64 protein-coding genes (1 of these 64 only partly in view) are annotated in these 53766 nt (G+C 62.9%); 24 read left to right on the plus strand and 40 right to left on the minus strand.

Going from position 1 to position 53766, the window contains the following annotated elements:
• Window positions 1-221: 221 nt before the first annotated feature.
• The 5 genes from BM045_RS11100 to BM045_RS11120 all read right to left on the minus strand — a co-directional run bounded on the left by BM045_RS11100 (window position 222) and on the right by BM045_RS11120 (window position 6910).
• Window positions 222-1037 carry a DUF2189 domain-containing protein gene (locus BM045_RS11100; protein WP_092183254.1) on the minus strand — a complete coding sequence of 272 codons (816 nt, stop codon included), beginning with the start codon at window positions 1035-1037 and terminating at the stop codon, window positions 222-224.
• Window positions 1038-1318: 281 nt separating this feature from the next.
• A complete protein-coding gene (locus BM045_RS11105; RefSeq protein ID WP_092183256.1) occupies window positions 1319-2926 on the minus strand; it encodes a glycoside hydrolase family 43 protein in 1608 nt (535 codons plus the stop codon).
• 66 nt (window positions 2927-2992) lie between these two features.
• Window positions 2993-4300 (minus strand): xylose isomerase, encoded by a 1308-nt coding sequence (gene xylA / locus BM045_RS11110; RefSeq protein ID WP_092183258.1) that lies wholly within the window; start codon window positions 4298-4300, stop codon window positions 2993-2995.
• Window positions 4297-5760 carry a xylulokinase gene (gene xylB, locus BM045_RS11115; RefSeq protein WP_092183260.1) on the minus strand — a complete coding sequence of 488 codons (1464 nt, stop codon included), beginning with the start codon at window positions 5758-5760 and terminating at the stop codon, window positions 4297-4299. Before xylB ends, xylA begins: the two co-directional genes overlap by 4 nt.
• A 91-nt stretch (window positions 5761-5851) precedes the next feature.
• Window positions 5852-6910 (minus strand): LacI family DNA-binding transcriptional regulator, encoded by a 1059-nt coding sequence (locus tag BM045_RS11120; protein WP_092183262.1) that lies wholly within the window; start codon window positions 6908-6910, stop codon window positions 5852-5854.
• A gap of 103 nt (window positions 6911-7013) precedes the next feature.
• Between BM045_RS11120 and BM045_RS11125 the strand changes: the two genes are divergently transcribed.
• Complete coding sequence (locus tag BM045_RS11125; RefSeq protein WP_092183264.1) at window positions 7014-8024, plus strand: aldose epimerase family protein; 1011 nt, start codon at window positions 7014-7016, stop codon at window positions 8022-8024.
• 323 nt (window positions 8025-8347) lie between these two features.
• Entirely contained in the window at window positions 8348-9052 is a 705-nt protein-coding gene (locus BM045_RS11130; RefSeq protein ID WP_092183266.1) for a helix-turn-helix transcriptional regulator, read from the plus strand.
• A 106-nt stretch (window positions 9053-9158) separates the two neighbouring features.
• Here the strand turns inward: BM045_RS11130 and BM045_RS11135 are convergent, their stop codons facing one another.
• Window positions 9159-9800: a cold shock and DUF1294 domain-containing protein gene (locus tag BM045_RS11135; protein WP_092183268.1), complete on the minus strand. Its 642-nt coding sequence runs from the start codon at window positions 9798-9800 to the stop codon at window positions 9159-9161.
• Window positions 9801-9931: 131 nt separating this feature from the next.
• Here BM045_RS11135 and cfa point away from each other — a divergent pair, with 131 nt between their 5' ends.
• Window positions 9932-11050: a cyclopropane fatty acyl phospholipid synthase gene (gene cfa, locus BM045_RS11140; RefSeq protein WP_092183270.1), complete on the plus strand. Its 1119-nt coding sequence runs from the start codon at window positions 9932-9934 to the stop codon at window positions 11048-11050.
• A 43-nt stretch (window positions 11051-11093) separates the two neighbouring features.
• Here cfa and BM045_RS11145 read toward each other — a convergent pair whose 3' ends face one another.
• Complete coding sequence (locus tag BM045_RS11145; protein ID WP_092183271.1) at window positions 11094-11549, minus strand: NUDIX domain-containing protein; 456 nt, start codon at window positions 11547-11549, stop codon at window positions 11094-11096.
• On the minus strand, window positions 11549-13072 hold the full coding sequence (locus BM045_RS11150; protein ID WP_092184149.1) for a YifB family Mg chelatase-like AAA ATPase: 1524 nt from the start codon (window positions 13070-13072) through the stop codon (window positions 11549-11551). Before BM045_RS11150 ends, BM045_RS11145 begins: the two co-directional genes overlap by 1 nt.
• A gap of 227 nt (window positions 13073-13299) precedes the next feature.
• Between BM045_RS11150 and BM045_RS11155 the strand changes: the two genes are divergently transcribed.
• A complete protein-coding gene (locus BM045_RS11155) occupies window positions 13300-14088 on the plus strand; it encodes a glycoside hydrolase family 25 protein (RefSeq protein ID WP_244522970.1) in 789 nt (262 codons plus the stop codon).
• Between the two features lie 320 nt (window positions 14089-14408).
• Here the strand turns inward: BM045_RS11155 and BM045_RS19315 are convergent, their stop codons facing one another.
• From BM045_RS19315 to rsmI, 7 genes are all read right to left on the minus strand, one after another.
• A complete protein-coding gene (locus tag BM045_RS19315; RefSeq protein ID WP_280139463.1) occupies window positions 14409-14531 on the minus strand; it encodes a hypothetical protein in 123 nt (40 codons plus the stop codon).
• A gap of 111 nt (window positions 14532-14642) precedes the next feature.
• A complete protein-coding gene (locus BM045_RS11160; protein ID WP_092183275.1) occupies window positions 14643-15284 on the minus strand; it encodes a MarC family protein in 642 nt (213 codons plus the stop codon).
• Window positions 15285-15340: 56 nt separating this feature from the next.
• Window positions 15341-15535, minus strand: a complete 195-nt coding sequence (locus BM045_RS11165; RefSeq protein ID WP_092183277.1) for a DUF2283 domain-containing protein — start codon at window positions 15533-15535, stop codon at window positions 15341-15343.
• A 193-nt stretch (window positions 15536-15728) separates the two neighbouring features.
• Window positions 15729-16109, minus strand: a complete 381-nt coding sequence (locus BM045_RS11170) for a hypothetical protein (RefSeq protein WP_092183279.1) — start codon at window positions 16107-16109, stop codon at window positions 15729-15731.
• Window positions 16109-17053: a glutathione synthase gene (gene gshB / locus BM045_RS11175; RefSeq protein ID WP_092183281.1), complete on the minus strand. Its 945-nt coding sequence runs from the start codon at window positions 17051-17053 to the stop codon at window positions 16109-16111. The genes BM045_RS11170 and gshB overlap by 1 nt, the downstream gene beginning before the upstream one ends.
• 9 nt (window positions 17054-17062) lie before the next feature.
• On the minus strand, window positions 17063-17449 hold the full coding sequence (locus BM045_RS11180) for a YraN family protein (protein ID WP_092183283.1): 387 nt from the start codon (window positions 17447-17449) through the stop codon (window positions 17063-17065).
• Window positions 17418-18305, minus strand: coding sequence for a 16S rRNA (cytidine(1402)-2'-O)-methyltransferase (gene rsmI / locus BM045_RS11185; RefSeq protein WP_092183285.1), 888 nt, complete (start codon window positions 18303-18305; stop codon window positions 17418-17420). The genes BM045_RS11180 and rsmI overlap by 32 nt, the downstream gene beginning before the upstream one ends.
• A gap of 82 nt (window positions 18306-18387) precedes the next feature.
• Here rsmI and BM045_RS11190 point away from each other — a divergent pair, with 82 nt between their 5' ends.
• A complete protein-coding gene (locus BM045_RS11190; protein ID WP_092183287.1) occupies window positions 18388-19605 on the plus strand; it encodes a penicillin-binding protein activator in 1218 nt (405 codons plus the stop codon).
• Here BM045_RS11190 and hemW read toward each other — a convergent pair.
• From hemW to rph, 4 genes are read right to left on the minus strand one after another with little or no spacing between them, the layout of a single operon-like run.
• Window positions 19602-20759, minus strand: a complete 1158-nt coding sequence (gene hemW / locus BM045_RS11195; protein WP_092183289.1) for a radical SAM family heme chaperone HemW — start codon at window positions 20757-20759, stop codon at window positions 19602-19604. The genes BM045_RS11190 and hemW overlap by 4 nt on opposite strands.
• Window positions 20749-21387, minus strand: a complete 639-nt coding sequence (gene rdgB / locus BM045_RS11200; protein ID WP_092184151.1) for an RdgB/HAM1 family non-canonical purine NTP pyrophosphatase — start codon at window positions 21385-21387, stop codon at window positions 20749-20751. The genes hemW and rdgB overlap by 11 nt, the downstream gene beginning before the upstream one ends.
• 2 nt (window positions 21388-21389) lie before the next feature.
• Complete coding sequence (locus BM045_RS18905) at window positions 21390-21533, minus strand: hypothetical protein (protein ID WP_170848474.1); 144 nt, start codon at window positions 21531-21533, stop codon at window positions 21390-21392.
• The gene (gene rph / locus BM045_RS11205) at window positions 21530-22246 is read right to left on the minus strand and encodes a ribonuclease PH (protein ID WP_092183291.1); all 717 of its coding nucleotides are present in this window, start codon (window positions 22244-22246) and stop codon (window positions 21530-21532) included. The genes BM045_RS18905 and rph overlap by 4 nt, the downstream gene beginning before the upstream one ends.
• A gap of 140 nt (window positions 22247-22386) precedes the next feature.
• Between rph and hrcA the strand changes: the two genes are divergently transcribed.
• A complete protein-coding gene (hrcA, locus tag BM045_RS11210) occupies window positions 22387-23460 on the plus strand; it encodes a heat-inducible transcriptional repressor HrcA (RefSeq protein ID WP_092183293.1) in 1074 nt (357 codons plus the stop codon).
• 67 nt (window positions 23461-23527) lie between these two features.
• Complete coding sequence (grpE, locus tag BM045_RS11215) at window positions 23528-24103, plus strand: nucleotide exchange factor GrpE (RefSeq protein ID WP_092184153.1); 576 nt, start codon at window positions 23528-23530, stop codon at window positions 24101-24103.
• Window positions 24104-24260: 157 nt separating this feature from the next.
• Here grpE and pncA read toward each other — a convergent pair whose 3' ends face one another.
• The gene (gene pncA / locus BM045_RS11220; protein ID WP_092183295.1) at window positions 24261-24896 is read right to left on the minus strand and encodes a bifunctional nicotinamidase/pyrazinamidase; all 636 of its coding nucleotides are present in this window, start codon (window positions 24894-24896) and stop codon (window positions 24261-24263) included.
• Window positions 24897-24905: 9 nt separating this feature from the next.
• Window positions 24906-26675 carry an aminodeoxychorismate synthase component I gene (gene pabB / locus BM045_RS11225; protein WP_092183298.1) on the minus strand — a complete coding sequence of 590 codons (1770 nt, stop codon included), beginning with the start codon at window positions 26673-26675 and terminating at the stop codon, window positions 24906-24908.
• 227 nt (window positions 26676-26902) lie between these two features.
• Between pabB and dnaK the strand changes: the two genes are divergently transcribed.
• From dnaK to BM045_RS11250, 5 genes are all read left to right on the plus strand, one after another.
• Window positions 26903-28816 (plus strand): molecular chaperone DnaK, encoded by a 1914-nt coding sequence (gene dnaK, locus BM045_RS11230; RefSeq protein ID WP_092183300.1) that lies wholly within the window; start codon window positions 26903-26905, stop codon window positions 28814-28816.
• A gap of 129 nt (window positions 28817-28945) precedes the next feature.
• Window positions 28946-29407, plus strand: a complete 462-nt coding sequence (locus BM045_RS11235) for a hypothetical protein (protein WP_092183302.1) — start codon at window positions 28946-28948, stop codon at window positions 29405-29407.
• Between the two features lie 256 nt (window positions 29408-29663).
• Window positions 29664-30734, plus strand: a complete 1071-nt coding sequence (locus tag BM045_RS11240) for an alpha/beta hydrolase (RefSeq protein ID WP_170848475.1) — start codon at window positions 29664-29666, stop codon at window positions 30732-30734.
• A 194-nt stretch (window positions 30735-30928) separates the two neighbouring features.
• Entirely contained in the window at window positions 30929-32068 is a 1140-nt protein-coding gene (gene dnaJ, locus BM045_RS11245) for a molecular chaperone DnaJ (RefSeq protein WP_092183306.1), read from the plus strand.
• Window positions 32069-32201: 133 nt separating this feature from the next.
• Window positions 32202-33059: a glycosyltransferase family 8 protein gene (locus BM045_RS11250; RefSeq protein ID WP_092183308.1), complete on the plus strand. Its 858-nt coding sequence runs from the start codon at window positions 32202-32204 to the stop codon at window positions 33057-33059.
• Between the two features lie 4 nt (window positions 33060-33063).
• Here BM045_RS11250 and BM045_RS11255 read toward each other — a convergent pair whose 3' ends face one another.
• Window positions 33064-33471, minus strand: a complete 408-nt coding sequence (locus tag BM045_RS11255) for a VOC family protein (protein ID WP_092183310.1) — start codon at window positions 33469-33471, stop codon at window positions 33064-33066.
• 118 nt (window positions 33472-33589) lie between these two features.
• On the opposite strand from BM045_RS11255, the gene BM045_RS11260 reads away from it, so the two are divergent.
• Genes BM045_RS11260 through BM045_RS11275 form a run of 4 tightly spaced genes read left to right on the plus strand, consistent with a single transcriptional unit; the run spans window position 33590 to window position 36272 of the window.
• Complete coding sequence (locus BM045_RS11260) at window positions 33590-34135, plus strand: NADPH-dependent FMN reductase (protein WP_092183312.1); 546 nt, start codon at window positions 33590-33592, stop codon at window positions 34133-34135.
• A 5-nt stretch (window positions 34136-34140) separates the two neighbouring features.
• Entirely contained in the window at window positions 34141-34773 is a 633-nt protein-coding gene (locus BM045_RS11265) for a histidine phosphatase family protein (protein ID WP_092184155.1), read from the plus strand.
• Between the two features lie 33 nt (window positions 34774-34806).
• A complete protein-coding gene (gene pyrF, locus BM045_RS11270; protein WP_092183314.1) occupies window positions 34807-35505 on the plus strand; it encodes an orotidine-5'-phosphate decarboxylase in 699 nt (232 codons plus the stop codon).
• The gene (locus BM045_RS11275; RefSeq protein ID WP_092183316.1) at window positions 35502-36272 is read left to right on the plus strand and encodes a TIM barrel protein; all 771 of its coding nucleotides are present in this window, start codon (window positions 35502-35504) and stop codon (window positions 36270-36272) included. The genes pyrF and BM045_RS11275 overlap by 4 nt, the downstream gene beginning before the upstream one ends.
• On the opposite strand, the gene BM045_RS11280 is transcribed toward BM045_RS11275, so the two are convergent.
• Entirely contained in the window at window positions 36269-37018 is a 750-nt protein-coding gene (locus BM045_RS11280) for a hypothetical protein (RefSeq protein ID WP_092183318.1), read from the minus strand. The genes BM045_RS11275 and BM045_RS11280 overlap by 4 nt on opposite strands.
• Window positions 37019-37762: 744 nt before the next feature.
• Here BM045_RS11280 and BM045_RS11285 point away from each other — a divergent pair.
• The gene (locus BM045_RS11285; RefSeq protein ID WP_092183320.1) at window positions 37763-37954 is read left to right on the plus strand and encodes a hypothetical protein; all 192 of its coding nucleotides are present in this window, start codon (window positions 37763-37765) and stop codon (window positions 37952-37954) included.
• Between the two features lie 35 nt (window positions 37955-37989).
• Here the strand turns inward: BM045_RS11285 and BM045_RS11290 are convergent, their stop codons facing one another.
• Window positions 37990-38994 carry an adenosine kinase gene (locus BM045_RS11290; RefSeq protein WP_092183322.1) on the minus strand — a complete coding sequence of 335 codons (1005 nt, stop codon included), beginning with the start codon at window positions 38992-38994 and terminating at the stop codon, window positions 37990-37992.
• 72 nt (window positions 38995-39066) lie between these two features.
• Entirely contained in the window at window positions 39067-39630 is a 564-nt protein-coding gene (locus BM045_RS11295; protein WP_092183324.1) for a TetR/AcrR family transcriptional regulator, read from the minus strand.
• 59 nt (window positions 39631-39689) lie between these two features.
• Between BM045_RS11295 and BM045_RS11300 the strand changes: the two genes are divergently transcribed.
• Window positions 39690-40142 carry a DUF2214 family protein gene (locus BM045_RS11300; protein ID WP_092183326.1) on the plus strand — a complete coding sequence of 151 codons (453 nt, stop codon included), beginning with the start codon at window positions 39690-39692 and terminating at the stop codon, window positions 40140-40142.
• Between the two features lie 135 nt (window positions 40143-40277).
• Here the strand turns inward: BM045_RS11300 and nth are convergent, their stop codons facing one another.
• Window positions 40278-40970 (minus strand): endonuclease III, encoded by a 693-nt coding sequence (gene nth, locus BM045_RS11305; protein ID WP_092183328.1) that lies wholly within the window; start codon window positions 40968-40970, stop codon window positions 40278-40280.
• Window positions 40971-41018: 48 nt separating this feature from the next.
• Between nth and BM045_RS11310 the strand changes: the two genes are divergently transcribed.
• Both BM045_RS11310 and BM045_RS11315 read left to right on the plus strand, forming a co-directional pair.
• On the plus strand, window positions 41019-41504 hold the full coding sequence (locus BM045_RS11310; protein ID WP_092183330.1) for a DUF2244 domain-containing protein: 486 nt from the start codon (window positions 41019-41021) through the stop codon (window positions 41502-41504).
• 78 nt (window positions 41505-41582) lie between these two features.
• Window positions 41583-42452 (plus strand): bifunctional helix-turn-helix domain-containing protein/methylated-DNA--[protein]-cysteine S-methyltransferase, encoded by an 870-nt coding sequence (locus tag BM045_RS11315; protein WP_244522971.1) that lies wholly within the window; start codon window positions 41583-41585, stop codon window positions 42450-42452.
• Between the two features lie 52 nt (window positions 42453-42504).
• Here the strand turns inward: BM045_RS11315 and BM045_RS11320 are convergent, their stop codons facing one another.
• Genes BM045_RS11320 through dapB form a run of 3 tightly spaced genes read right to left on the minus strand, consistent with a single transcriptional unit; the run spans window position 42505 to window position 44404 of the window.
• A complete protein-coding gene (locus BM045_RS11320) occupies window positions 42505-43119 on the minus strand; it encodes a 2,3-bisphosphoglycerate-dependent phosphoglycerate mutase (protein WP_092183334.1) in 615 nt (204 codons plus the stop codon).
• Window positions 43116-43571: an EVE domain-containing protein gene (locus BM045_RS11325; protein ID WP_092183336.1), complete on the minus strand. Its 456-nt coding sequence runs from the start codon at window positions 43569-43571 to the stop codon at window positions 43116-43118. The genes BM045_RS11320 and BM045_RS11325 overlap by 4 nt, the downstream gene beginning before the upstream one ends.
• A 5-nt stretch (window positions 43572-43576) precedes the next feature.
• Entirely contained in the window at window positions 43577-44404 is an 828-nt protein-coding gene (dapB, locus tag BM045_RS11330; RefSeq protein WP_092183337.1) for a 4-hydroxy-tetrahydrodipicolinate reductase, read from the minus strand.
• Between the two features lie 117 nt (window positions 44405-44521).
• Here dapB and BM045_RS11335 point away from each other — a divergent pair, with 117 nt between their 5' ends.
• Window positions 44522-44872, plus strand: a complete 351-nt coding sequence (locus BM045_RS11335) for a VOC family protein (protein ID WP_092183339.1) — start codon at window positions 44522-44524, stop codon at window positions 44870-44872.
• On the opposite strand, the gene coaA is transcribed toward BM045_RS11335, so the two are convergent.
• The 8 genes from coaA to hisB form a co-directional block, all read right to left on the minus strand.
• On the minus strand, window positions 44869-45819 hold the full coding sequence (gene coaA / locus BM045_RS11340; protein ID WP_092183341.1) for a type I pantothenate kinase: 951 nt from the start codon (window positions 45817-45819) through the stop codon (window positions 44869-44871). The genes BM045_RS11335 and coaA overlap by 4 nt on opposite strands.
• The gene (locus tag BM045_RS11345; RefSeq protein WP_092183343.1) at window positions 45819-46136 is read right to left on the minus strand and encodes a phosphoribosyl-ATP diphosphatase; all 318 of its coding nucleotides are present in this window, start codon (window positions 46134-46136) and stop codon (window positions 45819-45821) included. The genes coaA and BM045_RS11345 overlap by 1 nt, the downstream gene beginning before the upstream one ends.
• A gap of 70 nt (window positions 46137-46206) precedes the next feature.
• Complete coding sequence (gene hisF, locus BM045_RS11350) at window positions 46207-47001, minus strand: imidazole glycerol phosphate synthase subunit HisF (RefSeq protein WP_092183345.1); 795 nt, start codon at window positions 46999-47001, stop codon at window positions 46207-46209.
• The gene (locus BM045_RS11355; RefSeq protein ID WP_092183347.1) at window positions 46998-47324 is read right to left on the minus strand and encodes a hypothetical protein; all 327 of its coding nucleotides are present in this window, start codon (window positions 47322-47324) and stop codon (window positions 46998-47000) included. Before BM045_RS11355 ends, hisF begins: the two co-directional genes overlap by 4 nt.
• Window positions 47324-48055 (minus strand): 1-(5-phosphoribosyl)-5-[(5-phosphoribosylamino)methylideneamino]imidazole-4-carboxamide isomerase, encoded by a 732-nt coding sequence (hisA, locus tag BM045_RS11360; protein WP_092184157.1) that lies wholly within the window; start codon window positions 48053-48055, stop codon window positions 47324-47326. The genes BM045_RS11355 and hisA overlap by 1 nt, the downstream gene beginning before the upstream one ends.
• Window positions 48052-48702: an imidazole glycerol phosphate synthase subunit HisH gene (gene hisH, locus BM045_RS11365; protein WP_092183349.1), complete on the minus strand. Its 651-nt coding sequence runs from the start codon at window positions 48700-48702 to the stop codon at window positions 48052-48054. The genes hisA and hisH overlap by 4 nt, the downstream gene beginning before the upstream one ends.
• Complete coding sequence (locus BM045_RS18910; protein ID WP_170848476.1) at window positions 48699-49046, minus strand: DUF2628 domain-containing protein; 348 nt, start codon at window positions 49044-49046, stop codon at window positions 48699-48701. Before BM045_RS18910 ends, hisH begins: the two co-directional genes overlap by 4 nt.
• Before the next feature lie 94 nt (window positions 49047-49140).
• The gene (hisB, locus tag BM045_RS11375; RefSeq protein ID WP_092183353.1) at window positions 49141-49728 is read right to left on the minus strand and encodes an imidazoleglycerol-phosphate dehydratase HisB; all 588 of its coding nucleotides are present in this window, start codon (window positions 49726-49728) and stop codon (window positions 49141-49143) included.
• A 133-nt stretch (window positions 49729-49861) separates the two neighbouring features.
• Between hisB and hslV the strand changes: the two genes are divergently transcribed.
• The 3 genes from hslV to hslU are packed head-to-tail and all read left to right on the plus strand — an operon-like array spanning window position 49862 to window position 52246.
• Window positions 49862-50422, plus strand: coding sequence for an ATP-dependent protease subunit HslV (gene hslV / locus BM045_RS11380; protein ID WP_092183355.1), 561 nt, complete (start codon window positions 49862-49864; stop codon window positions 50420-50422).
• Window positions 50419-50943 (plus strand): GNAT family N-acetyltransferase, encoded by a 525-nt coding sequence (locus tag BM045_RS11385; RefSeq protein WP_092183357.1) that lies wholly within the window; start codon window positions 50419-50421, stop codon window positions 50941-50943. The genes hslV and BM045_RS11385 overlap by 4 nt, the downstream gene beginning before the upstream one ends.
• Window positions 50936-52246 (plus strand): ATP-dependent protease ATPase subunit HslU, encoded by a 1311-nt coding sequence (hslU, locus tag BM045_RS11390; protein WP_092183359.1) that lies wholly within the window; start codon window positions 50936-50938, stop codon window positions 52244-52246. The genes BM045_RS11385 and hslU overlap by 8 nt, the downstream gene beginning before the upstream one ends.
• A 74-nt stretch (window positions 52247-52320) precedes the next feature.
• On the opposite strand, the gene BM045_RS11395 is transcribed toward hslU, so the two are convergent.
• The 3 genes in view from BM045_RS11395 to BM045_RS11405 are tightly spaced (at most 26 nt apart) and all read right to left on the minus strand, a layout consistent with a single transcriptional unit that may run on beyond the window.
• Window positions 52321-52689, minus strand: coding sequence for a helix-turn-helix domain-containing protein (locus BM045_RS11395; RefSeq protein WP_092183361.1), 369 nt, complete (start codon window positions 52687-52689; stop codon window positions 52321-52323).
• Window positions 52686-53273 carry a Smr/MutS family protein gene (locus tag BM045_RS11400; protein WP_170848477.1) on the minus strand — a complete coding sequence of 196 codons (588 nt, stop codon included), beginning with the start codon at window positions 53271-53273 and terminating at the stop codon, window positions 52686-52688. Before BM045_RS11400 ends, BM045_RS11395 begins: the two co-directional genes overlap by 4 nt.
• Window positions 53274-53299: 26 nt before the next feature.
• Window positions 53300-53766, minus strand: the 3' portion of a protein-coding gene (locus BM045_RS11405; RefSeq protein WP_092183365.1) for a Tim44/TimA family putative adaptor protein. It continues 247 nt past the right edge of the window; the window shows 467 of its 714 coding nt (coding positions 248-714); its start codon lies off the right edge, out of view — the gene reads right to left on this strand; it ends in the stop codon at window positions 53300-53302.

A 53766-nucleotide genomic window follows, 5' to 3' on the forward strand; every position in this document is an offset into this window, starting at 1 on the left:
GGCAATCGTAAAGCGTTCCTCGATCGATAACTGGCGGTAGTTCGACATGGCAACATCTGTGTGAGCTGTTGCACTTCGTTTGTGAACTCAGAGGGATCCATCCTGAGATGGTTCAACAGCCGCAAGGTGGTTCCAACGGACGACCTAGCGGCCGTGGCAGGATCTCGAGATGGATCCCGGCTCAAGGCCGGGGTGACACCGTGGGTTTGGGGGGTATCGCGTCAAATACCCCGGATCATCGACGCCGGCTCCACCACGTTGCGATAGAGATGCCAGGTGGCGTGGCCGAAAATCGGGATGACCACCGCGAGGCCCACGAAGAGGGGCAATGAGCCGAGGAATAGCCCAGCGCCAACGATGACGCCCCAAGCCAGCATGGGGACGGGATTGGCGAGCACCGCCCGGAACGAGGTTTCCATGGCGACGAAGGCACCGACGTCGCGGTCGAGCAGCAGCGGGAAGGCGATGACGGTGGTGCAGAGCGTTACCAGGGCAAATAGCGCGCCGAGCATGGAGCCGGCTATAATAAGGGTCATGCCGCCGGGTTCGGTGAAGACCTGCGCCATCAGCCCGGTGAACGTCTGCGGCGTGGAGGAACCGAAAATGCTTTCGTACAGTGCCTGAGCGGCGGTCAGCCAAAGGGTGAAGACCACGAAGAGCATAACGCCGATGACGGCGATCGAGCCGATGGCCGGCGATTTCCGCACGGCGAAGGCATGCGACCACGAGGTATCGAGCCCCTGTTCGCGGCGGCGGGAGATTTCATAGAGACCGAGCGCGGCAAAGGGGCCGATCAGCGCGAAGCCGCCGACCAGCGGATAGAGCAGGGGCCAGGTGTGAAAGCCGTTCATCCAGACGGTCAGCACGATACCGATGATGGGATAGATCAGCACCAGAATGGCGTAATGGCTGGGTTTTTCCCAGAAATCAGCCAGGCCGTGGCGCAGCGCATCGCCCAGGTCGGACAGAGAAATGGTTCGGATCATCGGCATATCGAGCTTGTCGCCCGCGCCGGCGAGGACGTGGAAATTGGACATGGCTTCGGTCTCCGTTTCAAGGAGGTCCCGAGCTTTCCGCCAGCGCTGCCCCAGACGTGTGGCGCAAATTCGCGACCGCAACAAAGGGGAGTGTAGGCCAGGTGTGGCGGATTGTCGCTAGGGATCGGGGGATTGTGATGGGGGGGCGAGGAGATCGGATTACCCCCACCTAGCCTCCCCCTGATAGGGGGAGGGACCGCCCGGTGTGTTGGCCAGATGTTGCCCCGAGCACGATCGGACACCTCCCCCTTTTCAGGGGAGGTTGGGCGGGGGTATTCTTGCTAGATCTCGTAGCGATCGCTCTCGTGCTTCACCGGCCGATAGGTGAAATAATCGAAATCAGCCGCCAGCGCCGTGCCATTCAGATCACTCGCCGCTACACCGACAAACGCCCCGGTGAAGCTGCCGTGGGCTTGGTGGCCGCCGCATTCGTCGGACAACAGCGAGGCATCCAGCACCGGGCCGATCGGCTGTAGCGCCGCATCGCCGACGGCATAGAAGAACTGCAAAGCCTTGCCGCGAATGGTCAGGGCGAGCTTGACCTTGCCGGTATTGGGGATCTGCACCGGTTGGGAAATCGTGAGGTTTCCATCCGGCCAGGAAGCTTCTGAATTCAGAAGCAGCAATTCCCGCTGTCTGTCGGCGTGGGCGGTGACCGTCAGATAGAAGAAATTGTAGCGGCTGTAATAGGCGGTGAGGCCGGCGAACTGACGTTCGTCGGTCGGCGAGAAGTCGAGGACGGTTTCGGCGTCATAGGAGAAGTGGGTCTGGCGGCGGGCGACCAGCGCTTGTTCAAACCAGGAGCCGATGCTCTCGCGACCAAACAGACGGAGCTTGCCGGTGTCGGTCGAGAAGATCCGCTCGGGCTCTGGCGTGCGCAGCCACTGGAAATCGGGTGGCAGGCCCTTGTCGAACGTGTAGCGCTGCTCGGCCCAGTAAGGAGTGTCGTCGCGGGTGCCCGGGACCTCGACATGCAGCGAGGGCACCGGGCCCTGTTTCACGTGAATCCAGCCGTCCTCGGTCCATTCGGCTTCCTGGATGGCGGTTTCGCGGCCGAGCACGCAGCGGCGTTCCTGGGTGGTGGGGCGGCCGGTGAGATGGACCAGATAGGTCTTGCCCTCGGGCGTCTCGACCAGATCGCCATGGCCGGCGCGCTGCAGGGCGGCGAAGGGGGCGTCCTTGCTGGTGAGGATATGCTTGTCGGGATGGGTTTCGTAGGGACCGTCGATATTGCGCGAGCGGGCGAAGGTGACGGCGTGGTCATAGGCCGTGCCGCCCTCGGCGGTGAGCAGATAATACCAGCCGTTGCGCTTGTAGAGATGCGGGCCTTCAACGAGCTTGAGGTCGGTGCCCTGGTAGATATTGCTGCGCGGGCCGACGAGCTTTCCGGCCTTGGGATCGAACTGCTGCAGGGCGATACCGGCAAATTTCAGCGGCCTTGTGCGGTGATCCCACATCATGTTGACGAACCACTTCTTGCCGTCGTCGTCGTGGAACAGGCTGGGGTCGAAGCCGGAGGAATTGATGTAGATAGGATCGCTCCACGGGCCTTCGATCCGGTCGGCCGTGACGATGTAGTTATGCGCGTCCTTGAAGGAGCCGTCCTTGCGCTTGACGTCGGTATAGACCAGCCAGAATTTTTTGCCGTCATGGCTGAGGCAGGGGGCCCAGACGCCGCAGCTATCGGGATCACCGCGCATGTCGAGCTGCGCTTTGCGGGTCAGCGGGCGGGTGACGAGGGTCCAGTTGGCGAGATCGGTTGAGTGATGGATCTGCACGCCGGGAAACCACTCGAAGGTCGAGGTGGCGATATAGTAATCCGCGCCGACGCGCAGGATGGACGGATCCGGATTGAAGCCCGGCAGGATGGGATTGGTGATCTGGGGCATAGGTCCTCCTCAGGCATGCCGGGGCCGCCCCTCCCAAGGGAGGGGCGGTTTTACTGATGGGCTGCTTCAGACGAAGCGGTTGATCAGGTTTTCGAGATATTCCTGCTGGCCGGATTTGGGCTGGGGGTTGATGCTATCGGCATCGACCTTGGCGGCGAGATCGGCCAGCGAGAGCTTGCCGCCGAGGATGTCCTTGCCCAAGGCGCCATTCCAGCCGGCATAGCGGGCGTCGACCACTTGGTCATAGGTGCCGTCTTCGATCAGCGCCGCAGCGGCCTTGAGCGAGCGTGCGAGAACGTCGAGCCCACCGATATGGCCATGCAGCAGATCGGCCGGATCGAGCGACTGGCGGCGGACCTTGGCGTCGAAATTCCAGCCACCGGAGTTGAGGCCACCGGCTTTCAGGATCTGGTAGAAGGCCAGCGTGGTTTCCGGCACCGAATTGGGGAACTGGTCGGTGTCCCAGCCGGACTGCAGGTCGTTGCGATTGGCGTCGACCGAACCGAGAATGCCCAGCGACGCGGCCAGCGCCAGTTCGTGCTCGAAGGAGTGGTTGGCGAGGAAGGCGTGGCCGACCTCGATATTGCATTTCACCTTGGTGTGGAGGTCGTACTTGCGCAGGAAGCCATAGACCGTGGCGACGTCGAAATCATACTGGTGCTTGCTCGGCTCCTGCGGCTTGGGCTCGATCAGAATCTGGCCCTTGAAGCCGATCTTTTCGGCATGCTCGATGACGAGATGCAGAAAGCGGCCCATCTGGTCCTGCTCCTGGCCGATCTTGGTATTGAGCAGGGTTTCATAGCCCTCACGGCCGCCCCACAGCACATAATTGGCGCCGCCCAACTCGTGGGTCAACTCCAGCACATTCTTCACCTGACCTGCCGCATAGGCGAAGACTTCCGGGTCGGGATTGGTGGCGGCGCCGGACATATAGCGTCGGTTGGAGAAGAGGTTGGCCGTGCCCCAGAGCAGCTTGGTGCGGCTGGTCTCCATCTTGCGGGCAAAGATCTCCCCGATCTGGCGGACATTGCGGTTGCTCTCGGCGAGCGTCGCGCCTTCAGGGGCGATATCGGCGTCGTGGAAGCAGAAGAAGGGCATGTCGAGCAGGTCGAACAGTTCGAAAGCCACATCGGCCTTGAGCTTGGCGCCCTCCATCCCCTTGTCGAACCAGGGACGGTCGAAGGTGCGGCCGCCGAAGGGATCGCCGCCCTCCCAGGCAAAGGTGTGCCAATAGGCAACGCCGGGGCGGATATGGTCTTCCATCCGCTTGCCGAGGACGATTTCGTCCTTGTTGTAGTGGCGATAGGCCAGCGGGTTGGAGCTCTGCGGCCCCTCAAACTTGACCGGCGCAATGCCCTTGAAAAAATCAGTCACGAACGTGCCTCCTCGATGGCGGGGTAGAGCGCGCGATAGCGCGCATATTGGTCGGCATAGGCAGCCGACAGGTTTTTATCGGGTGCGATGACAGTCTTGATCGGCGGCAGGGTCATCACCGTCTGCGGCGATGCGCCTTCGGCGGCACAGAGCGCCAGACGAGCTGCGCCGAGCGCACCGCCGAAATCGCCATCGGCGGGCAGGGCGATTTCCATGTCGAGATTGGTGGCGATCATTCTGAGCCAGAGATTGGATTTCGAACCGCCACCCACCGCAAGCAGGCGATCGATCCTGGTGCCAGCATCGGCCAGCACGCGCTGGCTGTCGCGGAAGGCAAAGGTCACGCCCTCCATCACCGCCTGGGCCAGCTTGGCCGGATCGCTGGAATGGCTGAGTCCGACAAAACTGCCGCGGGCGGCGGCATTATTGTGTGGTGTGCGTTCGCCCGAGAGATAGGGCAGGAAGATTTCCTCACTGGGGCCACCGAACTGACGTTCTGCGGCTGCCGAGAGTTCGGCCTGTTTCTGGCCGGTGATCTTGCTCAGCCAGTTGAGCGAATCGGTCGCCGAAAGAATGACGCCCATCTGGTGCCAGGTGTCGGGAATGGCGTGGCAGAAGGCGTGGACGGCGCCTTCGGTATTGGGGCGGAACTTGTCGTTGGAGACAAAGATCACGCCTGAAGTGCCGAGCGAGACAAAGCCCTCGCCGGGGCGAATGGCGCCGATGCCGCAGGCCGCGCCGGCATTATCGCCCGCGCCGCCGGCGATGACGACATTGCCGCCCATGCCCCAGCGCTGGGCGAGGTCTGTCTTGAGCTGGCCGGAGACTGCCGAGCCTTCGACGAGGCGCGGCATGTGCGAGCGGGTGAGGCCGGTCAGTGCTAGCAGTTCGCCGGACCAGTCGCGCTTGGCCACATCGAGCCAGAGGGTGCCGGCGGCGTCGGACATATCTTCCACATAGTCGCCGCTCAGCAGCAGGCGGACATAGGCCTTGGGCAGCAGGACCTTTTCGATCTTCTCGAAGATCTGCGGCTCGTGCTTGCGCACCCAGGCGATCTTGGGGGCGGTGAAGCCGGGCATGGCGATATTGCCGGCGATCTGGCGAAGGCTCGGAAGTGCGGCTTCCATTTCCTTGCATTCATTGGCCGAGCGGCCGTCATTCCAGAGAATGGCTGGGCGCAGCACTTCGTCATTCTTGCCGAGCAGGGTCGCGCCATGCATGTGGCCGGAGAGGCCGATGCCGCGGACTTTTGCCAGTTCGAGCGGATGCTCGGCCTTGAGCTTGTCGATCGCGGCAAGGGTTGCGGTCCACCAATCGGCCGGGTTCTGTTCGGACCAGCCGGGGTGCGGCCGCACCGGCTCGACGGCAGCCGCCGCGGCCTCGCCCAGCGCCCGGCCATGGACGTCAATCAACAGCGCCTTGACGCCGGAGGTGCCGATATCAATACCGAGATAGGTCATGAGGCACGTACCTCATCGACGGGTAGCAACAACATCTGAACGTCCTCCCGGCCCATTTTTGGGCCCCGCCGGTATAGTGATTGCCGACTTCTTACCTGAGATTGTCGCGCAGGAAAATGCCGATTTCAATGGGGTTGGTGGTGCCGGCATGCTTGCCGCCCAAAGCCAGCATGCGGGCGGTGGCAATGGCCTCGCGAATTTCGCCGTCCGGATTCTGGTCGAGCACCACGTCGATGGCGCCGGAGCGCAGCCCGTGCCGGGTCGGGTCGGTCAGTTCATGGGCGATAACACGAATGGCGCCAGAGCGGCTCGAGGCGTCGAGCGCGGCGACCAGGCCGGCATTGCCGGCCCCGAGATTATAGATGCCGGCGAGGTCGGGGTGTTTGGCCAGGAGGTCGGCAATGATCGTCTGAGTTTGGGTGCGCTCGTCATGGCCTTCCACCGGGCCGATCAATTGCAGCGCCGGAAACTCCGCTGCCAGTCCGGCCTTGAAACCGGCCAGGCGATCGGAGTGGTCGCGCAGATGCAGCGAGCCGGCGATCAGGGCAACCGTGCCGCCCTGCGGCAGGAAGCGGCCCATCAGCGAGGCGGCGGTGCGGCCGGCGGCGACATTGTCGATGCCGATGAAATGGCGACGCTGCGTGCCCGGCAGGTCGGACACCAGCGTCATCACCACGACGCCGCGTTTGCTGGCCGCATCGACCGCCGCCTGCACCGAGGGCTCTTCGCTGGCGACGATGATGGCGCAATCGCAATGCTGCGGATCGAGCGCATCGAGGCTTTGCGCCAGGGCATCGGCATCGAGCGCGCGAACGCGCCGGGTCTCGATATGTAGGCGATCCCCTAGGGCAGGACCGGCACGGCGATCCACTGCGTCGGCGAGGCTTTGCATGAATTCGTTAGAGCCGTCGGGAATGATGAAGCTGAGTTTGAGGTCGCGCGCCCGCGCCAAAAGCGAGGCGCCGAGGTCACGCTGGAAGCCGATGCGGGCAATGGCCTCTTCGACCTTTTCGACGGTTGCGGCACGGACACCCGGCCGGGCATTGAGCACGCGGTCGACGGTGGCCAGCGATACGCCGGCCGCGCGCGCCACGTCATGCACTGTTGCCCGGCGTCTCAACCCGATCTCGTTCACATGTGGTCCCTGCATATCCTGGTCGGACCTTTGGCGGGCAGCGACAAAAGGTCAAGTGCGACGTTGCAGCGTCACGAAAAAGCAGGCTACAGGTGACCCCGCAATTGAGGAGGCACAGATGGCCATTGCGGTTTCGACATTCGGTGAGTTCAAGGGTAAGCGGGTGGACCAGTTCCGCCTGACCAGCACCACCGGGGTCAGCGTCGACATCATCGGCTATGGCGTTGCGGTGCGCGACTGGCGGGTGCCGGTGGCCGGTGGCGATCGTTCGGTGGTGCTGGGTTTTGACAGCATGGCGGCCTATGCCGAGCACAGCCCGCATTTCGGTTCGCTGGCCGGCCGCGTTGCCAATCGCATCAAGGGCGCGTCGTTCGAATTGAATGGCAAGACCTACAAGCTCCCCGCCAATGCCGGTGATCTGCAGTTGCATGGCGGCGACGAGGGTCTCGGCCGCCAGGTCTGGGACGGTCAGGTCGACGAGGGCAATAATTCGGTCCGCTTCACGCATTTCTCGCCCGATGGCGCCATGGGCTATCCGGGCAATGTCAACTTTTCGGCGACCTATACGCTGAAGGGTAATCGACTGCGTCTGGAGCTCGCTGCCACGACCGATCAGGCCACGCCGATCAGCCTGGTGCAGCACCAGTATTTCAACCTCGACACCACGGCAGACGTGCTGGACCACACCATCTCGATCAATTCCTCGGCCTATACCGCGCTGGGTGATGATCTCGCGCCAACCGGCGCTATCCTGCCGTCGCGCGGCACGATCTATGACCTGCGCACGCCGCGGACCATGCGCGATGCCAATGGCCAGCCAGTCGACTATGACATGGGCCTCACCCTCGACACCGGCCGCAGCCATAGCGAGCCGATCGCCACGGTGGTCTCGCCAGCCAAGGATCTGACGCTGAGGCTGTGGAGCGACCGTCCGGGCGTGCAGGTCTATAATGGCGTCTGGACCGACATTCCGGTGCCGGGCCTCGACGGCAAGAGCTACAAGAAGCACGCCGGTTTCTGCCTCGAAGACCAGGCCTATGCTGACGCCGTGCACAATCCGCATTTCCCCAATGTGATTTATTCGCCGGAGCGGCCGTACAGCCACTGGTGCGAGTTCGAGATCGCTTAAGTCCGCAGATACATCATGCTTTGCCCCACCCCCACCCGACCCCTTCGGGGCCACCCTCCCCACAAGGGGGAGGGATAAGAGGCATCGAGCCCGCTGAACCATGGCTTCCCTCCCCTGAATGGGGAGGGATTGAGGGTGGGGTGATGGATCGCCACCGAGGTCATTTCTGGCACTGCTGCGCCATGTCTCATGACTTAATCTGACAGCACTTCCCCACATCCTCTCTCCAGTACGGAGAGACATATGTCCTTGTTCGTTCCATTACGCTTGCTTGGCGACAGCGCCGGAATCTGGCACGGCTATGGCCCAAGGGAGAATTCGGCATGGACAAGACCGAGCGGCTGTTTGCGGTCATGGATGCGTTGCGGCGGCATCGCCGACCGGTCACGGCTGCGGCGCTGGCCGAAGAGCAGGGCGTTTCGGTGCGGACTCTGTACCGCGACGTGCAGACGCTCATCGGGCTCGGCGCGCCGATCGATGGCGAGGCGGGGGTTGGCTATATGCTGAAACCCGGCTTTTTCCTGCCGCCGCTGATGTTCACGCCCGAAGAGCTGGAAGCGCTGGTGCTGGGGGCCCGCTGGGTCGGCGCACAGCCCGATGACGGGCTGGGCCTCGCCGCCAAGAATGCCCTGGCCAAAATCGCCACCGCCTCGCCGGAAGACCTGCGGGACCGGATCAATGATACGGGGCTATGGCCGATGGCGATGTGGAGCCAGAGCGGGCGAGCGCCGATGCCGCTGCTGGGACAGGTTCGGCTGGCGATGCGCACGGAAAAGGCTTTGGCCATTTCCTATGAGGATGAGGCCGGCAATCCGTCGGACCGGACAATCTGGCCGGTTCAACTAGCCTATTACGAGGGCAAGCAGACCATTGCCGCCTGGTGCTGCCTGCGCGAGGCCTTCCGGCATTTCCGCACCGACCGCATCGTGGCGCTGACCGTTACCGAGCTGCGCTATGGCAAGCGGCGCGTGGTGCTGGAGAAGGAATGGCGCGATAGCTGGGAACAAGACCGGCGAGGCGAGCGGTGAGAGGATCGCCAGTCGGCCATAGGCCTCATGGCCTTCACGCTTTAAATCGCTCCACCGGAGCGATTTGCCCTACGGGGCGGCGTGAAGTTCCACGTGAATCACTGCGTTAGAAAAATCCACCGAAGACGCCATGCAGCCAGCCGAAGGCCAGGGCGGCGAGGCCGAGCGTGTGGACCAGAGCAATGACCCAGGTTTGCGCCACGAAAGCCGGCTTGACCGTCTTGTGACGGTAGAATTCCTGCGCTGCGAGCCCGCCGATAATGCCAAAGCAGAAGTCGACCAGATGCAGATTGCTCTCGCTGACGCGATATTTGCCGGTCATCGCATAGAGCTTGTCGAAGCGATATAGCAGGGCCGAGCCGGCGCCCATGGCGGCATAGAGCAGGCCAATCCACACGGGCGCATGCTCGGTGGCGATGGCCGACAGAATCAATAAGGTCATCAGCGTGGCGGCCGTCATGCGCAGGCCGAGTTTGTAGCGCGAGACCGTGTTCGAGGGCCGCGTCGCCTCGCGCAGGGTGGGCGCAGCGATGGGTGCCGTGGCTGTGACGGTGACCACCACTGCGGCAGGACGGCCATTGCGGCCCTTGCCAATCTCGAAGGTGACAGTGTCACCCAGCTTGGGGCGGGCGCCGTCGGTCAGGCTCGAAATATGGACATAGTAATCGCGTCCGGCGTCGTCGCGCACGAAGCCGTAGCCGCCCTTGTTGTTCCACTGAACCAGTTCGCCCGAGCGTCGCATCTGCATCCTATTGGCACGTCTGCGTGAGCAATAGGATGCGCCGGTTAACGCATCTTCACCAGAGCGGTAAAGCCTGTTGATCGGCAAAATGCCGTCAATATACTTGGGCCATCGTCGAGACGCTCAGGTGGGCCTCCATGTCCCAATCCGCCAGAGACTTTGTCGTCACCCAGCTCGAAAAAGCCGGCCTGGTCCTTGATGGGACAGCGCCCTGGGATCCGCAGGTGCATGACCAGCGGCTGTGGGCGCGGCTATTGCGCGACGGCACGCTGGGCCTAGGCGAAGCCTATATGGACGGCTGGTGGGATGCGGCGGCGCTGGACCAGTTCCTCTATCGGCTGGCCAACGCGCGTATTCAGGATGCCTTTCCGAAGGATCTTGCTGTGATGTGGAGCGTGGCGCGCGGGCGATTGCTCAACCTGCAGCGGCTGCGCATCAGCGAGGTGGGCGAGAAGCATTACGACATCGGCAATGACCTCTATGCCGCCATGCTGGACCAGCGGATGATCTATTCCTGCGGCTATTGGCAGGGCGGCGCCCAGGATCTCGATGCGGCACAGGAGGCCAAGCTGGACCTGATCTGCCGTAAGCTCGGGCTGGAAAAGGGCATGCATATTCTCGATATCGGCTCCGGCTGGGGCGGGTTTTTGCAGTTCGCGGCAGAGCGTTACGGGGTCAACGGGCTGGGCGTCACCATCAGCCGGCAGCAGGTGGCGCTGGCCAATGAACGGCTGGCGGGACTGCCGGTCGAGACGCGGCTGCTGGACTATCAGGCACTCGAGGGACAGTTTGACCGCATAGTCTCGATCGGCATGTTCGAACATGTCGGCTACAAAAATTACGCCGCCTATTTTCGCAAGGCGGCAGAGCTGTTGCGGCCGGATGGGCTGATGCTGCTGCATACGATCGGCGGGCACCAGTCGACCACGCATGGCGATCCTTGGAGCGAGAAATACATCTTCCCCAATGGCATGCTGCCCTCGGTGGGCCAGATCGGCAAAGCGATCGAGCCGTATTTCGTGATGGAGGACTGGCACAATTTCGGGGCCGACTATGACCCCACGCTGATGGCCTGGCTGAGCAATTTCGATGCCGCCTGGCCCGTGCTTTCAGCGCGCTATGACGAGCGCTTCCGTCGCATGTGGCGCTATTATCTGTCGGTGTTTGCTGCGCTGTTCCGGGCGCGCCATATCAGCCTGTGGCAGGTGGTGCTGTCGCCGCGCGGTGTGGCCGGCGGCTATGGCTCGATCCGCTAGGCGGATTCACGTGAAACACTTATCCACAGACTTGTGCACAGGCTCAGAACAGCAGCTCGCGCAATGGCAGCTTGACCGCACCCGGAAAGCCGGAAGCGAGGTCGCGGGTGAAGCGGGTGCGCAAGGGCTCGGGGAAGACATGGCCTTCGGGCAAGGCGTCGAGCGCAAACCAGTTGGCTTCGACAATGCTTTCGCCCTCGGCCGGATTGGCGGAGATGTAGATCTCGCCATCCATGTAGTCGGCCAGGAACCAGAACTTGAGCAGGCGTTGGCTCTCGCTCCAGCCTTCGTCGATATAGGCGAGCCGTGTCGCCATCGCCTTGATGCCGGTTTCCTCGAAGGTCTCGCGCTCGGCGGCGCGGGCCAGTTCTTCATTGCCTTCCACCCCACCGCCGGGCGCCACCCAGAAGTCATGCACGCCCGGACGATGATGGCGGACGAGGAGAATCTTGTCGTCGCGGATCACCAGGGCGCCGCAGGAAATCTTGTGGCTTTGCATCAGGCTACTCCCAGGTTCAGCCGATAACTCAGCGCCTCCGCTATATGAGGCCGACCCACTTTGTCGACCCCGGCGAGGTCGGCCAGCGTGCGCGCCACTTTCAACACGCGGTGATAGGCGCGGGCGGAGAGATGAAAGCGCTCGGCGGCCTGCAATAGAAGTGCCTGGCTTTCGCGATCCGGATTGACCACCGCCTCGATCAGCGCCGACCCGGCGGCGGCATTGGTGAAAATATCCGGTGCCCCATGTTCGGCAAAGCGCTGGCGCTGTCGGTCTCGGGCCCGCGCCACGCGCTCGGCCACGGTGACCGAGCTTTCGGCCTGACCTGCGGGCGCGATCATGTCGGCTGCGGTGACGGCCGGCACGTCGATGCGAATATCGATGCGATCGAGGAAGGGGCCGGAGACGCGGGCCTGGTAGTCATCGGCGCAGGCCTTGCCGCGCTTGCAGCTATGGCCCGGCGTGCCGGCCATGCCGCATTTGCAGGGGTTCATCGCGGCGATCAGCTGCACGCGGCTGGGATAGGAGACCCGCGCATTGGCCCGGGCGATGACGGTTTCGCCGGCTTCAAGCGGTTGGCGCAGACTGTCGAGCACGCTGGGGGCAAATTCGGGCAGTTCGTCGAGGAACAGCACGCCATTATGGGCAAGGCTGACCTCGCCGGGCCGCACCCGCAGGCCGCCGCCGACCAGAGCCGCCATCGAGGCCGAATGATGCGGCGCGCGGAACGGGCGTCGATCCGACAGCGCGCCGTTGACCAGTTCGCCGGCGATCGACTGGATCATGGAAATATCGAGCAATTCTCGCGGATTGAGCGGCGGCAGGATGGAGGGCAGGCGCGCCGCCAGCATGGATTTTCCCGAACCGGGTGGCCCGATCATCAACATGTTATGGCCGCCAGCGGCCGCCACTTCCAGTGCCCGCCGCGCCACCTGCTGGCCGCGAACGTCGACGAGATCGGGCAGCGCGCCATTGGGCAGGTATTTAAGCGGCTTGGGCTGCATGGCGAGTTGGTGGCCTGTCAGGTGATTGACCAGAGCCAAGAGGCTTTCGGCGGCGATGATATCGAGATCTTCGCCTGCCCAGGCCGCCTCCGCGCCAGAGGGCGCCGAGCAGATCAGCCCCAGCCCGCGGCTCTGCGCGGCAATCGCCGCCGGCAATATGCCGCCGACATGGGCCAGCCGTCCGTCGAGGCCGAGTTCGCCCAGCGCGAGGTAATTGTCCAGCGCATCGCGCGGCATGGCGCCAATTGCGGCCATGATGCCCAGCGCGATCGGCAGGTCGTAGTGACTGCCCTCCTTGGGCAGATCGGCCGGCGCCAGATTGACGATGATGCGCTTGGCTGGAATGCCGAGGCCCGAGGCGATCAGCGCGGCGCGAACCCTCTCGCCCGATTCATTGACTGCCTTGTCGGGAAGGCCGACGAGAATGATCTTGGGCAGGCCCGGCGTGATATTGACCTGCACGTCGACCGGCACCGCTTCGATGCCCTGAAATGCCACCGTCGCGACGCGCGTGACCATCATGTCTGCCCCCAGCCGGACGCAGACTATCCCGGCCTATGCTTCTGATCAAGAACATAAAGCGAACAAAATACGGCCTGTTAACCATGCGACTTGCCACAAGGGTAAACCTAATCGCCCGTTAACCGCAGCATGTTGAATCAAATGCAGTTTTGTATTTGCGTGAGTGCTGCCCGATGCTTGCCAGCAGGCCCTTTCCCTCGTTTTCCGCGATCGCAAAAGGCGCAATGTCGGCGCTGATGGCGGCGGTTCTGGTGGCCTGTTCCTCGGGCGGCGGCCTCTATGGCCCGATCCAGGGCGACAATCGTCCACATTCCGGCGTCGACCGGGCGCGCGGCATGCCGATCCAGGGCATCGATGTTGCGCGCTATCAGGAAAACATCGACTTCCGCCAGGCCTTCCAGTCCGGCATCCACTTCGTTTTCATGAAGGCCACCGAAGGCAAGGACTACCTCGATCCCAACTTCCGGCTGAACTGGCAGCGTGCTCGCGAGGCCGGCATGCCGCGCGGCGCCTATCACTTCATGACCTGGTGCTCGCTAGCTTCGGAACAGGCGGCCTGGTTCATCCAGAATGTGCCCAATGATCCCGATGCGCTGCCGCCGGTGCTGGATCTCGAGTGGAACAACCACTCCTCCTGCAAGAACAAGCCGAGCCGGGCCGATGCGCTGGAAAAGATCCGCTACATGCTCGACGCCATGGAGCGTCATACCGGCAAGCTGCCGATCATCTATACCGACATGAACTTCCACCGCGACATCCTGAACGGCGAATATTTCCCTAATGCCTTCTGGCTGCGCTCGACCGCCGCCGAGCCGCATGAGCGCTATGGCAACCGCACCTGGACCTTCTGGCAGTGGACGCAGACCGGCGTGGTGCGCGGTGTGCGCGGCGAGGTCGATCGCAATGCCTTCTATGGCGGGCAGAACGAATGGATCCAGTTCCTGCTGACCGGCTGCGACCCGCGGGCCATCGCCTCGCTGGGACCGACAGGACGGTGCCAGTCGGCCAAGTAAAGCGCTTTCAGGAAAAGTGGTGGCCGGTTTTCCGGTTCGAAAGCGCGACTGAAAACCGCGCTGGACAGCGAATCGGCTGAGGTCTAGCGTCTAAACATCATTGAACTGGGCCATCGGGCCCCGCAGCGAGGAGAGCGTGTCATGGCCAAGGGTCAGATGAAGAGCAACAAGGAAGCCAAGAAGCCGAAGAAGGACAAGGTCGAAGCGGCCAAGAATGTCACCGGTCTCGGTTCGGGCAGCGCCGGCAATTCCAAGAAGTAAGACTTTTAGCCTTTGACGTTTCAGAAGGCGGTTGGCGGAAGCCGGCCGCCTTTGTCGTTTCAGCCGATCGGCATGGGTGAGAGGTTGACCATCAGTACCTCGACGGCAGCCATCTCGGGCGTTGCGGCGCTGGCGGCCAGCAGGGCCAGTATGGTCAGGGAAACAATTGCCGCGATGCGCATCGGTCAGCCAGTTGCTACAAATCTGACCTATCGATTGCGCTTTGCCGACCCAGTGGTCAATTGCCGCGTTAAGACTTGCTTAACGATAAAATTTTAGCCAGCGACCGGAGCTTAAGTGGCGACGCCACCGAGCAGGCCGCTGGTCTTGATGCCGTCGAAAACGAATTGCACGGCTAGCGCTGCGAGCAGAATACCGACGACGCGCGAGACCACGGCAAGCCCCGTGACGCCGAGCAGGCGCTGGATGGGAATGGCAACCAGAAGCGTCAGCCAGGCGAGGAACAGGATCACCACGACTGCCAGCAGCACGGCCCAGAATTCGAGGTCGGTCTTGGCACCTGTCGTGAGCAGGATCACCGCGGAAATGGCGCCCGGGCCGGCCAAAAGCGGCATGGCCAGCGGAAACACGGCGATATCATCGCGCGAACGGGCCTCCACCTCTTCCTCGTCAGTGGTGCCGGTGCCGCCCGAATGGCGGGCAAAGACCATGTCGATGGCGATCAGGAACAGCAGCAGGCCACCGGCGGTGCGCAGGGCCGGAATGGTGATGCCGAAGACGCCAAGGATCGGATTGCCCAGCACGCCGAACAGTAGGAGGATCACCCCGGCAATGATCACGCCGCGTGTGGCAAAGGCAAAGCGCTCCCGGGCCGTATTGCGCTTGGTCAGCGCCGCGAAGATGAAGGCAATGTCGGCCACACCCACAGTGGCAAACAGGGTGGCAAAGGCGACGAAGAAAGTGGTTGTGGGCATGGCGCTTGTCCCCGTTGGGCACAAGACCTAGCGGGAAAGCAAGGCTTTGCCCACCCCTAGGGGTCAGGCGGCTTGTCGAGCAGATCGGCGGAGAGATGCGCCCTTGCGTCGAGGACTTCCATGCCGACGATGCGGCCATCGGCGTCATAATCGAGCACGATGCCGGCGGACACCTCTTCGCTCTCTTTCACCTGTTCAGGCGAGAAGCGGATATAGGCAGCATTGGCTTCGCGATCATAGGTCACTTTCATCGCAGCACCTCACTGCCGGGGACAACGCAAAATATCACCCCAGCCACCGGGCGGCACCTCCCCCTTTACGGGGGAGGCTGGGAGGGGGTGTGAGTGCCCCTATGTAAATCGGGTTCAACCGCCCCCTCCCTAGATCCCTCCCCGCAAGGGGGAGGGTGTCGACTGAAAAGTCTGGCTCAAAGAGAAAGAAGAGTTACAGCAGTCTCGCGCCCGTCGCCAAGCCCGCCAGAACCAACAGCGCCGCCACATCGAGCCAGCCCTTTGATCGGTTCAGCCATTCCGGCCGCGGCTTGGTCGTCGGCAGAAACCGGAGCAGCCACACCGCGCCATAGCCGACCCAGACCAGGAAGAAAGCCACCATCCAGAGATTGGTCCAGCCGCCGCGGCCGAAGCCGACCATGATGCGGGTGACGCCGGCGCCGAGCAGGATGAAGAGCAGGTAGAAGCCGGTGACGAAGAGCGAATTGCGCCAATAGGGCAGGGTCAGCCGCTGGTCGAGCGGCATGGTCTTGCGCCAGCGGCGATAGAGGAACCAGCCTATGCCGCCCAAGATCGCCGCCAGCAGAGCCCACATCAGGCGCGGCGCTTTTCGATGGCATCCCAGATCAGCACGGCAATATCGGGGCCGCCGAAGCGCTTGATCTCGCGAATGCCGGTGGGGGAGGTGACGTTGATCTCGGTCAGGTAGTCGCCAATCACGTCGATGCCGACGAAAATCATGTCCCGTTCCTTGAGCGCCGGCGCGATGGTGGCGCAGATTTCGCGGTCGCGGGCGGTCAGCTCGATGAATTCGGGACGGCCGCCGACATGCATGTTGCTCCGCGCTTCGCCTTCGGCAGGAATGCGGTTGAGGCCAGCCACGGGCTCGCCGTCGATGATGATGATGCGCTTGTCGCCCTTGCGCACGTCCGGCAGGTAGCGCTGGATCATGAAGGGTTCGCGATAGTTCTGCTCGAACAGTTCCAACAGGCTGGCGAGATTGTGGTCGCCTTCCTGGATAAAGAAGACGCCGGCGCCGCCATTGCCGTAGAGCGGCTTGACGATGATATTGCCATGCTCCTTACGGAAGGCATGGATCATGGCCCGGTCGCGCGTCACCAGCGTCGGCGGCATCAGCTCGGGGAATTCAGTGACGAGAATCTTCTCGGGCGCATTGCGCACGGCGGCGGGCGGATTGACCACGAGGGTCTTGGGGTGGATGCGCTCCAGCAGGTGACTGATGGTGATGTAATTCATGTCGAAGGGCGGATCCTGGCGCATCAGCACCACGTCCTGGGTGGAGAGATCCACCCGGCGCTCTTCACCAAGGGTAAAATGCTCGCCCTTGGGCGCGTCGGTCACCGTGATCGGCTGGGCCAGAGCGGTGAGGACATTGTCGCGCAGGGCCAGCGTATCGGCGGTGTAGTGCAGCAGCTCGTGGCCGCGCGCCTGGGCTTCCAGCATCATGGCGAAGGTGGAATCGCCGCGTGGATTGATGGTGGCGACATGGTCCATCTGGACGGCGACTTTGAGCTTCATAGTGGGTTCTCAGCTGGCATCGAAGGCGTTGGAGATGTGGCGCGGCCATCGGCCTCGTGCAAGGAAAATCACGTCGAAGCGGAATTGTGTTTCGCTGCGGCGCGGGTGGCGGGCCAACCAATACTGCGCGGCACGGGAAATGCGCGACTGGTTGATGCCTTCCAATGTCATGGCTTCGGTCTCGGCCTTGCTGCGCGCCTTGACCTCGACAAAGGCCAGCGTGCCGAAGCGGGTGGCGATCAGGTCGATCTCGCCGACCGGGGTTTTGTAGCGGCGAGCGATGATGCGGTAGAGCTTGAGCCGCAGGTACCAGGCGGCCAAAGCCTCGCCGCGATGGCCACCGCGATAGGCCTCGATCCGCGCCTTACTTTTCGGCTTTGAGGGCGAGGGCGGCATCATAGACCTCCTTGCGCTTGAGCCCGTATTGTTCGGTCACGGCGTCAACGGCAGCGCGCAGCGGTTGGTCGGCCATGGCTTTCAGCAGGTCGGCCTGCCAGTCGGCGGCATCGGGGGCAGCTGGTTCGGCAGCGCCGGCGACAATGATGACCGCCTCGCCCTTGGTTTCTGTATCGGCGAATTCCTGCGCCAGTTCGGTCAACGTACCGCGATGCACGCGCTCGAAACGCTTGGTCAGTTCCAGCGCCACCGCGGCCTGTCGCCCGGGCCAGAGAGTGGCCATGGCGGCGAGGGTATCGTCGAGCCGGCGGGGGCTTTCGTAAAAGACCAGGGTTTCACGTGAATCGCTCAGCGCCCTGAGCGCATTGCCACGGGCGCCGGCCTTGTTGGGCAAAAAGCCATGGAAGGCAAAGGCATCGGTGGGGAGGCCGGCGACGACCAAAGCCGACAAGAGCGCCGAGGCGCCGGGGATGGCGAAGACCGGTTGGTTGGCTTCGGCGAGAGCGCGGATCAGCGGGAAGCCGGGATCGGAGAGCAGGGGGGTGCCGGCATCGGAAATCAGGGCGATGGCCGCCCCGGCGGCGATGCGGTTGACGATGTCGTCGGCCTTGGCGCGCTCATTGTGCTCGTGCAGGGCAATGCGGCGGGCCTTGATGCCATAGTGGTCGAGCAGCCGCGCCGACATGCGGGTGTCTTCGCAAAGGATGACCGAGGCGGCCGCCAGCGTCTCCAGCGCACGGATGGTGATGTCGCGCAGATTGCCGATCGGGGTGGCGACAACATAGAGGCCGGGCGCCAGCGGCGGGGCTGTGAAAGTGGTGCCGGCGATGAAATAGCCGGGGGTCGTTTCCGTCATGCGTAGCAAGCCCGTCGGGTTGAGAATTGGTTAAGCAATTGCTGCCAAGTGTTAACAGACTGCTAGCATTGAGGGGCCGAAAATGCGGATTCTCGGAAAGGCTGGTTTTGGCCTGGCGCTTTTGGCGCTGGCCGCCTGTTCGCCGATCCAATTGGGCTCACGCGTCCTCGATTTCGGCGCCCCGGTCAGCTTCAATAGCGCGCAGACTATCCCCAACCAGAGTGCAACGCCAATCCTGCCGAGCAGCGCCACGCAGCGCTTCGGTCGTGGGCCGGTGCAGGTGTCGCTGCTATTGCCGCTGAGCGGCGATCCTGGACTTGCCTCGGTCGGCCAATCGCTGGCCAATGCGTCGCGGTTGGCCATCCAGTTCATCGAGGCCAATCCCAATATCGCCGAGAACATCACCATCACCTTGCGCGATACCGGGGCGACAGTGGGTGGCGCGACGGCGGCGGCCAGCGCTGCGGCGAGCGAGGGGGCGAAGCTGATCCTCGGGCCGTTGCGGGCCGATCAGGTGACGGCGGCGGGTGCGGTAGCGCGCAGCGCGGGTATTCCGCTGATCGGCTTTTCCAACAATCCGAGCGCGGCGGGACCGAGCGTTTATCTGCTGAGTGTGCTTCCAGACATGGAAATGAAGCGCTCGCTCAATTGGGTGAAGACCCAGGGCCGGCGCGGCATTGCCGGGATTTTCCCGGCCGGCGATTTTGGTCAGGCGCAGCAGGCCGCCTTCCGGCAGCAGGCGGCGGCGGCCGGCTTTGCCCCGCAGGCGGTCTATACGTTCGCCTCGCCGGCCGAGGCGCAGCAGATCGTCAGCCAGGCGCTGCCGCACATTCGCAATGGGATGATCGACACGATCTTCATCCCTGACCGCGCGTCGGCGCCGAATTTCAGCCTGCTGCTGGCCCAAGCGGGCGTGGCGCCGGGCACGGTGCAGCTGGTGGGCTCGGCCGATTGGGAGGGTGATCCGGCCATCATGGCTTCCACGCAGCTGGCGGGCGCCATCTATCCTGCGGTCGATCCGGCCGGGCGGGCGGCGATCATGGCGGATTACCAGCGCCAGTTCGGCGGCATGCCGCATGCGTTGGCTACCATCGCCTATACGGCGACGATCCTCGCCAATGTGAAGACGCTGTCTCTGGCCAATCCGCCCTACAATCCAACGCTGATGACCAATGCCACGGGCTTCAATGGCCGAGACGGGATGTTCCGGTTCTTGGTCAACGGCCGGGCGGAATATGCGCTGGCACTGAAGAAACTGGTGCAGGGTGGGGCGCAGATGGTCGAGGGGGCGCGGCTCTAAGCTGCCAAGTCCGCGACCACCGCATCCAGCACCGGGAAACCCTTGTCGGTCACGCGGAGATTGCCGTTGGGCAAGGTTTCGACGAAGCCGTAGCCCTTGAGGGCGTCGATCTGGCTGCGCGAAATCTGGCGGCCGGAAATGGCGGTAAAGCGGGCGGGCGAAATGCCTTCCTTGAGGCGCAGGCCCATGACGAGGAACTCGTCGCCCTGTTCTTCCCAGGTCAGCACATCGTCGGTGACAAGGCCGTGGCCCTTGGCGACGACCTGCTTCTGCCAGTCGAAGGGCATTTTCTCGGCCGCAGTGGCGTGGCGCTGGTTGTTGATCATCAGCCGGCCATGAGCCCCCGGACCGATGCCGGCATATTCGCCATAGCGCCAGTAGAGCATGTTGTGCGTGCTTTCCTGGCCGGGGCGGGCATGGTTGGAAATCTCGTAGGCGGGCAGGCCCGCTTCCTTGGTCAGCTCGTGGGTCAGCTCATAGAAGTCGGCAGCCAGATCCTCGTTAGGCATCTTGAGCTTGCCAGCCTGATGCAGGTCGAAATAGCGCGTGCCCTGCTCGATGGTCAGCATATAGAGGCTGATGTGACCCTGGGCAAGCCAGAGGCCTTCCTTGAGCTCGTCTTCCCAATCCTCAAGCGTCTGCCTGGGCCGGCCATAAATCAGATCGAAACTAGACCGATCAAACACCGACTGCGCAATGCGCACGGCGGCAATGGCCTCCTCGACCGTATGACGGCGGCCCAGTTCCGCCAGCGGACCCTCGCGCAACGACTGTACGCCGAGTGAGACACGGTTGACGCCGGCCGAGCGATAGCCCTTGAAACGATCGACCTCGACGCTGGTCGGATTGGCTTCGAGCGTGATCTCGGCCTTGGAGTCGATCGTCCAGTGCTTGGCGATGGCGTCGATGATGCGCCCGGTCGACTGCGGATTCATCATCGAGGGCGTGCCGCCGCCAAAAAAGATCGACTGCACCTTGCGCCCGGGCGTCATCGCCGCGGTGGTGGCAATCTCGCGCTCATAGGCGGCGACATAGTCGATCTCGTCGAAGGGGCCGCGGTGGACATGCGAGTTGAAATCGCAATAGGGGCACTTGGACGCGCAGAACGGCCAGTGCACGTAAACCCCGAACATGTCGTTGGGGCTATTGCTCAATCTGCTGCTCCACAAACTTGGCAAAGGAGCGGGCGCGGTGGGAGAGACCCTGCTGGCCGGGCGCCCAGGAGTGCTTCATCTCGGCGGTCATCTGGCCGAAGGTGATGTCATAGCCATCAGGCATGAAGACAGGATCATAGCCATGGCCGCGCTCGCCGCGCGGCGGCCAGACCAGGGTACCAAAACACTGGCCGTGATAGATGACGTCGCGGCCATCGGGATGGGCAAGGCAGAGCGTGGCGTTGAACGAGGCTTTACGTTCTCCGGGACTAGTCGCATTGGCCGCCTGCAGCGCATCTTCGACGCGCTTCATGGCGTGGTTGAAATCGCGCGGCACGCCGGCCCAGTCGGCAGTATAGACGCCGGGATCGCCATTGAGCGCGTCGACGCAAAGGCCGGAATCGTCAGATAGCGCCAGCATGCCGGAGGCACTGGCCGCAGCATGGGCCTTGATGCGGGCGTTTTCAGCAAAGGTGGTGCCGGTTTCTTCCGGTTCGGGCAGGCCGAGCTCGCCGGCCGAGGTCAGTTCCAGACCGAAGGGCTCGAACAGCTCCTGGAATTCCTTGAGCTTGCCGGCATTATGCGTGGCCAGCACCAGCCGGTCGCCTTCGCGGAGGCGCGGGATCAGGCTCACTTGCTGGCCCTCGGCTTGGCATCGAGGGCACGCGACACGTCGTGCCACAGGGCGCAGTTCTCGGGGGAGATGGTGCGCTGGGTTGCCGCCGGCTTTTGGGCCGTGGAATTCGCGACTTTTTTGAGGAGCCAGCCGATCATGCCGAAAGAGCCTCCTGCTGGAACAGGCTCAACTCGCCAATGCCCTGTTCGGCAAGGCTCATCAGGCTGTCGAGTTCTTCGCGGGAGAAGGGCGCGCCTTCTGCGGTGCCCTGGATTTCGACGAATTTGCCGGAACCGGTCATGACAAAATTGGCGTCGGTCTCGGCTTCGACATCTTCGAGATAATCGAGATCGAGCAGAGGCGTGCCGCGATAGATGCCGCAGGAAACCGCCGCGACCGAATCGCGGAGAGCCTTGCCCTTGGTCAGCTTGCGCTCGTCCATCCACTTGATGGCATCGGCCAGCGCCACATAGGCGCCGGTGATCGAGGCGGTGCGGGTGCCGCCATCGGCTTCGAGCACGTCGCAATCGAGGGTGATCTGGTTTTCGCCAAGCAGCTGCAGGTCGACCACGGCGCGGAGCGAGCGGCCGATCAGGCGCTGGATTTCCTGGGTCCGGCCGGACTGCTTGCCGGCGGTGGCTTCGCGACGGGTGCGCGAGCCGGTGGCGCGGGGCAGCATGCCATATTCGGCGGTGACCCAGCCCTGGCCCTTGCCGCGCAGCCAGCCGGGAAGGCTGGTTTCGACCGAGGCGGTGACGAGGACCTTGGTGTTCCCGAATGAGACGAGGCAGGAGCCCTCCGCCTTCATGGCGACATTGCGCTCGATTTTGACATCGCGCATCTGATTGGGCTTACGTCCGGAAGGGCGCATCAAGAATCCGACTAGAAATTGCTGTTAACCGCCTCTTAACCCTCATTGGCCGGGCTCACAAGCCGGAGTGGCTTGGCGCGCGGCAGCAATGCGCTTAAATGAGAGCGCAGGGTTAAAGCGGAAGATTTTATCCAAACCTCATGGTCAGACCGCCCGAAGACTTTCTGAGCGTTCTCAACGCGCGCAGCCAGGACATTTTCAAGAAGATCGTCGAACGCTATCTCGATACCGGCTCGCCGGTCGGGTCGCGCGATCTGAGCCGTATGCTGCAGACTGGTCTGTCGCCGGCCTCGGTGCGCAATGTGATGGCGGATCTCGAAGATCTTGGCCTGATCGCCGCGCCGCATACTTCTGCCGGCCGCGCCCCGACGCAGGAGGGCCTGCGGTTTTTCGTCGATGCCATGCTGGAGGTTGGCGCGGTCAACGAGAGCGAGCGCAGCCAGATCGCCAAGAGCATAGAGGGGCAGCGTCGTGGCCAAGTCGAGGATGTCCTGACTGAAGCCAGCCAATTGCTCTCGGGCCTCAGCCAGGGCGCCGGGGTGGTGATTGCCACCAAGGCCGACATTATCCTGCGCCATATCGAATTCGTGCGGCTCGACGCCGCCCGCGCCATGGCGATTTTGGTCGGACAGGACGGGCAGGTGGAAAACCGCATCATGGACATCCCGCCGGGACTGACCGCTTCGGCGCTGACCCAGGCCGGCAATTACCTCGCCCATCACGTGGTGGGCCGCACCATTGCCGAGGCGCGCAAGGCGCTGAGCGCGCTGCGGGCCGAACAGCGGGCGGAGCTGGACGAGCTGACGCAGAAGCTGGTCGATGCCGGCATTGCCACGCTCAGCCAGGCCTCGCCGTCGAGCCAGCCGACCATCATCGTGCGCGGCCGCGGCAATCTGATCAATGACGCCATGGCCAGCGACGAGCTGCTGCGCATGCGGCAATTGTTCGATGAGCTGGAAAGCAAGGACGGGCTGCTGGACCTGCTCGGCGACGCCGAAGAGGCGCAGGGCGTGCGCATCTTTATCGGCTCGGAAAACAAGCTGTTTTCGCTCTCGGGCTCGTCCGTCATCCTCTCGCCCTACAAGGATGCCAATGACAAGGTGGTGGGCGTCTTGGGAGTGATAGGCCCAACACGCCTCAACTATGCCCGCATCGTGCCGGTGGTGGATTATACTGCCCATGTGATCAGCGCGATGATGGCGCGCAAACGCTAGGGTTGAAAAAACCGCCGCGTTGGCCGATATCCGTGGCAAATCCTCAAACTTGCGGAACGAAACAATGATGAGCGACGAAAACGCCGCCTCGGGCGAGACGCCTGAAGTCGAAACCCCGGCACCGGCCGTCGATCCGATCGAGGCCCTGCGCGCCGAAAATGCCGAGCTCAAGGATCGCGTGCTGCGCAGCCATGCCGAGATGGAAAACCTACGCAAGCGCACCGAGCGCGACGTCAATGACACGCGCAGCTATGCTATCGCCGGCTTTGCTCGCGACATGTTGAGCGCCACCGATGCCCTGAGCCGCGCCCTGATGGTGCTGCCGGCCGAAGCCCGCGAATCGGGCGACGCCACCACCAAATCGCTGATCGACGGCATCGAGCTGGCCGAGCGCGAAATGCAGCGCCTGCTGGCCAAGCATGGCGTCAAGCCGATCGAGGCCGAAGGCCAGAAGTTCGATCCGCACAAGCATCAGGCGATGTTCGAAGTGCCCGATCCCAGCAAGCCGGAAGGCACTGTGGTCCAGGTGGTGCAGGCCGGCTTTGCCATCGGAGAGCGCGTGTTGCGTCCGGCCATGGTCGGCGTGGCCAAGGGTGGCCCGAGCCATGCCCCGGCGGACGAGGCGATTGATAAGAGCGCGTAAGCTCTGCTGTTCGGCTTAGGTTTAGCGTTTCACGTGAATCCCCGCGCAAGCGGGGATTTTCTTTTGTGAGATGGCCGCTTGGCGCGCCGCAACCCGGATCGTCATCCTCGGGCTTGACCCGAGGGTGACGCGCGGTGGGTGTGGGTCAGTTCGCTGGCTAGCCCAGGATTTCCTTGCTCTGCACCCGCTTCACATCCGCATCGGCCATATCGGCCCAGGCCTTCGCGAGACTCCCGCCATTGTCGATGGCGCGGGTGGCGTCTTCGATGACCGTCACGTCGTAGCCGGCGGCTGAACCATCGATAGCCGTCCAGCCAACGCAATAGTCGGTAGCGAGGCCGACGATATAGAGGCGGCCGACGTCGCGTTCGTTGAGATAGCCGGCGAGGCCGGTCTGGGTCTCGCGGTCGGCTTCCTGGAAGGCGGAGTAGCTGTCGATCTCGCGGCGAAAACCCTTGCGCAGGATCAACTGGCCGTGCGGGATATCGATATCGACCGACAGGGCCGCGCCATGGGTGGCCCAGACGCAATGATCGGGCCACAGCACCTGGGTGCCATAGGGCAGTTCGACGGTTTCGAAGGGGTTCTTGTCGGGATGCTGGCTGGCGAAGCTCAGGTGATCGGCCGGGTGCCAGTCCTGGGTGAAGACGACATTGGTGAACTGTTTTGCCAGGGTGTTGATCAGCGGCACGATTTCGTCGCCACCGGACACCGCCAGGCTGCCGCCGGGCAGGAAATCGTTCTGCATGTCGACAACGACCAGCATGTCATTGGGTTGGATTTCGATGGTCATGGTCGTCTCCTAGGTTCTGACATATTGGGCCCGCAGCAGGCCGCGGACGGAATTGCCGAGCCAGATTGCCTCGGCACTGTCGAGGTCGTCCAGCGTCAAAAGCTGTTCCACGGCCTTGCCTGTGGCGATGAGCTCGGCGCGCAAAGTGCCGGGCAGGAGGCCGGAGCTGAGGGGTGGGGTGAGCAGCATGCCGTCGCGCTCGATGAAAAGATTGGTGATCGAGCCCTCAGCCAATTCGCCGCGCTGGTTGAGAAAAACCACTTCATCGACGCCGAGGGCTGCATGGGCACGCTGGCGCGGCTCATCGTAGAAGGCGCGGTTGGTGGTCTTGTGCATCAGCCAGAGGCTTTGCGAGTCGAGACGTTCGGGGGCAATGGCGAAGCGGAAGACGTCCGGATTGGGTGGCAGGGGAACGGCGGTCATCGCCGGACCGGAAGCATCCAGAGTCAGCCGGACGCGCATGAGGGGTTCGGCGAAATTTTGCGATTGGAGCAAGGTCATGATCGCAGCACGGTCATAAGGTAGCGCGAAATAGGCGGCCGAGGCTTCCATGCGGGTGAGGTGCCGGTCGAGCAGCGTGTAGCCGGTGTCGCGCTGCCAGAGCAGGGTTTCGATCAGGGTGACGGGTTTTGCCGGTTCGGTGAAAAATGCCATCTTGAGCAGGGCCTCGCGATATTCCTCTGCCGCGACACTATCGGCGACTATGCCGCCACCGATGCCGATTTCGCCCTGGCCGGAATTGTCGATGACGGCGGTGCGGATGGCGACATTGAGGGTGAAGTCGCCTGTCGGGGCGAAGTGGCCGATCGAACCAGTGTAGAGCCCGCGTGGGCCGGCTTCGACCTCGCGGATGATTTCCATGGCGCGCAGTTTCGGTGCGCCAGTGATCGAGCCGCAGGGGAAGAGATTAGCCAGCACATCGGCGGTGCCGACATCCGGGCGGCGTTTCGCCGTGATGCCCGAGGTCATGGTGTGGAGGGTCTGGTAGGTTTCCACGGTAAAGAGGTCGGTGACCTTGACCGAGCCGATCTCGGCAATGCGGCCGAGGTCGTTGCGCAAGAGATCGACGATCATAAGATTCTCGGCGCGGTTCTTTTCGTCATTGGCGAGAGCTATGCGACCGGCCTCATCTTCGGCGAGGGTGCGGCCACGCTTCAGGGTGCCCTTCATCGGGCGAGCAGACAAAGCGTTGTCGCGGCTGGAGACGAAGAGTTCAGGGGAGCGCGAGAGGATCCACTGGGTGCCGGTGTTGATCAGCGCGCCATAGGCGACGGCCTGCTTGCGGACCAGCTCGCGATAGAGCGCCACCGGATCGCCCTCAAGGCGGAAATCGGCCTTGAGGGTGAGGTTGACCTGATAGGTGTCGCCGGACGCGATCAACTCCTTGACCCGATCGAAGGCCAGGCCATAGCGCGCCTCGTCCCAGCGCGGGGTAATGTCGAAGGCCGTGCCGACTTTATCACCGGCGATGGCGGCGAGACGCTGGTCGACTTCGGCGGCGCTCAGGCGCTCGGGGGCATTATAGAGCCCAAGCCAGAGCAGGGGGGCATCTTTGGGCAGAAAAGGCTCAAGCCGTTCCTCGAAGGCAAAGCCGGCCTCATAGGCCAGATAGCCGGCGGCATGGAGGCCGGCTCGGTTGGCGGCTTCGAGCTGGGTCAGCGCCGCCTTTATGCCGGCACCATTGCGGGCCACAAGCACGTCGCGGGGCTGCGAGAACCAGAGGTTTTCGCCATGCGGGTAGAGCGTATCGTGCAGCAGCACTGTGCCGGGGGTGAACATGGCCGCACTTCTAGGCAGATTTGCCGGCCTCGTCACCGGTCAGGTGACTGGCAGAACGGCGCAAAACTCTCGTCACGGCGCTTGAAGCACTTGGGCCACCCCCCTATATACGCCGCAGGCCCAGCGATGGGCACATTCATGTTGCAAGGAACCCGGCCCTTCCCGGCCACGGAGCTGCCTCGCGAGAGGGGCTTCACCATGGGTTTGCTGAAAGAAAGGCTCGTTTAATGGCTAAAGTCATCGGTATCGACCTGGGCACCACCAATAGCTGCGTTGCAGTGATGGACGGCTCCAATCCAAAGGTCATCGAAAACGCCGAAGGTGCCCGCACCACCCCCTCGATGGTCGCTTTCTCCAAGGATGGCGAACGCCTCGTCGGCCAGCCGGCCAAGCGCCAGGCCGTCACCAATCCCGAAGGCACGCTGTTTGCCGTCAAGCGCCTGATCGGGCGCCGCTATGACGACAAGGTCGTCGCCAAGGACAAGAATCTCGTCCCCTTCAAGATCGTGGCCGCCGACAATGGCGATGCCTGGGTCGAAGCCTCGGGCGACAAGTATTCCCCGAGCCAGGTCTCGGCGATGATCCTGCAGAAGATGAAGGAAACCGCTGAGAGCTATCTCGGCGAGACCGTCACCCAGGCCGTCATCACCGTCCCGGCCTACTTCAACGACAGCCAGCGCCAGGCCACCAAGGACGCAGGCAAGATTGCCGGCCTTGAAGTGCTGCGCATCATCAACGAGCCGACGGCTGCTGCGCTCGCTTACGGCCTCGACAAGAAGAACACCGGCACGATCGCGGTCTATGACCTTGGTGGCGGCACGTTCGACGTGTCGATCCTCGAAATCGGCGATGGCGTCTTCGAAGTGAAGTCGACCAATGGCGACACCTTCCTCGGTGGCGAAGACTTCGACATGCGTCTGGTCGACTACCTGGCCGACGAGTTCAAGAAGGAGCAGGGCATCGACCTGCGCTCCGACAAGCTCGCGCTGCAGCGCCTCAAGGAAGCTGCCGAAAAGGCCAAGATCGAACTGTCGAGCTCGACCCAGACCGAAATCAACCTGCCCTTCATCACGGCAGATGCTTCGGGCCCCAAGCACCTGACGCTGAAGCTCTCGCGCTCCAAGCTCGAGACGCTGGTTGACGACCTGATCCAGAAGACCATGGACCCGTGCAAGCAGGCCATGAAGGATGCAGGCATCACTGCCGCCCAGATCGACGAAGTCGTGCTGGTCGGTGGCATGAGCCGCATGCCCAAGGTCCAGGAACTGGTCAAGCAGCTGTTCGGCAAGGAGCCGCACAAGGGCGTCAATCCGGACGAAGTCGTGGCGCTGGGCGCGGCGATCCAGGCCGGCGTGCTGCAGGGCGACGTCAAGGACGTGCTGCTGCTCGACGTGACCCCGCTGTCGCTGGGCATCGAAACGCTGGGTGGCGTGTTCACCCGTCTGATCGATCGCAACACGACCATTCCGACCAAGAAGAGCCAGACCTTCTCGACCGCCGAAGACAGCCAATCGGCCGTGACCATCCGCGTGTTCCAGGGCGAACGCGAAATGGCCGCCAACAACAAGCTGCTGGGCAATTTCGACCTGGCCGGCATTCCGCCCGCACCGCGTGGCGTGCCGCAGATCGAAGTGACCTTCGACATCGATGCCAACGGCATCGTGCAGGTTTCGGCCAAGGACAAGGGCACCGGCAAGGAGCAGCAGATCCGCATCCAAGCTTCGGGTGGTCTTTCTGACGCCGACATCGAAAAGATGGTCAAGGAAGCCGAGCAGAATGCCGAAGGCGACAAGCGCAAGCGCGAAGCCGTCGAAGCCAAGAACCAGGGCGAAAGCCTGATCCACTCGACCGAAAAGTCGGTCAAGGAATATGGCGACAAGGTTTCGGCTGAAGACAAGGCTGCCATCGAGGCAGCCATCGTCGAGCTCAAGGCCGTGATCGAAGGCGATGACGGCGAGCTGATCAAGGAAAAGACCGAAGCGCTGGCCCAGGCCTCGATGAAGCTGGGCGAGGCCATGTACAAGGCCAGCCAGGCGGAAGCTGAAGCCAAGGCCAATGGCACGCAGGACGAGGATGAAGACGACGTCGTCGACGCCGACTTCGAAGAGGTCAAGGACGACGACGACAAGAAGTCGGCGTAAGTCTTCTGCCTAAGTGAATTGAAGGGTCCGGTGCAAACCGGGCCCTTTTTTCATGCCTATCGTAACCACGACGCCATCTGGCCGTGCCAATCCATTCGCTATTTGCCGGCATATGGCCTAGGGTCAGGAATGAACATTCCAGACCCCCAAACTTTCACCGACCCCGACAAGCTGCGCAAGCTGATGGCCAATGCAGTCCGCCTCGGTTACTTGGACCTCGCCTTTGGCTGCCAGATGCGCATTGCCGAGCTGGCGGGCGCTGCCCATAGCGACGAGATCGAGCGCGCATTCTTTACCGGCCTCGTGGCTGCCGAGGAATTCCGCACTGCCGATAACGGTCGCTCCACCAAGCTGATCAATATCCGCGCCCGCCACAAGAAGTTCGGCGCGATCCGCGTGCTCACCGATCTGGTGATGGCACCCGATCTCAGCGACGGCTTTGCCAAGCTGGTCGAGCACAAGCGCAGCGACCTGACCGCTGAGGCCATCGTGCTCAACCACGAAGACCAGTTCAGCGTCGATGCGGTCAATGCCGCGCGCAAGAAGCTGATGGACAATAATGTGAACCTGGGCGAGACGGCGGAAGCTTAATTCCGCGCGGCTCGCATGAACCAACACTCTCGGGCTTGCTCGGGGGTGTTTTGCTTTGTGCATGGCGCCGCGTCTCAGCCATTCGACCATAGGCCTCATGGCCTTCCCGGCTAAAATCCTTCCACTGGAAGAATTTTGCGCGTAGCCGCCGCCGGGAAGTTTCACGTGAATCCTTGCCGTAATGTTGGCTCATTCACGCCCAAGTGAAACCCGCTTCTTTGATCATAGATCAGCTCACGAAATTGCGAGGCCGCTGATGTCCGATTCTGGCCAGGATCATTCACCCACAATTACCCCATCCGATTCCATCGGCCGGCTTGCCGAGCTGATTGGCGGCGATCCGATGAGCCGGATCGATGCCGACATGAAGCATGTGCTCGACCGCATGGTTGAGCTGGGTGCCCGTTCGCTCGAACATCTGTCGCCCGAGGCGGCCCGCAGCCAGCCGCGCGCCAGCGAGGCGATCGATGCCATCCTCAGCCAACAGAGCCGCGAGCGGCCCGATGATGGCGTCGCGGCCGAGGACTTTTCGATACCTGGCGTCGAAGCCGAAACCACGCTGCCGGCGCGGATCTATCGTCCGGCAGGGCTGTTGAGCCGGCTCAATCCGATGGTGCTGTATTTCCACGGCGGCGGCTTTGTCACCGGCGATCTCGACAGCCATGATGCTTCGGCCCGAGCCATTGCACGGCGCACCGGCGCTATCGTGGTGTCGGTGGATTATCGGCTGGCGCCCGAGCATGCTTTTGCCGCGGCGCATGACGATGCCTGGGCCGCCTGGCGCTGGCTGAGCAAGCAGGCCGCCGAGCTGGCCGGCGATCCGAAACGCCTCGCCGTGGCCGGTGAAGATGCCGGCGGCAATCTGGCCATGCATGTCGCGCTGACGGCGCGGGACCAGCGCGTCACCCAGCCGGTGCATCAATTGCTGATCCATCCGATTGCCGGTGGCGATCTGGCGACGCCAAGCTATGGCGAAATGCTGCGGGCGCGGCCGATCGGCCTGCCGGCCATGCGCTGGCTCTTCCGGCATTTGCTGGAGGATCTCGACGCGCTCAAGGATCCGCGCATCGATCTCGTCGCCCGCGACGATCTGGCCGGTGCGGCGCCGGCCACCCTGGTGCTGGCCGGGCTGGACCCGCTGCGCTCGGAAGGGGAGCACCTGGCCGAAGTGCTGGAAAGTGCCGGCGTGCCGGTGACCGCCTGGACCTATGAGGGCGTGACTCAGGGCTTTTTTGGCCTCGGTCTCGTCGTCACCAAGGCGCTGTTTGCCCAGTCCGATGCGGCCGACGCGCTGAGCAAGGCCTTTGCACCGAGCCGCCGCAGCTAGACGGTTCCGAATCAGCATTGTTGAAGCGCTGGCCCGCTCTTGCTATGAGCGGGCCATTGGTTTGCCTGTTGCGACCCCAGCCCCTTGTGGTGCGCGGGGTCGATTGCCATCTAGGGGTGGCTTGCGGCGACAGCCTGAGGCTTAAGATTTGACGGGGCGCGGATGACGCGACCCGTGGCATTGGAGACGTTTTCTTGTCCAAACGGGATTTCTACGAGGTGCTCGGCGTTGCAAAGGGCGCCGATGACGCTGCGCTCAAGAGCGCTTATCGCAAACTCGCCATGCAGCACCACCCCGATCGCAATCCGGGCAATGCCGAGTCGGAATCCAAGTTCAAGGAAATCAACGAGGCCTACGATACGCTCAAGGACGGCCAGAAGCGCGCCGCCTATGACCGCTTCGGCCATGCTGCCTTCGAAAACGGCGGGCGCGGCGCGGCCGGCGGCGGCTTCGGCAATGATTTCAATTCCTCGATGTCGGATATCTTTGAAGACATTTTCGGCGACTTCATGGGCGGCGGCCAGGGCCGGCGCGGTGGTGGCGGGGCGGCCAAGCTACGTGGCGCCGACCTGCGCTATAATCTCGAAATCTCGCTCGAAGAAAGCTTTGAGGGCCGTACCGTCGAGATCGACGTGCCGACTTTGGTCGGCTGCGATACCTGCGACGGTTCTGGCGCCAAGCCGGGCACCGGCACCCATACCTGCCGCCAGTGCAATGGCCATGGCAAGGTGCGCGCGGCGCAGGGTTTTTTCACCATCGAGCGCACCTGCCCAGTCTGCCAGGGCCGCGGGCAGATGATGGATGCGCCCTGCGAGGATTGTTCGGGCCAGGGCCGTCGCCAGGAAAACCGCAAGCTCTCGGTCGATATCCCCAAGGGCATCGAGGATGGCACACGCATTCGCCTCGCCAATGAGGGCGAAGCCGGGCTGCGCGGTGGCCCGCCGGGCGATCTCTACATCTTCATTTCCATTCGCCCGCATGACCTGTTCCAGCGCGATGGGGCAGACCTTTATGCCCGCGTGCCGATTGCCATGACGACGGCAGCTCTGGGTGGTGAGTTCGAAGTGCCGACGCTGGATGCGGCGCGGGCCAAGGTCAAAGTTGCCGCCGGGACCCAGCCGGGGCAGCGCGTGCGGCTCAAGGGCAAGGGCATGCCGGTGCTGCGCAGCAAGGATGTCGGCGATCTCTATGTGCAGCTCGATATCGAGACGCCACAGGCGCTAAGCCGCCGCCAGCGCGAATTGCTGGAAGAATTCGCCAAGCTGGAGACTGAAGAAAACAGCCCGACGTCGGGTGGGTTCTTCAGCAAACTCAAGAAAATGTTTGAGGCTTGAGACCGTTAAAAAACGCCCCAGTGGGGCGTTTTTAGGTCTCAAGGCCACGAGACCTATGGCCGAGTGGCACGAAGACTCAGACCTTCAGTACGCCAAGCCGTCTCGTGGCAGACAGTCAGTGCAGGGGTGAAACTTGATCGAAATCGCACTGACCTTCGACGACAAGTTCTGGGCCCCGGCCTATGCGACGATGCGCTCGGTCTGCCTCACCGCGCATCATCCGGGAAATATCCGCTTTCACCTGCTGACCGACGGCATCACGCCCGAGCATCGTGCGGCGCTTGAGACTATTGCCAGCGACTATGGCGCCACGCTCAACCTCGTCAACCTGGCCGCCAGCAATGTGCTGGGCACCCGCATCGTCGGCTTCCCGGCCATCCGCATGCAGCGCTTCCACCCGGTGATCTATGCCCGGCTGTTCCTCGGCGAACTGCTGCCGTCTGATGTCACCAAAGTGCTCTATCTCGACAGCGACACTTTCGTGCGCAGCGATATTGCCGTGCTTTACGACACGGACCTTGAGGGCAAGGCGATCGCGGCAGCGCTTCAGCCGGACCGCATGCATTGCATTGCCGGCAAGGACCTGCGCAGCCGCACGGCCTTTTCCATGGCCGAGCCCTATTTCAACTCCGGCGTGATGCTGATCGACATGGCGCAATATCGCGGCGTGGATTTTTCAGCCGTGCTGAAGGCCAGCCTGCCGCAGTCGGAAATCGAGATGTTCTACTACGACCAGGACATCGTGAATTTCTGCTTCAAGGGGCGGATCCTCGAGCTCGACTATCGCTGGAACCTGCAGAATCCCGAGCCGGCGCACGAGATCCTCAATCCGCATATCCTGCATTATTCGGCCAATCCCAAGCCGTGGTTCATCTGGTCGCGCGTCGCCTTCAAGCGCACCTACCGGCACCTGATGACCAACGAGTATTTCTACCAGTATCGCCGCGAGCGCATGATCCGGCTGGTCAGGAAGCTGTTCCGGCTGGGATAACCGCCTATTCGGTCGGCATCTGGCTCATATCCATCCAGACATACTCCCAGGTGTGCCCGTCGATATCGGCCACTGCGCGGGAATACATGAAGCCGTAGTCCATCACGTCTCGGGTTTCCGTGCCGCCGGCCTTGATGCCGGCCTCGGCGATTTCGTCTACCGCGGCGCGGCTGTCGCGCGACAGCGCATAGAGGGCCCCGGTCTGCGTCAGGCTGTCCGGGATCGGCTTGGAGGAGAACTGGGCGAATTTTTCATGGGTCAGCACCATGACGTAGATGGTGTCGCTGATGACCACGCAGGCGGCGGTCTCGTCGGTGAACTGCGGATTATGATCAAAGCCCAGCGCCTTGTAATAGGCCATGGAGGCGGCAAGGTTGCGCACCGGCACGTTGACGAAGATCATGGTCGACATAGGGTTTCTCCCGAAAGCAAACTGTTCAGAGCTAAAGAAATTGGCCCCGAAAGGTCAATCCTATTGCCTCGACGGTCGGGACACGGCACTTTCGACAGGCGCATAGGATGGAGATCGCATGAAAACGGCCCTCACGCTTTCTGGCTCCATCCGCAAGGGTTCCGAGAACATGCGGCTGCAGGCCCATGTCGGCGGCAAGCTCGAAGCGGCGGGCGTGGCGGTCACGGCCATAAATCTTTCCGATTTTGACATGCCGCTGTTCAACGAGGATCTGGAGGCCGAGCAGACGCCCGAAGCGGCGGTCAAGCTGGCCGAGTTGTGGCGCAGCCATGACATGATCTTCATCGCCAGCCCGGAATATAACGGCGGGGTCCCGCCGCTTTTGGTCAATACCATCACCTGGCTCAGCCGGCAGAAGCCCAGCGTGTTCCGCCATGCGGTATTCGGCATTGGCGGGGTCAGCTCGGGCAAATATGGCACGATCTTTTCGCTGAGCCATCTGCGCGATAGCCTGAGTAAGGTTGGGGCGTTGGTGGTGCCGACGCTGCTCGGCATCGGGCCGGCCGAGGAGGCGCTGGATACCGATGGCAATCCGACCGAGCCGGCGATCATCCGCAAGGTCGAGGCCATCGTGCACGAACTCACCCATTTCAGCCGAGGATGATGGCCATGCGGGCGCTCTATGTTTCGCACCCGCAGGTGCAGATGAATGCCAATGTCCCCGTGCCGCTATGGGGCCTTTCCGCCGAAGGCCGGCGCCGGGCCGAGGCTTTTGCCGTCTCGGGCGTAGTGCCGAAAGGCGCGATGATCTTCTCCAGCCGCGAACGCAAGGCGCTGGAATTGGCGGAGCTCTTGGCGGCGCAGGCGGGCACGCTGGTGCTGAGCGACCACCTGATGGGCGAGAATGACCGCTCTTCCACCGGCTTCCTGCCGCCCGAGCTATTCGAAGCCCATGCCGATCGGTTCTTTGCCGAACCGGAGGTGAGCGTGGCTGGCTGGGAGCGGGCCGTGGACGCGCAGCGCCGCATTGTCGGTACTGTGGCAACCGCGTTGGCTAGCGTGCCCCGAGGCGTGCCGGCGATCTTTTGCGGCCATGGCGCGGTGGGCAGCCTGCTCAAGTGCCATGTGGCCGGCCGGGAAATTTCCCGCGTCGAGGACCAGACCCGCACCGGGGGCACCGGCGGCGGCAATTGCTTTGTCTTCGATCTCAGAGGCGGCGTGCTGCACAGCGAATGGACGCGGCTCGAGGATTTCCAGCCCGAGTGGTTTGCTCCGGTTGCGACGGCGGACGTTTTGCTCTAGTCCCAAGCCGATATTCACATCGGAGGAAGACTCATGGCTGGCCAATTGATCGTGGGCCTCGACGTTTCGACGCGCGCGCGCGCCGAGGAAATCGTGGCTTTGCTGGGCGACAGCGTCGACTTCTACAAGATCGGCTACCAGTGCTTTTACGGCGCCGACGGCTTTGCACTGGGCAAGGCGCTGATCGCCGCCGGCAAGAAAGTGTTCTTCGACCTCAAACTGCTCGACATCGACAATACTGTCGAAAAGGGCGTCGCCGCCTTTGCCGAGACCGGCGCGAGCATGCTGACCGTCCATGCCTATCCCAAGACCATGCGCGCCGCAGCCAAAGCGGCAGCCGGCTCGGGCCTCACCGTGCTGGGTGTCACCGTCCTCACATCGATGGACGATGCCGACGTCAAGGAAGCCGGCTATGAGCGCGATGCGGCAGGCTTGGTCGCGCTGCGGGCGCAGCAGGCGCGCGATGCCGGAATTGGCGGCGTGGTGGCGTCGCCGCATGAGGCGGAAATTGTGCGCACCATCATCGGCTCGCATATGGCCATCGTCACCCCCGGCATCCGCCCGGCCGGCAGTGCCGCCGGCGACCAGAAGCGTATCATGGGTCCGGCCGAGGCGCTGGCCATGGGCGCCAGCCATCTGGTTGTCGCCCGCCCGATCATCGAGGCCGCCGATCCGGCGGCAGCGGCACGGGCGATCCTTGATGAAATGAACCAAGGGACACGCCTCGCATGACCCGCTTTTCCGCCTGCATCGAAATGCTCTTCGCCCCGGAAACCCCCGATTTTGCCCAGCGCATTCACCTGGCCAAGGCGGAAGGCTTCGCACTGGTCGAATTCTGGCTGTGGTCGAACAAGGATCTCGACGCCGTCGCGCGGGCGCTGGATGAGACCGGCATCCAGCTGGCGGGGATCGTGGCCGAGCCCTTTGCCGAACTGACCCGCGCGGGCGATCACGACCGCTTTCTCGCCGGGCTCGAACAAAGCCGCGACGTGGCGCTGCGGCTGGGTGCGCCGGTGCTGATCTGCCAGTCCGGGCCGCTGCTGGAAGGCGTCGATCGCGCCCGCCAGCATGATGCCCTGACCCTGGCCATGAGCCGCTCGGCCGATGTGCTCAAGGGCTCTGGCGTACGGCTGGCGCTGGAGCCGCTCAACGACCGGGTCGATCACCCCGGCTATTACCTGACCAGCACGGCCGAAGCCCTCGACATCTGCGACGCGGTCAACCGTGACGAGATCGGCATCACTTATGATCTCTATCATTCCATGGTGATGGACGAAGACCCCGAACAGGTCGTGGCCGGCCGCCTGCGCCACGTCGCCCATGTCCACCTCGCCGACCATCCGGGGCGCAATGAGCCGGGCAGCGGGGGATTGCCGCTGAAGCAGAAGCTGGCCTGGCTGGAAGGGCAGGGCTATGCGGGCGCGGTGGGGCTGGAGTTCGGGCCGATAGGGAGCACGGCGGATGCGCTGAAGGTGATGCGGGGCAGTTTGGGGAACTAGAGATCGCGCTCCAGCGGAAAGGGTGTTGCTTCCCAGTCGTCTTCAACCTCGAGACGCTGGGCATTCAGTCTTTCCCAGTCTCGCAGAAGGGCCGCGACGCCACGCCGGTCATTGGCGCCGGCTAGCGCCATAAGCTGCCGCATATCCTCCATCGGCTTGAGAAAGCCGTCCGCGAGCTGAATGCGCGACTCGCCTTCGGATCGCGTTCTCGGCTTTTTCAGAAAGCCTTCAGCCTCCGCCCTGATTTTCAGCCACCGCGTTTCCTCCTTGTCGATATAGGCCTGTGCCACGGCGCAGGCCTCGGGCAATCGGCCAAGAGAGGCTAGCACCGAGGCGTGGAGGAAAGCGTCGTGGGACAGGGGCAGCAGCTCCTGGTGCTGCCAGTGCAGCCGGCTCTCCTGCATCAGACGGTAGAGATCCTCGATCTCAGCCAAGGGTCGAAATGGGTATTTCAAGGTCTGCCTGATGTGCTTGGCCAGCGTGCCGTGAAAGTCGGCATCAGTGGACCATCCGACGATCAATTCACGGCTCCAGTTGTCGCTCAAGCGTCCCGAAGGTGGGGCAAACATGACGAGAATTTCTGCGAGGGGCTTGGAAAAGGTCCTATCTGACGAACCAAGAAAACGAATCCGCCGATGGATATGATGGACGGGACGGAGGTAGAGCTGGCGCGGCATCAGAGCCAGATCTTGATGCTCCGCCAATATCGGACGCGTCCATTTCTTGACCTCTGCGATCGTCGTCATGGTCGTGGTCTCACCTCGATAATGTAGATGATGGCACCAGGGTCGTTGCCTGCCAAGTGATCGGCAATTTCCTACCCCTGACGAAGGGGCTCACCCGCGTGGCCCATGTCCACCTCGCCGATCATCCCAGGCGGAATGGGCCGGGCAGCGGTGGACTGCCGCTCAGGCAGAAGTTGGCCTGACTGGAAGGGCAGGGGTATGCGGGCGCGGTGGGGCTGGAGTTTCGGCCGACAGGGACGACGGCGGATGCGCTGAGGGTGATGCGGGGGAGCCTCTAAGGGGCCTTTTGACGGAATCGAATCGAGTCCATTTCAGTGCCAATTGCACAAAATCGCGTAGGAAGCCCCCAAAACGGCGAAAGTGGTTGCCGCTACCAACCCACCGGAGAGCTTCATACGCTGCTCTTTGGTCATTTTTGACGAATTTGACGGCAAAACCGCTCGATTACCTTGCAGCCCAGCATCGTTGCCGAGTAATTTGGAGCAGTAACGTTTTGAAGGTCAATAAGATGACATTAGCCCACGTCGTACGGCATCAAGAGCGCCGTGTCGTACGACAATAAGAAAGGGCCACAAAACGGATCGGTTCCAGCCGACCTGAAATGTGACCCATGGTGTCAGTGGAAAATCCAACCCGCTGGGCGGGAGTGCTAGGAATGTCGCTCTGACGGATGCTGTGTAAGCACCTTCAGATTCGCATGCTCTGGCCCCCGCTTCAAGGGAAATTTAGCCATGAGGCATAGCCATGCAGGACCGAAAGGTCACGCCGGACATGGTTCCGGTAATCAAACAGGCCCGACTGTTGAAGTACAACTACGCACGCATCGCGGCGTACTTCCAAATCAATCAGGGCCGCATTGCCGATGTGATGAAGGGACGCTTGTACCCGGATATCCCACCGGCACCAAACCTGCCTGCTGATTTTCCCTCAGCATAAGGAATGAATAGGAGGGGGCGACCTGCGGTTGCCCCTTACCCCACCAGACCATGCTGCCGGGTCAGGTCCTGCAGGTCCAGCTGCGGCCGTGCGCCGATATGCGAGATGACTTCCGATGCCGCCAGGCAACCCGTCTTCAACGCTGATTCCAGCGTCTGGCCGCGGGCCATGCCCAGGAGGAAGCCCGATGCAAAAAGATCGCCGGCGCCGGTGGCGTCCACCACCTTGTCGATGGGGAAGGCGGGGACAGAGGTGACTTCGCCATTGTAAACGACCATGGCCCCGTCGGCGCCCATGGTGATGGCGGCCAGTTCGGTATCCTTGGCGACCTGGCGCACGGCTTCGCCGAGGTCCTCGGTCTCGTAGAGGGACTTGAGCTCATGCACATTGGCAAAGACATAGTCGATGGTCTTTGAGCGCATCAGGTCGAGAAATTCGGCGCGATAGCGATCGACGCAGAAGGGGTCCGAGAGGGTGAAGGCGGTGGCGCGCTCGACCTTGTGGGCATAATGGGCGGCCAGCACGAAAGCCTTCTTGGCCTCGGCCGGATCCCAGAGGAAGCCTTCCATATAGGTGATGGCGGCCGCGCCGATCTCGTCGGGCTTGATATCCTGTTCGGTCAGCTGCTGGCAGGCTCCGAGATAGGTGTTCATGGTGCGCTCGCCATCGTCGGAGACGAAGATCATGCAGCGGGCGGTCAGAGCGCCATTCTTGAGGCGGCTGGTGTTGTAATGCACGCCGATCTGGTTGAAATCGGTCTCGAAGACATCGCCGAGCAGGTCATCGGCCACCTTGCCGACAAAGGCGGCACGGCCACCGAGCGAGGCGACGCCGGCTGCGGTATTGGCGGCGGAACCGCCGGAAATCTGCTGCCGCTCCAGCGGCATGCGCGAATAAAGGTCCTCTGCCCGATCGGTATCGATCAGGTGCATGATGCCCTTGTTCATGCCTTCCGCCTCGATGAAGCCCTCAGGCGCCGGTGCGATGATGTCGACAATCGCATTGCCGATGGTGAGGACGTCGAAGCGGGTCTGGGTCATGAAAAGATCCGGCAGGAGGGAAAGCCGTCAGCCGGTTTAGAGGAAGCGCGCCGGATGGGCAACCGTAACGGGTCAATGGTTGTCGATGATTTCGGCCACCAAGGCTTCAATGTCTTCCCCGGCCTGGATGGCGATCTGGCCATCGAGCAGCAGGACGGCCAAGCCATGCACGCGGGCCCAGGCGGCGAGCGCGGCGACCCGGCCAGCCTCGACCTCCTGGCCCGTCACATGGCGCAGCGTACGATAGGCGGCATCGGCGGCCATGCGCAGGCCGGGACGGTTATCGCGGCGCAGGGCCGGCGAAAACATCAGGCGGAACAGGTTGGGATTATCGAGGGCGAATTTCACATAGGTGCGGCCCATGGCCGACATGTGATCCAGCGTGTCATTGGTGGCGATGCCCTCCATCAGCCGGGTGAAGCGTTGAAAGCCAGTCACGGCGAGGGCTTCGAGCAAAGCGCCGCGGCTGTCGAAATGCCGGTAGGGCGCGGCCGGCGAGACACCCACTGCCCGCGCCACGTCGCGCAGGCCAAGCCCGGCCTCGCCCTCGCGCTCTAGGATCAGCAGGGCCGCCTCAAGCAGCGCATTGCGCAGGTCGCCATGGTGATAGGGGGCGTTGGCAAGGGATGTTGACATTGTTCACTTCACTCTGACAGTATGTAAGCAGGGATAACATAGAGCGTTGAGGGCTCCAAATGGATATCGACCTGCTTCTGGCCATTGCCCATCATCTGGCGGTGTTCACTCTGGTGGCGCTCTATGCCGTCGAATTTGCGCTATTGCGGCCGGGACTGGCGGGTCCGCGCATTCGCCAGTTAGCCAAGGTGGACGCGGCCTATGGGGCACTGGCCGGGGTGGTGATCGTGGTCGGGATCATCCGGGTGATCTTTGGCGCGGTGGGCTGGCAATATTACGTCGGTAACCATGCCTTCTGGGGCAAGATGGCGGCGTTTCTGATGATGGGGCTGCTCACCATCCAGCCGACGATTGCGGTGCGAAAGTGGCTGAAGGCTTTGGATGCGGATGAAGGTTATGTGCCGCCAGCTGCGGAGATCGCGACGAGCCGGCGGTTCGTGCATATCCAGGCGGGTGTGCTGCTGCTGATCCCGGTGTTTGCTGCGGCGATGGCTCGGGGTTACGGGAGCTAAAGGCAAGAAGCAAGAATATCCCCTCCTAGCCTCCCCTTGAAAAAGGGGAGGGACAGATCCAGCTTGCGGCACAATCGAGGGCTATCACCGCACGGATTCCCCCTTTCAGGAGGAGGTTAGGTGGGGGTATCCCCTTCAGGAAACATGCTTGGGCAATGGCTTGTTGGGGGCCGGCGTCTTCGGCTCGAACCGGCACCATTCGGCAATCGCGCAGCGCCAGCATTCCGGTTTGCGCGCCTTGCAGACGTAGCGGCCGTGCAGGATCAGCCAGTGATGGGCATGCAGCATATATTGTTGGGGGATGACCTTGAGCAGGGTCAGCTCCACCGCCAGCGGCGTCTTGCCGGGAGCGAGGCCGGTGCGGTTGCCGACGCGGAACAGGTGGGTATCCACCGCAATCGCCGGCTGCTTGAACCAGATATTGAGCACGACATTGGCGGTCTTGCGACCGACGCCGGGCAGGGCTTCCAGCGATTCCCGGTCATCCGGAACTTGGCCGCCATGCAGGTCGATCAGCATCTGGCTCAGCGTGAAGACGTTCTTGGCCTTGCCGCGATAGAGGCCGATGGTCTTGACTAGCTCGGTGATGCGCTCGACGCCCAGAGCCACCATCTGCTCGGGCGTGGTGGCCAGAGCGAACAGATGCTTGGTCGCCTTGTTGACGCCGACGTCGGTGGCCTGGGCGGAGAGCACCACCGCCACCAGCAGCGTGAAAGCGTTGGAATAATCCAGCTCACCCTTGGGTTCGGGCTCGATCTCGTGGAAGCGGTTGAAGATGGCTTCCACATCGGCCTTTGGCAGGGTCTTCACTTTTTTCGCCGCAGGCATTCTCTCATCCGTGATTCTGGGCCTATAGTCAGTGCCCAAGAGTGCACCATGCCGATGCAAGCCACTACCACAGCGCCGCTGTTTTCTGCAGCCCTTCGACCGGATCGATCGCCCGGCGTGGTCGGCGGCTGGGTCGCGCTGGTCGTGGCGACGGTGCTGGCTTCGCCGCTTGTTCTCTTCGTACCAGAGATGCTGCTGCCGGCTAGCGCGGCCTTTGTCGCCGGGGTCGTCAGCATGAGCCTGCTCTCGGTGCAGCAGTCGCACCGTCGTCGCATGCGGCAGCAGGTGACGCTATGGCCGGATCAGCTGGAGATCGCCACGAGCCAGAAAAAGGGCGAGCGGGTGCTGAAGCGCTTCGATCCCAAGACCGTGCGGCTGATCCTTGACCGCGACGATAATGAAAAGGTTTTGGCCCTGCGCCTGCGCAGCGGCAAGGAAGAGTTCGAGCTGGGCGCTTTCCTGACGCCGCAAGATAAATCCAGCTTCGCCAAAGCCTTCGGCACGGCGCTGCGCAAGGCGCGGCAGGAGGCCTGAGCCGGCGTCAAAACCGGGTCGCCTGTTTCTCGCTATTCCCTAAGATTGACACCCAGAGCCAAGCCAATGGGTGTTGCCATGAACCAGATCGCCTCCATGACCCCCGCGAGTGATTACGACACGATCCAGGCCGCCATCCGCTATCTGTCGGAAAACGGTCCCGACGTGGCCGACCTGCCGCGATTTGCCCGCGCGCTGGGCCTCAGCGAGCGTCAGCTGACCGACCTGTTCCGCCGCTGGTGCGGCCTCAGTCCCAAGAGCTTTGCCCAGGCGGTAGCGCTCGATCATGCCAAATCCCTACTGCGCAATCAGGAGAGTGTGCTCCATACGACCTATGAAGTGGGCCTGAGCTCCACATCGCGACTGCATGATCTGTTCGTGACCTATGAGGCCATGCCGCCGGGAATTTTCCGAGCCGGCGGGGCAGGGCTCGACATGATCTGGGGCGCCGCGCCATCGCCCTTCGGGCTGGCCGTGGTGACGGCCACCGAGTATGGCATGTCAGGGCTGGGCTTTGCCGATGAAAGCACCAGCGTGCAGCAGGCCTTCGAGGACCTGGCCAATCGCTGGCCCAATGCCCGCTTCACCCGCAATGACGCCAAGGTGGCGCCGATGATTGCCCAGGCGTTTGATCCGGCACATTGGTCGCCGGAGCGACCAGTGCGGGTGGTTCTCATCGGCACGGATTTCGAAGTGCAGGTCTGGGAGACGCTGCTGAAGATTCCGGTCGGCTGCGCCACGACCTATCAGAGCGTCGCCAGTCATATCGGCCGGCCGACTGCGGCAAGGGCGGTGGGTGCGGCGGTGGGGAAAAACCCGATCAGCTTTGTGGTGCCGTGTCACCGCGTCGTTGGGACGTCGGGGGCGCTGACGGGCTATCACTGGGGCGTGCCGCGCAAGCGGGCGATTCTGGGCTGGGAAGCCGGCGTGGTATCGGCGGCGCATTAAATGCAAAGGGCGCCCATCGGGCGCCCTCGTTTCACGTGAATCCAAACTGCGGTCAGATTTCGACCCGCGCTTCCAGCTTCCCGTCGGCGCCGATCTGGTAAATCGTCGGCTCGCCGGTGGCGATTTCGCGCTTCAGGATCTGTTCCGGTGTCAGGCCTTCGATGGCCATCACCAGCGCGCGCAGCGAATTGCCATGGGCGGCGACAAGCACGGTCTTGCCCTGCTGGAGCTGCGGCAGGATCTCGGCTTCGTAATAGGGCAGGGTGCGCTCGGCCGTGGTCTTCAGCGACTCGCCACCCGGCGGCGGCACGTCATAGGAACGGCGCCAGATCAGCACCTGCTCCTCGCCCCACTTGACGCGGGCGTCATCCTTATTGAGGCCGGAGAGCTCGCCATAGTCGCGTTCGTTGAGCGCGATATTGCGGGTGATGGTGACATTGAGAATGCCCATCTCCTCGAGGATCAAGTCGAGCGTGTGCTGGGCGCGGCGCAGCGCGGAGGTGTAGAACAAGTCGGGGACGATACCCTTGCCCTTGAGCGCCTGGCCGGTGGCGCGGGCCTCCCCGATCCCCTGTTCGGTCAGGTTGGGATTGCGCCAGCCGGTGAAGAGGTTGGAGAGATTCCACTCGCTCTGGCCGTGGCGGACGAGGATCAGGGTACCGGTCATTCTTGGTCTCCGAAATGAAAGTTCTGGCCGGCGCCCATGGCATCGGCAATGCGGGAAAAGTCGGCAGCGCTGGTCTTGAACAGCGACTTGCGGAAATACATGCCCCAGTGGCTGCGGTCGGTGACGAACTCAAGCTGGGGCAGCAGGAAATAGATATCGGCCTCCTGCGCGTCGAAATAGTGGGCACGACGGCTCCAGGCCTCGACGCCGGCGCCCATGACGGGGCTGGGTTCGGGCTCGCCTTCGGCGATGACGCCGATGGCGGTGAAGCGGCGCACCGCGTCCTTGCCGCCCAGCGTTTCGGTCGGGGAATAATAGGCGAAGGCATCGCCGGGGCGGAGCTGTTTCACCGCGCTATGCTTGCCATGGGCGAACATGACAAAGCCCTGCTGGTGGCCGACACGCACGTGCGCGGCCGCTGCCACCCCGATCCAGCAGGTCGGCGTGGTCATGGCGCTCAGAGCCCCAGCACGTCGGTCATGGCATAGAGGCCCGCGGGTTGCTTGGCCGCCCAGAGTGCGGCGCGGGCGGCGCCATTGGCATAGATGGTGCGATCCTGGGCGCGGTGGTTGAGCTCGATGCGTTCGGACTGGCCGGCGAGGATCACCATATGGTCGCCGATGACATTGCCACCGCGCAAAGTGGCAAAGCCGATGGTCCCGGCTTCGCGCGGGCCGGTATGGCCGTCGCGGACCTTGACCGCATGATCCTTGAGGGCGATGTCGCGGCCCTTGGCAGCGGCTTCGCCGAGCAGAAGCGCCGTGCCCGAGGGGGCATCGACCTTCTTGTTGTGGTGCATTTCAAGGATTTCAATGTCGTAGTCGGCCAGCGCGGCGGCGGCCTTTTCGACGAGATTGGCCAGCACCACCATGCCCATGGAGAAATTGCCGGACTTGACGATTTTCGCGCCGGCCTTGGCAGAGGCGGCGATGGCGGCGTCATCGTCTTCGGAGCAACCCGTCGTGCCGATGATATGGACCAGACCGAGCTTGGCGGCCTTTTGGGAGAGAGCGACGCTAGCGGCGGGGGCGGTGAAGTCGATCACTGCATCGGCGCCGACCAGCGCTGCGTCGATGTCATCGCTGATCATCACGCCCAGCGCCTCGATACCGGCATAGAGACCCGCGTCCTGGCCAACGCCCGGCGAACCGGGGCGATCGACAGCGGCGTGCAGCCGCGCTGCCGCGCCATGCAGCGACACACCGCTCAGCCCAGCGACGGCCCGGATATTGGCCACGCCCATGCGGCCACCGGCGCCTGCGACCACGACCCTCAGATCTGCCATCTGTCTCGTCTCCCTTTGCGCTCGCCTATAGCAGCGCCCAGGGAAAGTGCCAACAGCCGTGCCGCATTGCCGTCACCATGCTAGGATTGAAATTGCAGCAAAACCAAGGGGCCTGATTTGACCATCACCAACGCGCTGGCCGGTATCGCGGTGGACGATATCAACGAGGCGCTCGACTATTACGAGCGGCTGTTCGGCCGTCCTGCCGATGCGCGGCCGATGAATGACGTGGCGGAATGGAAACTGCCCGGCGGCGGCTGGGTGCATGTCGCCACCGATGCCGACCGCGCCGGGGCGTCCAACCTGACGCTCATTGTCGATGACCTCGCCGAAGAGCTGGGCCGGCTGGGGCTGCATGGGCTGGCGCCGGTGTCGAAAGCCATGGGCGATTTTTTCAAGACCGCGAAATTCCGCGATCCGGATGGCAATCAGATCGTGCTGAGCCAGCCGCAGCAGGGGACGTATTAGACCCGTCGCAGCTTCACATCCTCGATCAGATGATTCTTGCCCTTCTTGAGCACTAGGTCGGCACGGCCTCTGGTCGGCAGGACGTTGTCGAGCAGGTTGGGCAGGTTGATGGTCCGCCACACCATCTTGCCGAATTCGCCGGCCTCGGCCTCGCTCATTTCGGCGAAGCGGCGGAAGAACGACGTCGGGTCCTTGAAAGCCGTTTCGCGCAGGCGGAAGAAGCGCTCCATGAACCAGGCTTCGAGATCGTCATTGTCGGCGTCGATATAGATTGAGAAGTCGAGGAAGTCGGAAGCAAAGAGGATCGGCTTGCCGTCTTTGGGCAGCTCGCCCGGCTGCAGGATGTTGAGCCCTTCGACGATCAGGATATCCGGCCGGCCGATGGTCTTGTCGCCGCCGTCAACCACGTCATAGACGAGGTGCGAATAGACCGGCACCTGCATTTCTTCCTTGCCCGATTTGATGTCGGAGAGGAATTGCACGAAGCGGGCGCGATCGTAGCTTTCGGGAAAGCCCTTGCGCTCCATGATGCCGCGCTCGGCCAGCACCTTGTTGGGATAGAGGAATCCGTCGGTGGTGACGAGATCGACCTTGGGGCTCGACGGCCAGCGCTGCAGCAGGGCTTGCAGGATACGCGCGGTGGTCGACTTGCCCACCGCGACCGAGCCGGCGACGCCGATGATGAAGGGCACTTTCTGGTCGGGCGTCTCGAGGAAGCGCGTCGAGACATTGTGCAGGCCCTGGATGGCCTCGACGTAGAAGCTCAGCAGGCGCGTCAGTGGCAGGTAGACCTCTTCGGCTTCTTCCAGCGAGATCGGATCGCTCAGCGTGCGGAGGCGGGAAATATCCTCGCGCGTCAGCGTCATCGGCTCGTCGGCGCGCAAGGCGCTCCACTCGGCCTTGGTGAAGGAATGATAGGGCGCGAGGACTGGCTGCCGCTTGGCCATTAGTTTTGGTCCTTGCGCGAGGCTTTTTCGGCGAGGCCGGACTGGGCGGTCCGAGCGTCCAGTTCGGCCATGACTTCGGAGAGCGGAATATCGGCAGCCTTCAGCACCACCAGCAGGTGATAGAGCAGGTCGGCGCTCTCCTTGACCAGCTCGGTGCGGTTGCCGGTGACGGCGGCGATCACCGCCTCGGTGGCTTCCTCGCCGACTTTCTGCGCGCATTTTTCCATGCCACGAGAGATCAGCTTGGCCGTGTAGCTTTCATCGGGCGAGGCCGCGGCGCGCAGGGCAATGCGGGATTCGAGTTCGTCGAGGGTCATGTGGTCAGGTCCTTCCGCCACCGCGATGGGAGAGGCTTAGAGCAAATATCGCGCGATCCGTCACTATAACCTAGGCAGCATCCATACGGACGGCCACGCCATGTTCGCGCATATATTGCTTGGCCTGAGGGATGGTGAAGGTGCCGAAGTGGAAGATCGACGCTGCCAGAACGGCGCTGGCATGGCCTTCGGTGACGCCATCGACCAGATCCTGCAGCGACCCGACGCCGCCCGAGGCAATCACCGGCACTTCGACCGCATCGGCAATGGCGCGGGTCAGCTTGAGGTCAAAACCGGACTTGGTGCCGTCGCGATCCATCGAGGTCACCAGCAGTTCGCCAGCGCCGCGCTCGACCATGCGGCAGGCAAATTCCACCGCGTCGAGGCCGGATGGCTTGCGACCGCCATGAGTGAAGATTTCCCACTCGGACCGATTGTCGCCACCGACGCGCTCGGTCAGCCGCTGCTTGGCGTCGACCGAAACGACGATGCATTGATTGCCGAATTTGTCGGCGGCGCGGGAGATGAAATCGGGGTCGTTCACCGCAGCCGAATTGATCGCCACCTTGTCGGCCCCGGCCAGCAGGAGCTTCCGAATGTCTTCGATGGTCCGCACGCCACCGCCGACGGTGACCGGCATGAAGCAGTGCTCGGCGGTGCGGGCGACGACGTCGAAAATCGTGTCGCGACCTTCGTGGCTGGCGGTGATGTCGAGGAAGGTTAGCTCGTCGGCGCCCGCGGCATCATAGGCCATGGCGGCTTCCACCGGATCGCCGGCATCGCGCAGGTCGACGAATTGCACGCCCTTGACCACGCGGCCGCCCATCACGTCGAGGCAGGGGATCAGACGGGTCTTGAGGGTCATGGACGGGAGTCCTCTGAGAGTTTGCGGCGCCAGACGGTGCGGTGGATGATCAAGACGATCACCCAGATGATGAACAGCACGAAGGCCAGCGGGAAGGTGGCGAACATCAGCCAGGTCAGCACGCCCATGGTATAGAGCGTATCACCCCAATCGACGCCTGCGATGATACAGGGATTGGACGAACCCTCGTTGAGGATGCAGCCATTGGCTTCGGCAATGAAGGCAGCGCTGATGCCCGTTATCATCGGAAACACCGAAAATATGGCGATCGCGACCAGCGCAATCCAGTACCACTTCATGCCGAACTTGCGCGGCTCGCTCATCAGGCGGCAGCCTTGAGCAAGGCCAGTGCTTCACGTGAATCAATGCGGCCGTCGTATAGCGCGCGGCCGGAAATGGCGCCTTCGAGCACTCTGGCGTCCGGCTGAGTCAGGCGGGTGATATCGGCCATCGAGGCGAGGCCGCCCGAGGCGATCACCGGAATGGATGTGGCGCGGGCCAGCTCGAGGGTCGAGTCCCAGTTGATGCCGGCCAGCACGCCGTCGCGGTCGATATCGGTATAGATGATGGCGGCCACGCCAGCGCCTTCGAAGCGCTTGGCGAGTTCGATGATGCTGAGTTCGGAGGTTTCCGCCCAGCCTTCCACCGCCACCATACCCTTGCGCGCATCGATGCCGACGGCGACCTGGCCGGGCCATTTCCGGGCGGCTTCCTTCACCAGCGCCGGATCGCGCACCGCGACCGTGCCGAGGATGACGCGGGCGAGGCCCTTGTCGAGCCAGGATTCGATATGGGCCAGCGTGCGAATGCCGCCGCCGAGCTGGACCGGGAATTTCACGGTCTTGAGGATGGCGTCCACTGCCGCGCCATTGACGCTCTCACCAGCAAAGGCGCCGTTGAGGTCGACGACGTGGAGGTATTCAAAGCCCTGCTCTTCGAAACTCTTGGCCTGGGCGGCGGGATCGTCGTTGAAGACGGTAGCCTGCTCCATGTCGCCCAGCTTGAGGCGAACGCATTGCCCGTCCTTGAGGTCGATGGCGGGAAAAAGGATCACGGCGTCCACCTCAAGAAATTCTCGATCAGCTTGAGCCCCAGTGCCTGGCTTTTTTCCGGGTGGAACTGGGTGCCAAAAATATTGTCACGGCCGACGCAGGCGGTGACGGTGCCGCCATAATCGGTGGTGGCCAGCAGCGTGTCATCGCTATCGGTCACCAGGTGATAGGAATGCACGAAATAGGCGTGCAGCCCATCGGGACCATCGGGAATACCGGCCAGCAGGGCGTGCGGCCTGGTCACCGAAATGGTGTTCCAGCCCATGTGCGGAATCTTGAGGCTCGGATCGGATGGCGTGATCTTCTGCACCGCGCCGGGGATCCAGCCGAGGCCGGGAGTGACCACCTTCTCGCGGCCTTCGGAAGCCAGCAATTGCATGCCGACGCAGACGCCCAGAAACGGCGTGCCGCCGCGGATGACCTTTTCGTCCAGCGCTTCGACCATGCCTGAAACAGCATCGAGGCCCGCCTTGCAGTCGGCGAAGGCGCCGACGCCGGGCAGCATGATGCGGTCGGCCTGGCGCACGCGCTCAGGATCGGCCGTGACCTCAACGGTAATATCGCCGACGACAGCCGCCATGCGCTCGAAGGCCTTTGCGGCCGAATGCAGGTTGCCGGCGCCGTAATCGATAATGGTGACCAGGCTCATCGGATCGCCTCCAGTTGCGCCATGTCGGCACTCAATGCCACGCGCTCACCGCGATAGGTCCAGCCGCGCCAGGCAAGGGCATGACGACGCAGTCCGGATGCCGCAAAGCCGAGCCAGACGGCGGTGAGGAGATAAAGCGCGAAAGCCGCATCACCGCCGATGAAGCGCGACAGCAGGACAAGGGCGATGACCTTCAGCCCCCAGGCAACCAGTTCAAGCCACAAGCCATGCGCGGCGAGAAAGGCCGGCGGCAGGATAGCAGCGAACCAGGAGAAGCTCTCCGGCACGGCCGCCGGCAGGTCGGGCCGGCCCGGCTTGGGATCATAGATGGCGTAAAGCGTCACCGAACACTCCAAACTCTCGATGTCGTACTGGCTTGCGCCGGGGTGACACCGTGCTTGTGGGTGGATTAGTGCAAAAGGCCGGAAAACGAAAGGGTCAGAGCGAGCCCTTGGTGCTGGGCACCCGGTCACCGACGCGCGGATCGATTTCCACGGCCTCGCGCAGGGCGCGGGCGACGGCCTTGAACATCGACTCGGCCAGATGGTGGTTGTTGTCGGTGTAGAAGTTCTCGATATGAAGCGTGATGCCGGCATTCATGGCGAAAGCCTGGAAGAATTCGCGGAACAGCTCGGTATCCATCTCGCCGACCTTGTCGCGCGAAAATTCGGCGCGGAAGACCAGGAACGGGCGGCCGGAGACATCGAGCGCAGCGCGGGTCAGCGTGCCATCCATGGGCAGGTCGGCCGAGGCATAGCGACGAATGCCCTTCTTGTCGCCGAGGGCCTGCAAGATCGCCTGGCCCAAAGCGATGCCGACGTCTTCCGCCGTGTGGTGGAAGTCGATGTGCAGGTCGCCCTTGCAGGAGACATCCATGTCGATCAGCGAGTGGCGGCTGAGCTGGTCGAGCATGTGATCGAGAAAGCCGATGCCGGTCGCCATGCTATGCGCGCCGGTGCCGTCCAGGTTGATCGAGACAGCAATATCGGTCTCGTTGGTCTTGCGGGCAATGGTGGCGGTACGCATGGCGTCTTCTCCGGATGTCGGCGGCTGACTAGCAGATAGGCACAGCGGCGTGAAGATTGCGTTGCAAGCCAGCGCATTGCATTCCCGCCGGACACTCCTAAATATCAGCCAACAGTTCGGAGTATCTCCCCAAATGAGTGACAACAATTCCCCCGGCTGGCACGGGACGACCATCGTTTCCGTGCGCAAGGGCAATAAGGTCGTGGTGGCCGGCGATGGCCAGGTTTCCATGGGCCAGACCGTGATGAAGCACGGCGCCAAGAAGGTTCGCAGGCTGGCGGGTGGCAAGGTGATCGGCGGCTTTGCCGGTTCGACCGCCGATGCCTTCACATTGTTCGAGCGGCTCGAAGCCAAGCTGGAACAATATCCCGACCAGCTGATGCGCGCTGCGGTGGAACTGGCCAAGGACTGGCGCACCGATCGCTATTTGCGGAAGCTCGAAGCCATGATGATCGTGGCCGATGCCAAGGACACGCTGGTTCTCACCGGCAATGGTGACGTCTTGACGCCGGACCATGGCGTCATCGCCATCGGCTCGGGCGGCAATTATGCCCATTCTGCCGCGCTGGCTTTGCATCAGGCGACGGAGCTCGATGCCGAGGATATCGCCCGCCGCGCCATGAAGATCGCCGAGGAAATCTGCGTCTATACCAATGGCAATGTGACGGTCGAAAGCATTGACCTCAACTCATGAGCTTTGCCATCCGCCGGCTAACCCCTGACGATGTGGATGCCTATCGCGCCATCAGGCTTGAGGCCCTGACCGTATCGCCGGAATCCTACGGCACCGCGCCGGAGAGTTTTGCCGCTCGCTCCATCGTCTCGCTGCAAAAGCAGATGCAGCAGATGGCGTTTTTCGGCGTCATCGCTGCCGATGGCGCGCTCAGCGGCATCGTCGCTTACGGGCGGGATGACGGCGAGCGCGAGACCCATCGCGGCTGGCTGATGCAGGTCTATGTCAGGCCATCCATGCGCGGCACCGGCGCAGCGCTGGCAATGATGGAAGCAGCGGTGGACCATGCTCGCAGCGAAGTGATCCAGGTACATCTGATGGTCGGCGCGCATAATGCCCCGGCCATCCGGCTCTATCAAAAGGCGGGGTTCACCACCTATGGCACCGACCCCCGCTGCCTGCTCGTGAACGGTCGCTATATCGACGAACACATGATGGTGCGCTTCCTCGACGAGGCACCAGGAAAGACTCAAAATGACTGACACCAATTTCTCCCCGCGCGAGATCGTTTCCGAGCTCGATCGCAATATCGTCGGCCAGCATGACGCCAAGCGCGCGGTGGCCGTGGCGCTGCGCAATCGCTGGCGCCGGCAGCAGCTGAGCCCCGAGCTGCGCCGCGAGATCACCCCGAAGAACATCCTGATGATCGGGCCGACCGGCGTCGGCAAGACCGAGATTTCCCGCCGGCTGGCGCGCCTAGCCCAGGCGCCGTTCATCAAGGTGGAAGCGACCAAGTTCACCGAAGTGGGCTATGTCGGTCGCGACGTGGAACAGATCATCCGCGACCTGGTGGAAGCCGGCATTGCTGTGTTGCGCGACAAGCGCCGCGCCGATGTGCAGGCGCAGGCCCATGCCAATGCGGAAAACCGCGTGCTTGATGCCTTGGTCGGCACTTCGGCGACGCCCTCGACGCGCGACTCTTTCCGTAAAAAACTGCGCAATAATGAGATCGATGACAGCGAAATCGAGCTCGAAATGCAGCCGGCGCCCAATACCGGCGGCTTTGAAATCCCTGGCATGCCCAATGGCGGCGTGGGCATGATCAACCTCTCCGACATGTTCAAGTCGGCGATGGGCGGTCGCGGGGTCAAGCGCAAGATCAAGGTCAAGGATGCCTATGAGCCGCTGATCGCTGAAGAGGCCGACAAGCTGCTCGACCAGGAAGCGCTCAAGCACGAGGCCATCGAGCTGGTGGAAAACCACGGCATCGTCTTCATCGACGAGATCGACAAGGTAGCCCATCGCGAAGGCGGCGCCCAGGGCGGTCCGTCGCGCGAAGGCGTGCAGCGCGATCTGTTGCCGCTGATCGAAGGCACGACGGTTTCCACCAAGTATGGCCCGGTCAAAACCGACCATATCCTGTTCATCGCCTCGGGCGCTTTTCATGTGTCCAAGCCGTCGGACCTCCTGCCGGAGTTGCAGGGCCGCCTGCCGATCCGCGTGGAGCTGAAGGCGCTGACCCGCGAGGATTTCATCCGCATCCTCAACGACACCGACAATAGCCTGATCAAGCAGTACGTCGCGCTGATGGGCACCGAGGGCGTGACGCTGGACTTCACCACCGATGCCATCGAGGCGATTGCCGATGCGGCGGTGAAGGTCAATGACTCGGTCGAAAACATCGGCGCCCGGCGCCTGCAGACGGTGATGGAGCGGCTGGTGGAAGACATCAGCTTCGAAGCGCCGGACAAGCAGGGCCAGACCATCCAGATCAACGCGGCGTTTGTCGCGGACAAGGTGGGGGTTTTGGCCAAGGATACGGATTTGAGCAAGTTCGTCTTGTGATCTGACGTCACCCCACGCGCGGTGTCACCCCGGCCTTGAGCCGGGATGACATCGAGATGGGACAGAGGCGGGTTCTACCTCTTCTTCCCACTCCGCTTCACCAGCTCATCGCGCAAAAACCTTAGGTCCTCCACCTCCAGCTTGCCGATGTCCATCGCAAGCCGGTTGGTCAGCTCCGTCGCTTCGGGCGACAGGCCGCCCGTGTCGATCGTCACTTTCGGATCGCTCATCTCCGCCAGCCGCTGCAGCTCTTCCGCCTCATCCCAGATCACGTTGAAAAAGGTGATCATTCGATGCAGCAGAAACCCGGTCGGCTTGCCGCGCTTGCCGTGTTCCAGCGCCGAGAGATAGGCGCTCGAAACATTGAGCGCCGCCGCCATGTCTTTCAGCGAAATGCCGCGCTCCTCGCGCAATTGCCGGATTTTTGCACCGAGCGGGGTCATAGCCGGCGCAGGCGCACATACCACGCCCCCTCCCCACCATGGCCGCGTGCCGCGACGCTCCAGCCTGAAATCATCGGCGACAGCGAAGGTTCGCTGAGCCAGATCGGCAGCATGGTGCGCAGGATGCCGCGCTCGGTCATGGCCGCAATATAGTCGCTGTCGGTCTTGGTGCCCTTGCCGGTAATCACCAGCACCGTACGATCGCCACGGGCAAAGCGGGCATGGATAAAGCCATGCAGGGCCCCGCGCGCCTCGGTCTGAGTCATGCCATGCAGGTCGATCCGCCCGTCGATATCGATACGGCCGCGGCCGACCTTCTTGCGGATGGCCGGATCGACGGCTTTTTCCGGGACCTTGGCGCTGGACAAAGGCGCCTGATAGGGTGGGAGGAAAGGTTTTTTCGGCGGCTTCTTGCCAGGCGGCGGCTTGGTCGCGACCGGCGCCGGCTCGTCCATCACGGGCATGGGCAGGTGGCCGGTGGCGAGTTTCAGCAGGCCCTTGCGGCGCAGCGGATCAATGGTGGCAGCCACCGTCGTCCACAGATGAAAATCGTGCGGCAGGCGCTTGGGATCACGCTTGGACATGGAAAGGCGCCCGCCGCTTTGAAAAATTAGTCGAGCTGGCTGGTGGTGACGACCTTCCAGTTCGGATCGCGCGACTTGGGATTGCGGGCAAAGGTCCATTCGTCGGCGACGGTCTGCACCTGGTCGGCATTGCCATCGACCAGCGTGCCATCCTTGTCGCGGGTGGCCGAAACCACTTCGGCGTGGAAGCGCACGGTGATGAGCACGTTCTTCTTGTCATATTCGGCGTCGGAGATTTCCACCTTGGGCAGGCCGACAAAGGTGAAGTCGACCGTCTGGCCGGCCTTTTCGCGCTCGGCAATGGCGGCCTGGAAGCCGTCGAAGACTTCCTTCTCGAGGAGGTTTTTCAGCATCACGCGATCGCCGGCGGCATAGGCGGTGACGACCATTTCATAGGCCTGCTTGGCGCCTTCGAGGAAGCTTTTCGGCGTGAAGGTATTGTCGGCCTCGACCACCTGCCGGAAGCCGGTGGCCAATTCGGCATTGCCCTTGG

This window comes from Devosia sp. YR412, assembly GCF_900110945.1.
Classification (GTDB): Bacteria; Pseudomonadota; Alphaproteobacteria; order Rhizobiales; family Devosiaceae; genus Devosia.

Bases quoted from the DNA above. Each gene is read 5' to 3' on its own strand.
- BM045_RS11100 (WP_092183254.1), bottom strand. From the start codon at position 1,037: ATGTCCAATTTCCACGTCCTCGCCGGCGCGGGCGACAAGCTCGATATG.
- BM045_RS11105 (WP_092183256.1), bottom strand. From the start codon at position 2,926: ATGCCCCAGATCACCAATCCCATCCTGCCGGGCTTCAATCCGGATCCG.
- xylB (WP_092183260.1), bottom strand. From the start codon at position 5,760: ATGACCTATCTCGGTATTGATATCGGCACCTCCGGCGTCAAGGCGCTG.
- BM045_RS11120 (WP_092183262.1), bottom strand. From the start codon at position 6,910: ATGCAGGGACCACATGTGAACGAGATCGGGTTGAGACGCCGGGCAACA.
- BM045_RS11125 (WP_092183264.1), top strand. From the start codon at position 7,014: ATGGCCATTGCGGTTTCGACATTCGGTGAGTTCAAGGGTAAGCGGGTG.
- BM045_RS11130 (WP_092183266.1), top strand. From the start codon at position 8,348: ATGGACAAGACCGAGCGGCTGTTTGCGGTCATGGATGCGTTGCGGCGG.
- BM045_RS11135 (WP_092183268.1), bottom strand. From the start codon at position 9,800: ATGCAGATGCGACGCTCGGGCGAACTGGTTCAGTGGAACAACAAGGGC.
- cfa (WP_092183270.1), top strand. From the start codon at position 9,932: ATGTCCCAATCCGCCAGAGACTTTGTCGTCACCCAGCTCGAAAAAGCC.
- BM045_RS11145 (WP_092183271.1), bottom strand. From the start codon at position 11,549: ATGCAAAGCCACAAGATTTCCTGCGGCGCCCTGGTGATCCGCGACGAC.
- BM045_RS11150 (WP_092184149.1), bottom strand. From the start codon at position 13,072: ATGGTCACGCGCGTCGCGACGGTGGCATTTCAGGGCATCGAAGCGGTG.
- BM045_RS11155 (WP_244522970.1), top strand. From the start codon at position 13,300: ATGTCGGCGCTGATGGCGGCGGTTCTGGTGGCCTGTTCCTCGGGCGGC.
- BM045_RS19315 (WP_280139463.1), bottom strand. From the start codon at position 14,531: ATGCGCATCGCGGCAATTGTTTCCCTGACCATACTGGCCCTGCTGGCC.
- BM045_RS11160 (WP_092183275.1), bottom strand. From the start codon at position 15,284: ATGCCCACAACCACTTTCTTCGTCGCCTTTGCCACCCTGTTTGCCACT.
- BM045_RS11165 (WP_092183277.1), bottom strand. From the start codon at position 15,535: ATGAAAGTGACCTATGATCGCGAAGCCAATGCTGCCTATATCCGCTTC.
- BM045_RS11170 (WP_092183279.1), bottom strand. From the start codon at position 16,109: ATGTGGGCTCTGCTGGCGGCGATCTTGGGCGGCATAGGCTGGTTCCTC.
- gshB (WP_092183281.1), bottom strand. From the start codon at position 17,053: ATGAAGCTCAAAGTCGCCGTCCAGATGGACCATGTCGCCACCATCAAT.
- BM045_RS11180 (WP_092183283.1), bottom strand. From the start codon at position 17,449: ATGCCGCCCTCGCCCTCAAAGCCGAAAAGTAAGGCGCGGATCGAGGCC.
- rsmI (WP_092183285.1), bottom strand. From the start codon at position 18,305: ATGACGGAAACGACCCCCGGCTATTTCATCGCCGGCACCACTTTCACA.
- BM045_RS11190 (WP_092183287.1), top strand. From the start codon at position 18,388: ATGCGGATTCTCGGAAAGGCTGGTTTTGGCCTGGCGCTTTTGGCGCTG.
- BM045_RS18905 (WP_170848474.1), bottom strand. From the start codon at position 21,533: ATGATCGGCTGGCTCCTCAAAAAAGTCGCGAATTCCACGGCCCAAAAG.
- rph (WP_092183291.1), bottom strand. From the start codon at position 22,246: ATGCGCCCTTCCGGACGTAAGCCCAATCAGATGCGCGATGTCAAAATC.
- hrcA (WP_092183293.1), top strand. From the start codon at position 22,387: ATGGTCAGACCGCCCGAAGACTTTCTGAGCGTTCTCAACGCGCGCAGC.
- grpE (WP_092184153.1), top strand. From the start codon at position 23,528: ATGAGCGACGAAAACGCCGCCTCGGGCGAGACGCCTGAAGTCGAAACC.
- pncA (WP_092183295.1), bottom strand. From the start codon at position 24,896: ATGACCATCGAAATCCAACCCAATGACATGCTGGTCGTTGTCGACATG.
- pabB (WP_092183298.1), bottom strand. From the start codon at position 26,675: ATGTTCACCCCCGGCACAGTGCTGCTGCACGATACGCTCTACCCGCAT.
- dnaK (WP_092183300.1), top strand. From the start codon at position 26,903: ATGGCTAAAGTCATCGGTATCGACCTGGGCACCACCAATAGCTGCGTT.
- BM045_RS11235 (WP_092183302.1), top strand. From the start codon at position 28,946: ATGAACATTCCAGACCCCCAAACTTTCACCGACCCCGACAAGCTGCGC.
- BM045_RS11240 (WP_170848475.1), top strand. From the start codon at position 29,664: ATGTCCGATTCTGGCCAGGATCATTCACCCACAATTACCCCATCCGAT.
- BM045_RS11255 (WP_092183310.1), bottom strand. From the start codon at position 33,471: ATGTCGACCATGATCTTCGTCAACGTGCCGGTGCGCAACCTTGCCGCC.
- BM045_RS11260 (WP_092183312.1), top strand. From the start codon at position 33,590: ATGAAAACGGCCCTCACGCTTTCTGGCTCCATCCGCAAGGGTTCCGAG.
- BM045_RS11265 (WP_092184155.1), top strand. From the start codon at position 34,141: ATGCGGGCGCTCTATGTTTCGCACCCGCAGGTGCAGATGAATGCCAAT.
- pyrF (WP_092183314.1), top strand. From the start codon at position 34,807: ATGGCTGGCCAATTGATCGTGGGCCTCGACGTTTCGACGCGCGCGCGC.
- BM045_RS11275 (WP_092183316.1), top strand. From the start codon at position 35,502: ATGACCCGCTTTTCCGCCTGCATCGAAATGCTCTTCGCCCCGGAAACC.
- BM045_RS11280 (WP_092183318.1), bottom strand. From the start codon at position 37,018: ATGACGACGATCGCAGAGGTCAAGAAATGGACGCGTCCGATATTGGCG.
- BM045_RS11285 (WP_092183320.1), top strand. From the start codon at position 37,763: ATGCAGGACCGAAAGGTCACGCCGGACATGGTTCCGGTAATCAAACAG.
- BM045_RS11290 (WP_092183322.1), bottom strand. From the start codon at position 38,994: ATGACCCAGACCCGCTTCGACGTCCTCACCATCGGCAATGCGATTGTC.
- BM045_RS11295 (WP_092183324.1), bottom strand. From the start codon at position 39,630: ATGTCAACATCCCTTGCCAACGCCCCCTATCACCATGGCGACCTGCGC.
- BM045_RS11300 (WP_092183326.1), top strand. From the start codon at position 39,690: ATGGATATCGACCTGCTTCTGGCCATTGCCCATCATCTGGCGGTGTTC.
- nth (WP_092183328.1), bottom strand. From the start codon at position 40,970: ATGCCTGCGGCGAAAAAAGTGAAGACCCTGCCAAAGGCCGATGTGGAA.
- BM045_RS11310 (WP_092183330.1), top strand. From the start codon at position 41,019: ATGCCGATGCAAGCCACTACCACAGCGCCGCTGTTTTCTGCAGCCCTT.
- BM045_RS11315 (WP_244522971.1), top strand. From the start codon at position 41,583: ATGAACCAGATCGCCTCCATGACCCCCGCGAGTGATTACGACACGATC.
- BM045_RS11320 (WP_092183334.1), bottom strand. From the start codon at position 43,119: ATGACCGGTACCCTGATCCTCGTCCGCCACGGCCAGAGCGAGTGGAAT.
- BM045_RS11325 (WP_092183336.1), bottom strand. From the start codon at position 43,571: ATGACCACGCCGACCTGCTGGATCGGGGTGGCAGCGGCCGCGCACGTG.
- dapB (WP_092183337.1), bottom strand. From the start codon at position 44,404: ATGGCAGATCTGAGGGTCGTGGTCGCAGGCGCCGGTGGCCGCATGGGC.
- coaA (WP_092183341.1), bottom strand. From the start codon at position 45,819: ATGGCCAAGCGGCAGCCAGTCCTCGCGCCCTATCATTCCTTCACCAAG.
- BM045_RS11345 (WP_092183343.1), bottom strand. From the start codon at position 46,136: ATGACCCTCGACGAACTCGAATCCCGCATTGCCCTGCGCGCCGCGGCC.
- hisF (WP_092183345.1), bottom strand. From the start codon at position 47,001: ATGACCCTCAAGACCCGTCTGATCCCCTGCCTCGACGTGATGGGCGGC.
- BM045_RS11355 (WP_092183347.1), bottom strand. From the start codon at position 47,324: ATGAGCGAGCCGCGCAAGTTCGGCATGAAGTGGTACTGGATTGCGCTG.
- hisH (WP_092183349.1), bottom strand. From the start codon at position 48,702: ATGAGCCTGGTCACCATTATCGATTACGGCGCCGGCAACCTGCATTCG.
- hisB (WP_092183353.1), bottom strand. From the start codon at position 49,728: ATGCGTACCGCCACCATTGCCCGCAAGACCAACGAGACCGATATTGCT.
- hslV (WP_092183355.1), top strand. From the start codon at position 49,862: ATGAGTGACAACAATTCCCCCGGCTGGCACGGGACGACCATCGTTTCC.
- BM045_RS11385 (WP_092183357.1), top strand. From the start codon at position 50,419: ATGAGCTTTGCCATCCGCCGGCTAACCCCTGACGATGTGGATGCCTAT.
- hslU (WP_092183359.1), top strand. From the start codon at position 50,936: ATGACTGACACCAATTTCTCCCCGCGCGAGATCGTTTCCGAGCTCGAT.
- BM045_RS11395 (WP_092183361.1), bottom strand. From the start codon at position 52,689: ATGACCCCGCTCGGTGCAAAAATCCGGCAATTGCGCGAGGAGCGCGGC.
- BM045_RS11400 (WP_170848477.1), bottom strand. From the start codon at position 53,273: ATGTCCAAGCGTGATCCCAAGCGCCTGCCGCACGATTTTCATCTGTGG.